Origin of the sequence: Motilibacter deserti (assembly GCF_011250635.1) — a bacterium.
Classification (GTDB): Bacteria; Actinomycetota; Actinomycetes; order Motilibacterales; family Motilibacteraceae; genus Motilibacter_A; species Motilibacter_A deserti.
Window position 1 is genome coordinate 57,086 of the sequence record NZ_JAANNP010000002.1, and the last position, 54,744, is coordinate 111,829.

Genomic DNA, 54,744 nt, shown 5'->3' on the forward strand with positions numbered 1-54,744 from the left:
CGACCAGCGCAACGCCGCGTCGCTCCTCGAGACGGTCAGCCAGCTGCGCGAGGCGGGCGAGGACGCCGGCCGTGTCGCCGCCGAGGCGGTCGGTCGCGCGTCGGTGATGACCACCGAGGTCGACGCGCTGGGCCAGGCGTCCGCCGCGATCGGCGACGTCATCAAGATCATCTCGAACATCGCCGACCAGACGAACCTGCTGGCGCTCAACGCGACGATCGAGGCCGCGCGCGCCGGCGAGGTCGGGCGCGGCTTCGCGGTCGTGGCCGGTGAGGTCAAGGACCTCGCGCGCGAGACCGCGTCCGCGACGCAGCGGGTGACGGACCAGATCGCGGGCATCCAGGCCAGCAGCCAGTCCGTGTCCGCCGGCATCCATGCCACGAGCGAGATCATCGGCCAGCTCGACGCCGTGCAGGCCCGGATCGTCGAGGCCCTGGAGGCGCAGGCCCTGATGGCGCAGGCCTTCGAGACCCAGCACTGACGCTCGGACACCTCGGAGCGGAAGGCCTGCCCGGCAGGCCTTCCGCTCCGCTGCGTTGGCGGGCGCGCAGGCCAGCGGCCTTCTTGCCCTGCCGGTGAAGCTGCTTCCCGCGGCGGACCGCGGCGGTCGCGGGCGGCGCTGGCCCACCTGTTGCCACGGCGAAGGAGTTGGCCCTACTCTCCAGCTGTCCAACATTTGGGAGTCTGATGTCCCTCGTCGCCCCGCAGCGCTCCGCGCCGCTGTCCGCGCAGGTCGCGGACCAGCTGCGCGCGCTGATCGCCGACGGCAGCTGGCCGCTCGGCTCGCGGATCCCCGCGGAGCACCGGCTCACCGAGCAGCTCGGTGTCAGCCGCGGCACGGTCCGCGAGGCGCTGCGCGCGCTCGTCCACACCGGCCTGCTCGAGGCGCGGCCGGGCGACGGCACCTACGTGCGCGCCGACAGCGAGCTGCGCGTGTCGCTCGGGCGGCGAGTGGCGGCGGGCGACCTGCGCGACGCCTTCGAGGTCCGCGCGCTGCTCGAGCGGGCCGGCGCGCGCCACGCGGCCGAGCGGGCGACCGCCGACGACATCGCACACCTGCGCGCGCTGCTGGACGCCCGCCACGAGGCCAAGACGGCCGGGGCGCTGGAGCGGTTCGCCGAAGCGGACTTCGCCTTCCACCGTGCGGTCGTCGCGGCCGGGGGCAACGTCCTGCTCACCGAGCTCTACGAGTACCTCACGTCGCCGATCACCCGCACGATCAGCGAGAGCGCGGCGCTGCACGAGGACGGGGGCGTCCACGCTCGCCACTCCGAGCTGCTCGACGCCGTCGCCGGGCACGACCCCGACGCCGCCGAGGCGTGCGCCGCCGCGCTGCTGGCCGAGGGCCAGGCCGCGCTCCCGACGCCCGACCGGTAGCGCTGCCACACGCGTACCCCGGCCGACCGCACCTCCACCCGCCGCACCAGCCCGCCGCCCTCAGCCGACCGCAGGAGACGACGCCCCGATGACCGCCACCGCCCCGACCGCCCCGGCGCTGCCGGCGCGCAGCACCCGCACCGTGCTGCTGGTGGTCGGGATCCTCCTCATCGGCGCCAACATGCGCGCCTCGCTCACGAGCGTCGGCCCGCTCCTCGACGACCTGCGGCTGGACACCGGGCTCTCGAGCGCCGCGGGTGGCCTGCTCACCGCGCTTCCGCTGCTCGCCTTCGCCCTGCTCTCTCCGGTCGCCCCGGTCGTCGCCTCCAAGGTGGGGATGGAGCGCACGCTCTGGGGCGCGCTGCTGCTGCTGACCGCCGGCATCGTGCTGCGCTCGGTCCCGGTGACGGGGGCGATCTGGGTGGGCACGGCGCTGCTCGGCTGTGCGATCTCCTTCTTCAACGTGCTGCTGCCGAGCCTGGTCAAGCGCGACTTCGCCGGCAAGGCCGCGCTGGTGATCGGGTCCTACGCCGCCACCCAGACCGTCGTGGGCGCGATCGCCTCGGGCATCGCCGTGCCCATGGCGGGCGACGAGCCCGACGGGTGGCGGCTCGCGCTGGGCTTCTGGGCGGGCGCGAGTGCGATCGCCGCGGCGTTCTGGGTGCCGCAGCTGCGCTCGACGACGCGGCCGATGCACGCGCGGGCGGCCGCCCTCGACCCGAGCCCGGACTACCGCTCGCCGTGGCGCAGCGCGCTCGGGTGGCAGGTCACCGCGTTCATGGGCCTGCACTCGCTGGTGTTCTACGACGTCATCGCGTGGCTGCCCTCGATCGTGCACGACGAGGGGATCTCCGAGACGACGGCCGGCTGGTACCTCTTCGTCTACCAGGTCGTCGCCGTGCTCTCGAACCTCAGCACCCCGTTCCTGATGCGGCGCTTCCCCGACCAGCGGACGCTCGGCGCGCTGTGCTCGACGCTGATCCTGATCGGCACGGCCGGGCTGCTCGTCGCACCGGGCGCGGCGCTGCTCTGGGTCGTCTTCGCCGGGCTCGGCGCCGGTGTCGCGCTCGTGCTGACACTGACGCTGTTCGGCCTGCGCACGGTGCACCACGGGCAGGCCGCCGCGCTCTCGGGCATGGCCCAGTGCGTGGGCTACACGCTCGCGGCCGCCGGCCCGGTGGTCATCGGCGCGCTCCACGACGCCAGCGACGGCTGGACCGTCCCGCTGTCGCTCCTGACCGCCCTGGCCGCGGTACAGGTCGTGTTCGCGGTGCTGTCCGGGCGTCAGCGCGTCATCGGCTGACCCGCTCCTCCTCCGTCGTCAGCTCGATCCGCTCCTTGCGGACGGGGGCGGTGACGGTGGCGTCCGTCGTCTCGGGCTCGACGACGACGCGCACCCGCTCGACCGGCACGGTCTCGAGGGTGACGACCGGGCGCTCGGCGTAGAGCACGAGGACCTGCTCACGGGGCTGGAACTCGGTGCCGTCGGCGGGCGCGCGGAGGGTGTCGGACTCCTCGACGGGCTCGCTCACCAGGCGGACCTTCTCCCGGCGGACCTGGACCGTCACCGTCTCGGTCTCCGTGACGACGTACTTCTCGACCCGGGCGCGGGCGCCGACGACCGTCTCGACGCCGGTCACGAGCCGCTCCTCCGAGCGGGTCATGGCGTCATCGGTGGCCTCGAGGCCCGACTCGGCGGAGCGCGCCTGCGCGCCGGTGCCGTAGTACGCGTAGAGCGCATCCTCCTCCTCGGGCGCGATGTGCCCGCTGTCGACGCTCACGTCGGGGCTCTCGCGCACGAGGTCGCGGGGGTAGGGCAGCGCCAGCCCCTCGGGCGTGACCTCGGCCCCCGCGAGCGGGACCACCCGGTCGCGGGCGCCGAGGAGCCCGGTGCGGACAGTCGCCCACTTCGGCTCCCCGGAGCTGTCGTCGAGGAAGGCCTGCACGACCTCGCCGATCCGCTCGCCTTCGGCGGAGTACGCGTCGTGGCCCAGCAGGGCCTGCGCCTGGTCGCGAGAGATCATCGCCGTTCCTCCTTGATGGGCGGGCGGGCCGTGCCCGCGCTGCGCCATCCGGCCTTCCCGGTGGCGCGCGAGCGCAACCGTCGGCGCAGGAGCCTGCGGCGGTCAGCGCAGCCGGTCGTCGGGCGCCGTCCCCGGGCGCCCGGAGCCGTCAGCCGCGCTGTCCGCGGCCGCCGGCTCGCGGGCGGCGAGCGCCCGGCGCTCGTCCTTCTCCTCGAGCTCCTCGAGCATCGCCCGCAGCTCACTGCGCAGGAAGTCGCGGGTGGCGACCTCGCCGAGCGCGATGCGCAGCGCCGCGACCTCGCGGGTGAGGTACTCGGTGTCGGCGATGTTGCGCTCACTGCGCGCCCGGTCCTGCTCCCACTGGACGCGGTCGCGGTCGGTCTGCCGGTTCTGGGCGAGCAGGATCAGCGGCGCGGCGTACGACGCCTGCAGCGAGAGCATCAGCGTGAGGAAGATGAAGGGGTACTCGTCGAAGCGCAGGCTCTCCGGGGCGACGGCGTTCCACACCACCCAGGTGAGGACGATCGCCGTCATGTAGCCGATGAAGGTCCACGTGCCGAGGAAGCGCGCGACCCGCTCGGACAAGGCTCCGAAGGCGTCCGGGTCGTACGTCGGGCGCGGCACCCCGCGCCGGCGGGACTCGCGCGGGACGTCCAGCCCGGGCCGCGCGTGCGCCGTACGCCGCTCACGAGCCACGGGGCACCTCGACGTCGGCCGGGCGGTCGCGCCAGTCCTCGGGGAGCAGGTGGTCGAGCACGTCGTCGACGGTGACGGCCCCGACGAGGTGGTCGTTCTCGTCGACGACGGCGACCGAGACGAGGTTGTAGGTCGCGAGGTAGTGCGTCACGGCGGGCAGCGCGGTGTGCGGCAGCAGCGGCTCGATGCCGCTGTCGACGATGCCGGAGACGAGCGCCGACGGCGGCTCGCGCAGCAGCCGCTGGATGTGGCATGTGCCGAGGTACTTGCCGGTCGGCGTCTCCAGCGGCGGGCGGCACACGTAGACCGCCGACGCGAGCGCGGGGGAGAGGTCGGGGTTGCGGACGCGGGCGAGCGCCTCGGCGACGGTGGCCGACGGCGGCAGGATCACCGGCTCGGTCGTCATCATGCCGCCCGCGGTGAGCTCGCCGTAGGTCAGCAGCCGGCGCAGGTCCGCCGCCTCCGCCGGCTCCATGAGGCCGAGCAGCTTCTCCGCCTCGTTCGTCGGCAGCTCCGCGAGCAGGTCGGCCGCGTCGTCCGGGCCCATCGCCTCGAGGACGTCTGCGGCGCGCTCCTCCTCGAGCTTGCCGAGGATCTCCACCTGGTCGTCCTCCGGCAGCTCCTCGAGCACGTCGGCCAGGCGCTCGTCGTCCAGGGCGGCGGCGACCTCGGCACGACGCTTGGGCGACAGGTCGTGCAGCACAGCGGCGAGGTCCGGGGCGCGCATCTCCTCGAAGGCGGCGAGCAGGTTCGTCGCGCCCTGGCCCTGCTCCTCGAGGGTGAAGCCGGTCACCGAGTCCCAGTCGACGGTGAACGTCTCCCCGCGTCGGCGCAGCCCCTTCGCCGGCCGCGACACGTGCACCTTCTGCAGCACCCAGTCGCGGGCACGGGTCTGCTCGAGGGCCACGTCCTCGACCGTCACCGTCGTCTTGTCATCGAGCAGCGTGACCTTGCGGTCGAGCAGCTCGCCGATGACCAGCGTCTCGGTCGGCCGCTGGGAGAAGCGGCGCATGTTGACCAGCCCGGTGGTGATGACCTGGCCCACGTCGACCGCGGTCACGCGGGTCATGGGCAGGAAGACGGCCCGCCGGCCGAGCACCTCGACGACCAGGCCGAGGACGCGCGGCGGGCGGTGCCCGGGGCGGAGCACGCAGACGACGTCGCGCACCTTGCCGACCTGGTCACCGGTCGGGTCGAAGACCCCGGTGCCGGCCAGGCGCGCGGCGAAGACGCGGGAACCGCTCATGGGCGCAGGCTAGCCGTTGCGGCGCGCGCGCAGCCCGGCCCGTCCGCCGGCACCGGCTACCGTCAGGGCGTGATGCCGACGCTGCGCTACGAGATTGTCGACGTGTTCACCGACGAGCCGTTCGGTGGCAACCCGCTGGCCGTGGTGCTGGACGCCGAGGAGCTCTCGACCGAGCAGATGCAGCTGCTCGCCCGCGAGTTCAACCTGTCGGAGACGGCGTTCCCGCTGCGGCTCGGCCCCGCCGACGGACCCGGCGCGGACTACCGCATCCGGATCTTCAGCCCGACTGTCGAGCTGCCCTTCGCCGGCCACCCGTCGGTCGGCACGGCCTGGCTCATGGCGGCACTCGGCCGCATCGAGCCGGGGCAGGTGGTGCAGCGCTGTGCCGCCGGGGACATGCCGCTGCGGATCGACCCCGGCGAGGCCGAGGGCATCGGGCCGGGGCTGGTCACGCTGACCGGCGGGACGCCGCGGGTGTCCGGGCCGCTGGACGCGGCTGCCTACGCGGCGGCGGTCGGGGTGGCCGTCGACGGGCTCGCCGGCACGGTGCGGGCGGCCGGCGCCGGGATCGACTGGGCGTACGTCCCGCTGCCCGACGAAGCCGCCGTGGCCGCCTCGCTCGGCGACGACGCCGCGCTCCTGCGGCTCGAGCACGGCGAGGCCTACGCGTTCTCCTGGGACGCCGCCACCTCCACCGCGTACGCCCGCGGCTGGGCGGGCGGGGTCGGCATCCACGAGGACCCGGCCACCGGCTCCGCCGCGCTCGGGCTCGGCGCGTACCTCGTCGCCGAGGGGCTGCTGCCGGGCGAGGGCACCAGTGCGTACACGGTGCGGCAGGGCGTGGACATGGGGCGGCCGTCGACGCTGGCGTGCACCGTGGCCGCCGAGGCCGGTGCCGCGGTGCAGGTGACGGTCGCGGGCACCGCTGCGCCGATGGCGCGTGGCGAGATCCTTGTCCCGTGAGCACCAGCGCGCACTGACGCCGGCCCGGGCCGACCTCCTCCTGCTCGCCGTCGGTCTGGTCGGGGTCTCCACCTCGGGGCCGGTCATCGCGGCCACGGCGGCGCCTGCGCTCGCCATCGCGTTCTGGCGCAACGCACTGGGCACCGCGGTGGTCGGCGCGGTGGCCGTGGCGACGCAGTGGGACCGGCTGCGTACGGCCCGGCGGGGCGTGCTGGGGCTGTCGGCCGGCGCGGGGCTGTTGCTGGCCGGTCACTTCGCGCTCTGGATCCCGTCGCTGCGCTACACCTCGGTGGCGTCGTCCACCGCGATCGTGAGCCTGCAGGCGGTGTGGACGGCCGTCCTCGGACGGCTCGCGGGCGAGCGGCTCGGGCCGCGGGCATGGGCGGGGATCGGGCTGTCGCTGGTCGGCGTTCTCGTCGTGACGGGGGTCGATCTCTCGCTCTCGACGCGGGCGCTCGTCGGCGACGCGATGGCGCTCGGCGGCGGCCTGTTCGCGGCGTTCTACGTCGTCGCGGGCGCGCGGGTGCGGCGCGAGCTGCCGACGGCGTCCTACACGGCGGTCTGCTACGGCGTGTGCGCGCTGGCCCTGCTGGCCGGCTGCCTCGCGGGCGGGGTCTCCTTGTCGGGCTACCCGGCGAAGGCCTGGCTCGGCATCGTGGTCGTGACCGTCGCGGCGCAGCTGTTCGGGCACACCGTCTTCAACGTCGTGCTGCGCTCGGTGCCGCCGACGGTCCTGTCGGTCGCGATCCTGCTCGAGGTCCCGGGCGCCGCGCTGCTGGCCGCAGTGTGGCTAGGCCAGACCCCGCCGGTGGCCGCGCTGCCGGCGCTCGCGCTGGTCCTGGCGGGCACCGCGCTGGTCGTCGTGTCCCGTCCCGCGCCGGCGACGCTCACGGACTGACCGGCGCACCGGGACGGTTCGAGCCTGGGTCAACCGGGCATCGCCGCCTTTATGGCAACAGACCAGCAGGCTCCGATGGTGTCGCACGAGCCTCCGGCGTACATCGTCCCCGGGACGGGCAGCCCGCTCGTCGCGCCCCGCGAGCGCATCCCGTGGCGCACGATCGCGGCCACCATCGGCATGGTGCTCGCGACCGCGCTCGCCCTGCTGCTGATCGAGCGCGTCGGCCGGATCCTGGTGTGGATCGCGATCGCGGCCTTCTTCGCCGTCGCTCTCGCCCCGCTGGTCGGCATCATCGAGCGCCGCGGGCACATGAAGCGCTCGGTCGCGACCCTGATCGTGTGGTTCGGCGGCCTGCTCGCGTTCGCCGGCCTGGTCGCGGTCTTCGTGACCCCGCTGGTTCAGCAGAGCGACGACTTCCGTGAGGACTTCCCGCAATACATCGAGGACGCGCGGGAGGGCCGCGGGCCGGTCGGCGACCTGATCGAGCGGTTCAACGTCGACCAGTACGTCCAGGACAACGAGGACCGGATCCGCGAGACGTTGAGCGGCCTCGGCACCCCCGCCGCGCACGCGCTGATGACGGCCGGCGAGGTCGTCGTCGCGCTCCTGACGATCTTCGTGCTCTCGTTCCTCATGGTGCTCGAGGGGCCGAAGCTGATGGACGCGGCGATGGCGCAGCTGACGCCGAAGCGCGAGACGCACGTGCGGCGGGTCGCGCACGATTGCGCCCGTGCGGTCACCGGCTACATCACCGGGGCGCTGCTCATCGCGACGATCTGCGGCCTGCTCACCTGGCTCGTGCTGACGGTCATGGACGTGCCCTACGCCGGTGTCGTCGCGCTCTTCGTCGCGGTCTGCGACCTGATCCCGCTCATCGGCGCGACGCTGGGCGCGATCATCGCGACGCTCATCGCACTGGTCGAGTCGGTGCCCGCGGCGATCGTCGTCGCCGTGTGGTTCGTGATCTACCAGCAGCTGGAGAACCATCTCTTCCAGCCGGTCGTGCAGTCCCGGACGGTGAAGCTCAACCCGCTGACGGTGCTGATAGCCGTCCTGCTGGGGGTGGAGCTGGCCGGCATCCTCGGGGCGCTGCTGGCGATCCCGGTCGCGGGAGTGCTGCAGGTGATCATCCGCGACATCTACGACACCCGGCGCGGCAAGCTCAAGGCGGTCCCGACCACGGGGGAGGAGAAGACCCCCGTGCCGTCGCATCCGCAGGCAGCCGCGCGCTAGCCGGGGCCGCGCCGCCGGGCGCCATCGGCCAGGATGACGGGCGTGCGCAGATTCCGCCCTCGCCGTTCCTGTCTCTCGGTTCCGGCGTCGAGCCCCCGCATGGTTGCGAAGGCCGCGACGCTCGCCGTCGACGAGGTCATGCTCGACCTCGAGGACTCGGTGGCGGAGGGGGCCAAGGACGACGCCCGGGCCGCCGCGGTGCAGGCGTTGCGCGCGGGCGGCTGGGGGAGGCGTACCCGCGCCGTCCGGCTCAACGGCTGGCAGACCGCGCACACGGCCCGCGACGTGACCGCGGTCGTCGAGGGCGCCGGGGAAGCGGTCGACTGCGTGGTCCTGCCGAAGTGCGATTCGCGGGACCACGTCGCCGCGCTCGACCTGCTCCTCACCCAGCTCGAGCGCGGCGCCGGCCTCCCCGTGGGCGCGATCGGCATCGAGGCGCAGATCGAGTCGGCCGCGGGGCTTGCCGCCGCCGACGCGATCGCCGCGGCGAGCCCGCGGGTCGAGGCGCTCGTCTACGGGCCGGGCGACATGGCGGCCAGCCTCGGCATGCGCACGGTCGAGATCGGCGCCCAGCCCGCCGGCTACCCGGGCGCCGACGCCTACCACTACGTGCTCCTGCGCATCCTCGTCGCGGCCCGGGCCGCCGGCGTGCAGGCGGTCGACGGGCCGTACGTGCGGATCGCCGACGTGGAGGGCTTCCGGCGGGACAAGGCCCGGACCGCGGCCCTGGGCTACGACGGCGCGTGGGTCCTGCACCCGGGCCAGGTCGACGCGGCGAACGAGGTCTTCACCCCGTCGCCGGAGGAGTACGCCCGCGCCGAGGCCGTGCTGGCGGCGTACGCCCGCGCCACGTCGGGCGCCGGCGGCCTGCGCGGCGCGGTCCTGCTCGACGGCGAGATGATCGACGAGGCGTCGCGGCAGGTCGCGCTGGCCGTGGCGGCGAAGGGGCGCGCCGCGGGGCTCACGCCGCCGGCGTAGCTGATCAGGCCGCGGGACGCGGCGCGGGCACCGGCGGGCGGAGGGTGCCCGCCCGCAGCTGCTCGGCGAGGTCGGAGCGGGCACGTCGGGCGGCGCGCAGCCCGACGACGTGGTGCCGGTAGCGCGCGTGCCGGCTCGCCGCCTCGACCGTCCACGGGCGGCGCAGGACCACGCGGGCCGCCACGCCCGCGACCAGCAGGACGAGGACGACGACGAGGTCGACCAGCAGCAGGAGCAGCGGGAGCAGCAGCCACCAGAACAGGGCGGCGGCCGCGACGAGCCCGATGAGCAGCAGGCCGATCAGCGCGAGGAGCGCGGCGCCCTCGTCCAGCCCGCTCCAGAAGCCGCCGCCACCGCCGCTGCTCGCTCCGCCGCCACCGCTCGGCCCGCCGCCGGTGGGCACGCGCACGCTGCTCAGCTCGCTGGCCACGTCCCAGCCGTCGGCCGCCGTGTCGAGGCCGGGCCGGCGCTTGCGCCGCCACCCGCCGAGGCGCCGGGTCAGGGCCGACCAGCGCGGGCGCCAGACGACCTTCACGGTCCAGGGCTCGCCGTACGGGTCCTGGGCGCGCATCGCTGTGTCCTTTGCCGGAGTCGTCGGTCGGTGGGGCGGCTATGGGCAGAGCGCGGTGGGGCCGGAGTGATACGTCCGGCGACGGCGGAGGAGAGGTCACCACGGCGGAGCTTTGGCCCCGCCTTCGCGGGCACGACGCCCCGTCGGCCGGCGGGTGCTCGACCGGACGCGAGCGACCCGGCCGTGGCGGCTCCAGCAGGGCCTCCTCGGCGACTTGAGGCCCGGTCGGGGGACGCCGGGAATCCCGGGTCACCCCTGCGCGCTGACGACGCCGAAGCGACGAGAGGGCAGTGACATGGACAAGCGGATCGGGTTCCTGACGTTCGGCCACTGGCAGGCGATCCCGGGGTCGACGGTGCGCACGGCGCGCGACGCGCTGGTGCAGACGGTCGAGCTCGCGGTGGCCGCCGAGGAGCTGGGCCTCGACGGCGCGTACGTCCGAGTCCACCACTTCGCCCGCCAGCTCGCCTCGCCGTTCCCGCTGCTGTCGGCGATCGCCGCCCGCACGCAGCGGATCGAGATGGGCACCGGCGTCATCGACATGCGCTACGAGAACCCGCTCTACATGGCCGAGGAGGCGGCGGCGACCGACCTGCTCAGCGCCGGCCGGCTCCAGCTCGGCGTGAGCCGGGGGTCGCCCGAGACGGCAGTGAAGGGCTCGGAGGCCTTCGGGTACGTGCCCCCGACCGGCGTCAGCGACGCGGACCTCGCGCGCGAGAAGACCGCCGTGTTCCTGACCGCGATCAGCGGCGCGGCGCTGGTCGACGCCGACCCGCGCATGACCCGCGGCGTCTCCGGGCGGCTGCCGCTGCAGCCCCAGTCGCCGGGGCTGCGCGAGCGCATCTGGTGGGGCTCGGGCACGCGCTCCACGGCGGTCTGGGCAGCCGAGCAGGGGATGAACCTCATGAGCTCGACGCTGCTCAGCGAGGACACCGGCGTGCCGTTCGACGAGCTGCAGGCCGAGCAGATCGCGCTGTTCCGCGCCGCGTGGGCCGACGCGGGCTGGGACCGCACGCCGCGGGTGTCGGTCAGCCGCAGCGTGCTCCCGATCACGACGGCCGAGGACCGGCACTACTTCGGCGGCGACCCCGGCGAGGACCAGGTGGGCTACCTCGAGGGCGCGCGGTCCCGGTTCGGCAAGAACTACGTCGGCGAGCCGGACCAGCTCGCCGAGGAGCTCGCGAAGGACGCGGCCGTGCGGGAGGCGGACACGCTCATCCTGACCGTGCCGAACATGCTCGGGGTGGACTACAACGCCCGCCTGCTGGAGACGGTCGTACGCGACATCGCGCCCGCGCTGGGCTGGGCGCCGAAGGCGTAGGCCTCGGCCCGCCGCGGTCAGGAGGGCCGGTAGCGCAGCCCGTCCAGGAGCAGGTCGAGCAGCCGCCCGGCCTGCTCCCGGTCGTCGGGGGCCGCGAGCGAGACCCCGCTCACGCCGCGCAGCACGTCGTGCGCGGCGACGTCCCCGCGGATCGCTCCGGCCGCGACGGCGGCGTCCAGCAGGGACTGCAGCGCGCTCAGCAGGCGCCCGCGCGTCTCCGCGAACGGGTCGCCGCCCGAGGCGATCACCGACTGCAGCGCGGCGGCCATGCCGCGCTTGGTCGTCATGTAGTCGACGAGGCCGTCCATCCACTGACGCAGGGCGGCGTCCGGCGCGCCGCCGGCGAGGAGCCCCGAGGCGGCATCGCAGAGCCGTTCGACCTCGTTGCGGTAGACCGCCTCGACGAGCGCCTCGCGGGTGGGGAAGTGGCGGTAGAGCGTGCCGATGCCGACACCGGCCTGCTTGGCCACGGACTCCAGGGAGGCGTCTGCGCCCGCCGGCCCGGCGAACGCCGCGAGCGCCGCCGCGAGCAGCTTGTCGCGGTTGCGCTGGGCGTCGGCCCGCAGCGGGCGCTTCCCGGTCTCCGTCATGCCTGCACGATCCTCCTGGGCGGTCGGAGGCCCCGCTCGGTCAGGAGAGGTAGCGGAGGAAGCTCCGCATAGATGGTAGCCGCCGGGGCTGGTCGCCGAGGGCTCAGTCGGTGGGCTCGGAGCTGGGGCCGCCGCCGGGGATGACGTCCTCGTCGGGGGTGGTGGCCGCCTCGTCCGGGTCGGGCTCCTCGCCCCCGACCCCGAAGCCGGGCGCGACGTCGGGCGCACCGACTCCCGCGTCCGCGGCGGCGATCTCCTGGTCACGGTTGCCCATGGGCTCGAACGGTGTCGTCGTCATGGGCCCGCCCCTACCCACTCGCGCCACGGGCACCCCGGGGCGTTCGCCACAGGGATAGCGTCCCGGGCGTTGGATACAGGAGGGTAGACCGCCGAGCCAGGAGGCCCGCATGAGCCAGCCGACCCTTCCCCTTCCGCCGACCGGCCTGCCGGTGGGCAGCTACGCGACCTACGCGGAGGCCCAGCGGGCCGTGGACTTCCTTTCCGACGAGAAGTTCCCCGTCGAGAACGTCACCATCGTCGGCAGCGACCTGCAGATGGTCGAGCGCGTGACGGGCCGGCTGACGTGGGGCCGCGCCGCAGCGGCGGGAGCGGCGAGCGGCATCTGGTTCGGGTTCCTCGTCGGCCTGCTGCTGACGCTCTTCGCCGACGCCGACACGAACGGCCTCGCAGTGATCCTGCTCGGAGCGGTGTGGGGCGCCCTGTTCGGTGCGGTCTTCGGGCTCGTGGGCTACGCGGCGACGGGCGGCCGCCGCGACTTCACCTCGCGCAGCCAGATCGTGGCCAAGCGCTATGACGTGCTCTGCGATTCGCGAACCGCAGAGCAGGCGCGCGAGATGCTCGCGCGGCTCTCGCTGCGCGGCTGACCCGCCCGTGGCGGGCTGGGAGGAGATAGGCGAAGACCTCTTCCGGCGTCGGTACGACCCGCTGGACGTCAGCGTCTGCGTCGTCCGCTCGGCGGACGGGCTGCTCGTCGTCGACACCCGGTCCTCGCACCGGGAGGCCGACGAGGTCCGGCGGGACCTGCGCGAGCTGAGCGACGCCCCAGTGCGCTGGGTGGTCAACACCCACGCCCACTACGACCACTCCTTCGGCAACGCGTGCTTCGCGCCGGCGGCACCGGTCTACGGGCACCGGCTCGTGCCCGCGCACCTGGAGGCGTACGAAGTGCCGATGCTCGCCCGCTGGGTCGCGGAGGGCAAGGAGCCGCGGGAGGAGTGGGCCGAGGTCGTCATCACGCCGCCGACCGAGCTCGTGGACGACCGGGCCGTGCTCGACGTCGGCGGCCGGCGCGTGGAGCTGCTGCATTTCGGCCGCGGCCACACCGACAACGACCTGGTCGTCCACGTCCCGCACGCGGGCGCCTGGCTGGTCGGGGACCTGGTGGAGGAGTCCGGCCCGCCGATGTACGGCACGGGCAGCTTCCCGCTCGACTGGCCGGCCACGCTTGGGCGCCTGCGCGGCCGGGTGCCGGCCGCCGCCGTCCTCGTTCCCGGCCACGGCACCGTGGTCGACCCGGCGTACGCGGCGGCGCAGCAGGAGCAGCTGGGGCAGGTCGCGGGGCTGATCCGCGAGCTGCACTCGGCCGGCGTCGCCGAGGCGGACGCGGTCGCCGCCGGCGCGGGCCGGTGGCCGTGGGGGCCCGAGGTCGTCGGCCCCGCAGTGCGCGACGGCTACGCCCAGCTCAGAGCCAACCGTTGCGCTTGAACCCGCGGTAGAGCAGCGTGCACGCGGTGAAGATGACGAGCAGCACCAGCGGGTAGCCGAACCTCCACCGCAGCTCCGGCATGTGGTCGAAGTTCATGCCGTAGATGCCCGCCACGGCGGTGGGCACGGCCGCGATGGCCACCCACGCCGAGATCTTGCGCATGTCCTCGTTCTCGTGGATCTGCACCTGCGCGAAGGCCACCTGCAGGATCGAGGTCAGCAGCTCGTCGTAGCCCGTGACCTGCTCGCGGACGCGGGTGAGGTGGTCCTCCACGTCGCGGAAGTAGGCCTTGAGGCTCCCCTTGCCCTTCGCGAACTGCGAGACGAGCAGCCGCATCGGCAGCTCGAGCGGGGCGACGGCGTGCTTGAGCTCGAGCACCTCGCGCTTGAGCTGGTAGATCCGCTCGATCTCACGTGTGCGCTCCGGCGCCAGCACCGACTGCTCGATCTCGTCGACGTCGGCCTGCAGCGCGTCGGCCACGGAGACGTAGTCGTCGACGATGCGGTCGGCGACGGTGTAGAGCACGGCCATCGGGCCGAGGCGGAGCAGCTCGTCGTCGCTCTCGAGCCGGCGCCGGATGCCGCGCAGGTCGCCGTGCTCGCCGTGCCGCACGGTGACGACGAAGTGGTCGCCGACGAAGACCATGACCTCGCCGCTCTCGACGATCTGGCTGGTCTCGGTGACCGTCTCGTGCGGGACGTAGCGCACGGTCTTGAACACCGCGAAGAGCATGCCCTCGTAGCGCTCGAGCTTGGGCCGCTGGTGGGCGTTGACCGCGTCCTCCACGGCGAGCGGGTGCAGCCCGAACTCCTCGGCGATGTCGGTGAGCTGCGCCTCGGTCGGCTCGTGCAGCCCGATCCAGACGAAACCGCCGCCCGCCTCGGCCTTGTCGAGGGCCTTGCGGTAGCTCTCCACCTCGTTGTCGCGCTCGCCGTCGATGTAGACACCGCAGTCCACCACGGCGTCCCGCTCCACCGGGCTCGGCTGCTCGGCCCCGACGACGCCCGGTCGGCCGCGGTGCGGGCGGGGCAGGCGCGACGGGCCGGGGAGCAATGGCATGGCGCAGTCCCTCCTGCAGTGTGCGGGCCGACCGTCCAGCCTATGCCCCGTTGATCGCACTGCCGTACGCGTGCGCGAGCCTGGTCGGGTGAACACTGAGCGACTCGCGGGCCACTTCGAGCTGCAGGGCGGGCACTGCGCCCGGCTCGGCTCCCCGATGTACGCGGCGCTGCTCGCGCGCGCGGCCGAGGAGCTGCGCTCCGGAGGGGCCGTCGCCGGGGTCCTTGCCCCGTGGGCGGACGCCCCGGCGGACGACATGGTCCCGCTGCGCTTCCTCGGCGGGCTGCACCGGCTGGTGCTCGAGCGCGCCGCCCCCCGGCTCGCGCTGCACTACCCGTCCGTCGGCGGGACGTTCTCCGACGTCGACGCGGCGTGGCGTGAGCTCGAGGCGACGGCGGTCGAGCACTCCGACGAGCTCGCCCGCTGGATGCAGTCGCCGCCGCAGACCAACGAGCCGGGGCGGGCGGCGGTCCTGGCCGGCGGCCTGCGGTTCGCGACCGCCGCCCGGGCGGGGCAGCGCTCGGCCCGCGTATGCCTCGTCGAGCTCGGCGCCAGTGCCGGCCTCAACCTCAACGTCGACCGCTACCGGGTCACGGGCGCGGGCGCCGAATGGGGGCCGCCCGGCTCTGCCGTCGGCTTCGAGTCGGCCTGGGAGGGCGCCCCGCCGCCGGACGCCGACGTGCAGCTGGTGGAGCGGCGGGGCTACGACCTCGCCCCGGTGGACGCCTCGTCGACCGAGGGCCGCCTGCTGCTGACGGCGTACGTCTGGGCGGACCAGGTGGAGCGCTTCGAGCGGCTGCGGGCCGCTCTCGACATCGTCGCGCAGCACCCGGTGCCCGTCGAGCGGGCGTCTGCGGCCGACGCGCTGGACCGGGTAGAGCTTCAGCCGGGCACCACGACCGTGCTGTGGCACAGCGTGTTCTGGCAGTACGTCGCCCCCGCCGAGCAGGAAAGGCTCACCACGCGGATCGCGGAACTCGGCGCACAGGCGACGCCCGATGCACATTTCGCACATCTGTCGTTGGAGGCGGGGCAGGACCGGGCGCCGGGGGCGGACCACGTCGTGACGCTCGAGTCCTGGCCGGAGGGGGAGCGGCGCGTCCTCGGGACCGCGCGGGCCCACGGCGTACCCGTCCACTGGGCGCCGCGGGCCCTCGACTGAGCGGCGTCAGCCCGCGCCCACCTCGTTGTGCCCGGCGGGCAGCTGCTCGCCGTCCGCCGCGTACGCCGTCAGCCCCTCCACCTCGGGGTGCGCGCCGCCCGACGGGCCCGACGCCCACCACAGCACTACGGACGGGTCCTCGCTCCAGCGGGCCGTCCTCCCCTCGACGGGGGAGCCGTCGACCGTGACCGAGACCCGCGCGGCGTCGCCGACGTAGTAGCCGAACAGCCGCCAGGTGCTGCCCTCGGCCACGAGCTGGCCGGCGTGGAAGCCGGGGGCGTCGGCGCGGCCGTCGAACTCGTTCGTGAAGGTGCCCGGCGTGATGCGGCCGGTGGCGGCGTCGAGCACGCCCTCCTGGAGGCCGAACTCGATATCGGGCAACTGTGGTTCGTCCACGGGCGTCACGTAGAGCACGCGCTCACCTGCGCCGAGCGGCTCACCGGTGCGCACGACCTCGCCCAGCGGCTGCCCGCCGGAAGTGACGGAGAGGGCGGGGCCCGCCTCCTCGGCCCCGCCCGGCGCCGCGGGGGCGGCCCCCGGCGCCGGGGCCTCGGCGGCGTCACCGAGTGAGCCGAGGCGCACCGCACCGACCCCGACGACCGCCGCCACGGCGACCGCTGCCGCCACGGCCGAAGCGGACTTGCGCGCACGACGCCGGTGGCCGCGGACGACGATCTCCTCAGCGGTGGCGCCGAGGCCGAACGCGGGGGTCAGGTCCCGCAGCTCCTCGCGCAGCTGGTCCTCGGTCCTCATCAGGTCCTCCTCGAAGGGTGGGGGATGGCGCGCTCGTCGTCCCGCAGGCCGGGGGAGACGCGCAGCTTCGCGAGCGCCTTGGACGCAGTGCTCTTCACGGTTCCGCGCGAGATCCCGAGGTCGTCGGCAACCTGCGCCTCGCTGAGGTCGGCGTAGTAGCGGAGCACGACGACCGCCCGCTCGCGCCGGGTCAGCACGCCGAGGGCCTGGGCCAGCGCAAGCCTGCTGTCGATCGTCCCGGTCGCGTCGGGCGCCGGGGAGAGGTCGGGCAGCTGCTCGCTCGGCGCCTCCCGCCACGGCCGGCGCCGCCAGCGGTCGACGTGGGCGTTGACCAGCACACGGCGGGTGTAGGCGTACGCGTCGTCTGCCCGCACGCGGCGCCAGGCCGCGTACGTCTTCAGCAGCGCCGTCTGCACCAGGTCGCGCGCCGCCTCGCGCTCGCCGGTCAGCAGCCACGCCGCCTGCAGGAGGCCGGGGCTCGCCGACCGGACGAAGTCGGCGAACTCGGCGTCGGCGGTGGAGCGTTCCGTTCTGTGCACACCGTCTTCTACGGAGGACCCGCCCCGGAGGTTGCCTGGCTCAGCCCGGCAGCGGCGCCGCGTGGGCCGCGACGATCCGGCCCGTGGGGTCCACTGCCGCGCGGACGGCCTGCAGCCGGCGCAGCGTCGGAGCGTCCCAGAGCGCGCCGGGCGGGACGCGGCCGTCGCAGAACCCGGCGTACCTGCGCGTGGAGGCCCAGGGTCCGACGGCTCCGGCGACGGCGGCGACGTCCGCGTGCGCGGCGCCGTCGCCCCGTGGCACGGCCACGGCGAAGAGGGAGAAGCGCCCCTCGACGAGGGCCAGTGCGCCGCCGCCGGCCGCCGGCCGCGACAGCGCGCCGCCCAGCTGGCGCAGCTCCGTCGAGACGACCGACGTGCGGGCGTCCGGGCCGGCCACGGCCAGCAGGGCGTCGACCGCGGGCGCGGGCAGGGACGCGAGGAGCCGGTGCTCGGAGACGGCCGCGGTCGGGCCACCGGGGTCGCCGTGCAGGCGGGCCAGCGCCTCGGCCGGGACGGTCGCGAAGGTGTCGGACTCGGGTGCGAGGGCGCGCAGCGGGGCGAGCATCCGCCCGGCCTCCGGCTCGGGCGCCACGACCGCGCCGTCGACCACGACGAGGCGGCGCCCGCGCAGCGGCGACGGGACCGCCGGCAGGTCGGGCAGCCGGAGCAGCCGCAGCGCGGTGGTCACCTCGTCTGGCGCGGCGTCGGCCCACTCCGCCCAGGCCGGCAGGACGCGGCCGGCGTCGCGCAGGTCCCACACCAGCCAGCCGGCGTACGCGGTGGCGACCTCGTGCAGCGCGAACTCGAGCGCCGTCACCACGCCGAGGCCGCCCCCTCCGCCGCGGAGCGCCCACAGCAGCTCGGGCTCGGAGCCGGCATCGACCTGCAGCAGCGTGCCGTCCGCGGTGACGAGCTCGGCGGCGGAGACGCTGCCGGACGCCAGCCCGCGCGAGCGCGCGAGCCAGCCGAGCCCGCCCAGCAGGGTGTAGCCGACGACGCCGACCTCCGGCGAGGACCCGTGCAGGCCGGCCAGGCCGAAGGGGCTGCTGGCGCTGACCACGTCCTCCCACAGCACCCCGGCGCCGACCCGCGCCCGCCGCCGCACCGGGTCCACCTGCACGTTCGTCATCCCCGCCGTGCGCAGCACGACCACGTCCTCGAGCGCGGGCAGCGCCGCCGCCGCGTGCCCGGTCCGCTGGACCGCGACCCGGAGCCCGTGCCGCTGCGCCACGCGCAGCACCTCGACGGCCTCGTCGGCGTCCGCGGGATAGGCCACGGCGGCCGGCCGCTGGTCGACGGCGAGGTTCCAGGGGCGGCGGGCCCCGTCGTAGCCCGGGTCTCCGGGCAGGTGGACCGCGCCGCCGCAGAGGCCGCGCAGCGCGTCGGGGCCGAAGGGGGCGCGCGGCCGGACGACGCGTCCCGGGGCCGACGCCGCGGGGGCGTCGAGCGGCGGTACGGCGATCGGGTCGAGCGTCACGGCGGGCCTCCACGGCTGGGGGTCGAGGGCACCACCGTGCGCCGCGGTCCTTGAGAGGGTCTTGCGGCCGGCTTGTGCGGGCCGCCTGCACCGGTGTGCGCGGCCCGGACGCACGCCGGCCGCCGGCGCACGAGGCGCCGGCGGCCGGTCCAGGCGGATGGAGGGTCAGGTGCCGTACGGGCGGCTCTGGGTGGAACCGTGGCCGGACCCGCGCGGCTGGCCGGGGTTCGTGGGGTCGCCGCCGGTCGTCGGGTTCTGAACCGGGCCGGTCGTGGCCCCCGAGACCGGCGAGCCACTGGCGGGCGCGGGCGGCGCCTCCGGCGTGGCGGCGAGCGGGTCGCCGCCGGAGGGCTCGGCGCCGGCGGCCAGCTCCTCGCGGCGCTGCCGCATGACGTTGAGCACCAGCAGTCGGCCGGCGTGCGCCTCCTCGTAGGCGATCAGCTGCTCGAGGGACGGCAGGTCGAGCGTGCGGATGCGGTGTTGCAGGGTGCCCGCCGGGAGGTGGTCGTAGTCCGGGAGCGGAAGCTCGCTGTGGGCGGGGACGGCCTGCTCGTTGGGTTCAGCCATGCGGAGTTGCTTCCCGCCCAGAATCCGTACATTCCGCATCCGGCGCGGCATCTGGCCGAGAAGCCCCCGGCACGATCACAGCAGCCTTGAGGGCGGGACGAACCGCTCGGCCACCTTCCCCTCGCCCTGATCGGCGTCGTAGCGGTAGACCGTGCCGCCGTTGATGAACACCTCCTCGGCGCGCGTCTCGCCGCCGAGCGGGTCGCCGGACCAGACGACGACGTCGCCGTCGAGCCCGGGCTCGAGCGCCCCGACCCGGGAGTCCAGGCCGAGCATGCGGGCGGGGTTCACCGAGATGGCCTCGAGCGCCACGTCGCGGTCGAGCCCCTCCCGCACAGCGAGCAGGGCCTGCAGCACGAGGAAGTTGACCGGCGCCTCGGGGTGGTCGGTGACGATCGCGATGCGCACCCCCGCCTTGGCGAGGATGCCCGCGGTCTTGATCGTGTGGCCGCTCAGCTCCGACTTCGCGCGGGAGGTGATGATCGGACCGACTGCCACGGGGATGTCGCGCTCGGCGAGCATGTCGGCGAGCTTGTGCGCCTCGGTGCCGTGGTTGACCACGAGCCGCAGGCCGTACTCCTCGGCGATCCGGACCGCGGTGGCGATGTCGTCGTGCCGGTGCACGTGCACGTCCCAGACGAGCTCGCCGGCGAGCAGGGAGGCGACCGCCTCGAGCTCGAGGTCGCGGCGGAAGGGCTCCCCGGCCTTCTCCGCGGCGGCGCGCTGCTCGGCGTACGCCTTGCCGTCCTCGAGCTTCTGCCGGATGACGAAGGCGATGCCCATGCGCGTCATGGGAAGCTCGCGCGCGGGGGCGGTGTAGAGCTTGGGGTTCTCCCCGAACGCCGACTTCAGGCTCACCTTGTCGCTGAGCAGCTGCTCGTCGAGGAAGCGGCCGCCCCAGGTCTTCATGGCGGTGCTCAGCCCCGCGAGGCACGAGCCGCTGCCGGGCTTGACGCTCACGGTCGTCACGCCCGCCGAGAGCGCGTCGCGGAAGCCGACGTCGTCGCAGTCGATCGCGTCCACCGCACGGACGCCGGCGACGCTGGGGGAGGAGGACTCGTTGGTGTCGTCCCCGGTGCCACCCTCGCCCTCCTCGTGGATCCCGATGTGCGTGTGGGCGTCGACAAAGCCCGGCAGCACCCACTTGCCGATGGCGTCGACCACCCGGGCGCCGTCCGGGACCGCGACGTCGCGGCCCACCTCGGCGATCACCCCGTCGCGGATCAATACCGTGCCGCCGTCGATGGGCGGGGCAGTGACGGGTACGACCCGCCCCCCGGTGATCGCGACGACCGGAGCGGAGTCGAACGAGCGGTGTGGGAGCGGCATGCGCGCGGTGTACCCGCCCTGTCAGCCCCTGCACATCGCGCCGCTGACCCATCACCGCCGGTCAGTCGCGCAACGTCTGCTCGCGCAGGATGTCGGCGTGCCCGCAGTGCTGGGCGAGCTCGCGCAGCACGTGCAGGTAGACCCAGCGCAACGGAAGCGGGCCGCGCCGGTTGCCGGGCAGCAGGTCGTCCAGGCCGACGCTCGCCACAGCGCGGCGGGAGGCCTCGCAGGCCTCCCGGTGCGCCCGTCGAACGGAGTCGATGGTGTCGTCGGGCCGCAGGTCGAAGGAGCGGTCGGGGGAGGCCGGGATGCCGATCTCGCCTCGCGAACGGCCGGTCACGGCCTCGTCGAACCACACCTTCTCCACGAACGTCGCGTGCTTGACCAGGCCGAGCAGGGTGGTCTTCGAGGGCACGAGCCGCAGCCGGGCCTGCTCCTCGGTGAGCCCGTCCAGGCTGGCGTCCAGCGCCGCCCGGTGCTCGTCGAGGAAGGCCTCGAACTGGGCCTTCGGCGCGAGCGCGACGGCGGGGTCGGACGAGTGGGCGGAGGAGTGCGGCACGGGGAGAGGTTCCCAGGCCGGCGCCGCCTCAGCCGCCAGCAGCCACCAGCCGCGACCGGGCCGCGTCCAGGTCCGCGCCGCTAAGCCCCGCGCGCTCGAGCGCCATCGCCGCGGCCGCGGTGCGCTCGGCCGGCCGGGGGCTGGCTGCCGGGAAGTACGAGGCCACCCGGTCGACGATGCCGTCGTGGTCCTCCTGATCGACCGCCGCCGCGAGGTCGTCGACGAAGCGGAGGGCGCCGTCGACGTACTCCGGCGTGCCCGAGACGTGCACCAGCCAGTCGTGGTCCAGGTGCGCCTGCGCGCCCGCCTCGGTGGCGCCGTCGGCACCGCGCAGGTCGAGGACCTCGCCCATGTCCTCGGGCGGCTGCCGGCTCTCCTCGTGGGCCGTGGCGAGAAACGTGTAGTGCGGCTCCAGCTCCAGGGTGTGCGAGGCGCGCTGACCGCCGCCCGCCGCGAGGGCCACGCGGTTCTGCACCGCCACGTACGCGTCCGGGATCGAGGCGAGGCCGATCCCGTCAGCACCGGGCTCCTCGGTCGTCAGGGCGGTGTCGAGGTCCGATGTCGAGGCCTCCAGCTCGGCGAGCGGGTCGCGAGCCGACGCGTCGTCCGCGGAGGACTGGGTGGGGACGAGCTCGGTCGCCGACGGCACGAGCAGCTCGACGAGGGACGCGGCGAAGCTCTCCGGGTTCGCGACGACGGTGACGGCGCTGCGCGCGGTGCCGAGCAGGGCGAACTGCAGCCCGGTACCCATGAGCATGCGCCGTGCGCCCTCCTGGGACAGGGTGACGCCGCCGCGCTCGGCCAGCGCTCCGATGACGGTCACCGGCAGGTACGCCCGGCCACCGCCGAGGCCGAGCCCCACCGAGCCGGTGGACAGGAGCCCGGACTCGGCCAGCCGCGCCGTGCTGAGCCCGCAGCTGCGGAACGAGAAGCCCAACCCCGGCCCCCACGTCCGGGCCAGCATCTGGGCCTCGGCGAAGATGCGGGCGCTCGCCTCCGTGCCGCCCAGCGCGTGGAAGGCGTTGATGCTGCGCGGGGCGAAGGACTCCATCGAACGGACGGCCATGGTGCGCAGCGCGCCGCCGGTGAGCCGGTAGAGCTGGCCCTCGACCTGCACGAAGACCAGCGCGTGACCACGCCGCCCGACCGAGGCGACCACCGCCTGGCCGGCCTCGAGCGCGGCGCGGGCCTGTGCCTGCACCTCGGCCTTCGTCGCCACTGTGACGCCCTCACGCCCGAGCGCGGCGAGCTCGGCCGGTGCGGCCCGTGACACCGCGGTCCGCCACAGCCCGAGGCTGCTGATCTTCATGGCCGCCGAGCCGAGCGCGCCGAGGGTGAGCACGTCGAGCGGCATCATCGCGACGTTGAGGTAGCGCTCGACCGGGCTCTGAGCCTGCCAGATGCGGGTCGCGGTGCCCCCGAGCGGCACCCAGAGCCACGAGGCCTCCGCCCATGCCGCCAGCGACGGGTCGCGGCGCCGCTCCTCGGCCCGACGCTGGTTCTCCTCGTAGGACGGCCCGGCGAGCTCGGCGCCGATCGCGATACCCGCCCCGACGACCAGCGCCGCGATGGCCGCGATCGCCAGCGGGGCCAGCATGCTCACGTCTTCGTCGCCCGCGGCCCGCAGCCGGTGCCGGCCGCCGGCCAGCGCCGCGTCGGTGGCGGCGTCCGCGTCCCGCTCGACGGCCGACCCCGGCGGCGCGGCGCGCATCGAGCCGTTGGCCGGCGGTGCGGCGCGCAGCCCCTGCTGGACGACGTGGGCGAGCTCGTGGCCGAGCACGCGGCGGCTGGGGTCGGCGGCGAAGACCATGTGGTTGTCGACCGTCAGCGCCTGGACGCCGAAGGCGGACGTCACGCCGCGGGCGGCCGCGCCGCCGATGTGCATCCGCGCGCCGGACAGGTCGTAGCCGTAGCTCTGCTCGAAGGGCGCCCGCAGGCCGGCCGGCACGTCCACGCCCGGGCCGAGCCGCCCCCACTGCTCATGGACGGTGGCGGCCGCCGCCCGCAGCGGGCTAGCGGCACCAGTGCGCGGCGCAGGGACGGGGCCGACGCCGCCGTACCCAGTCACTGCCAGGATGCCGTCGAGCAGGTGGCGCCACTCCCGTTCGGCCGACCCGGCCGGGTTGCCGGCGGCCGCCGGCTCGGCCGGCGCGACGGGCGGGACGGGACGGGGGGACCGGGTGCCCTCGGGCAGCCGGCCCCGGGCCTGGACCAGGCGCGTGGTGGCCGCGTTGCCCGCCGACCGCTGGAGCGCGAGGAGCGCCGCCCGGCCCGGGTGCGCGGCGGCGTGCGGGCGCGCCCGTTGCTCCGGCCGGGAACTGCCCGGGACGGCGTACGTACGCTCCATGCGGCACCCTCCGTCCGCACAGACGTCGAGGACCCCCCCACCGTAGGCAGCACAGCCGTCACGGTCCATGGGCGTCCGTCGCAACCTCGGCGCGGGCGGCTGTCGGGTCAGCCCACCAGGTCAGTGCATCAGCACGACCGGCTCGGAGGCCGGGCCCTCGTCGACCGGCGCCGGCTTGCGCTTGGGCAGCAGGACGGTCGCCACGACGAACGCGACGACGACCAGCGCGAGGGCCCACCAGAACGTCGACCCGAAGGCCTCGGCCAGCAGCGGCGCTGCCTGGGCGCGCTGCTCGTCGGTGACCGCGGCGCTCTCGCCGATCCCGCCGCCACCGCCGGTGCGGTCGGCGATCGCCCGGGCGAGCAGCACCGACAGCACGGCGGTGCCGACGGAGGCCGCGACCTGCTGGACGATGTTGAGCGCGGTGCTGGCGTTGGCGACGTCCACGCGGCGCAGCGTCTGCATCGCGCCGGTGAACGTCGGCATCATCGAGAACCCCATGCCCAGGCCCATGAGGAACAGCAGGGCGGCCAGCAGCCAGTACGACGTGTCGCCCTCGATCTGGGTGAGGCCGAGGAACGAGGCAGCGACCGCCGCGAGGCCGAACGGCACGATCCGCCCGACACCGGTGCGGTCCGCGAGCGTCCCGGCCAGCGGCATCGCGACCATCGCGCCGAGGCCCTGCGGGGCCAGCAGCAGGCCGGTGTCCATGGCCGACTCCCCGCGCACGACCTGCAGGTAGAGCGGGAGCAGCAGCATGCCGCCGAAGACCGAGACCACCAGCAGCGCCAGCGTGGACGTCGCGGCGGTGAACACCTTGTTCGCGAAGAGCCGCAGGTCGACCAGCGGGGCCTCGCGGTGCAGCGCGTGCACCACGAACGCGGCGAGGGCCGCGCCGCCGAGCAGCACCGGCACCAGCACCTGCGCGTGCAGGAACGTGCCCTCCTCACCGGACTTGGCGAAGCCGTAGATCACCGCGGCGAGGCCCGGCGACAGCAGGACCACTCCGAGCCAGTCGATGGAGTACGCCGCCTGCTTCTCGTCGCGGTCGAGCACCTTCGCGGCGAGGAAGATCGCGAGCGCGCCCACCGGGACGTTGATGAAGAAGATCCAGCGCCAGGAGAAGTCGTCGACGAGCCAGCCGCCGAGGATCGGCCCGCAGATGGGGCCGAGCAGCATCGGGACGCCCATGACCGCCATGACGCGGCCCACCCGGGCCGGGCCGGCGGCGCGGGTCAGGATGGTCATGCCCACAGGGCTCAGCAGGCCGCCCCCGAAGCCCTGAAGCACGCGCAGCGCGATGAGCGACTCCACGTTCCACGCGGCGCCGGCCAGCGCCGACCCGAGCACGAACAGGAAGATCGACGCCAGGAAGGTGCGCTTGGCGCCGAAGTGGTCGATCGTCCACGCGCTCAGCGGGATCACGGTCGCGAGCGCGAGGGTGTAGCCGGTGACCACCCACTGGATGGTCGTGAGCGGCGCCTCGAGGTCCGTCGCGAGCGCCTGCAGCGCGACGTTGACGATGGTGGCGTCGAGGATCACGAGCACCGAGCCCAGGACCACCACCGAGGCGATCAGCAGCAGCCGGCGGTCGAGCCCCCCGTCCCCGGGCGGGCCCGGGTCGTGCTGCGCGACGGCGCCCGCTCCGGTGGGCTGGTCGACGTTGGTCATGCGGGTTGTCCTCCGGAAGTTGCACACGGGATTGCACACGAGCTCGGGAGCGCCCGGGATGCGGGCACGCGCCTCTTCTCGACGGGCGTCGATGATGTCCCACCTGGCGGAGCCGGCTGTCGGATGCTCCCACGCAGGTGCCACGGGGCTCACCTGGATTTGTCCGTGGACACGTCAGTCGTACGGGCCTCCCTTCGGCGGCGCAACGGTACGGGGCCTCGGTTACGGACGGTTGTCCGGCGACGTACTCATCGGTGCGCCTGCCGCCTCTTCCGAGGCCGCGGGGCGACTGCCACGAGACGGAGGAGAAAGCCCCGCCGCGGATACCGGCTCGGGTGCCCGGCGTTGCGTGACCTGCGCCATGAGTAGGAGCGCGGCGCACCTCGCCGGACGTCCCGGGGACGTACGCCCGCACCGCCGCGACGGGCGGTGGGGGCCTTCCGTTCGTCGTGGACCACCACCTCGTCGTCTCGCTCGGCTGAGCCCTCGACGTGCGGGGGACCGCTCGTCGGGCGACATTGGCGTGTGCTCCTCCGCTCCGGCGACCTGCGCCGGCTCCCCGATCAGGCGCGGCGCAGGTTCCGGGCCCGGGTGTCCGGCGACCCGACGGGCGCCCCGGCGTGGGTGCGCAGCATCGCCACCGTCGGGGAGGGGCCCGGCTGGTTCGAGCCGGACGGGGTCGTGTGGCGCGTCCACGGCGACCTCTCCACCCTCGTCGGCGGCGTGGCCGCGCTGCTCGGGCAGGCCGCCCACCCGCTCGCGCTCGCCGGCGTGCAAGGGCACTCGGCGTACGAGCAGGACCCCTGGCAGCGGTTGGCCGGCACCGCGCGCTGGCTCGTCGTCAGCACGTTCGGGTCGGCGCAGCTGGCCGAGCGCGAGGCGCTGCGCGTGCGCACGATGCACGGGCGGGTGCGCGGCTCCGACGGCCGCGGACGGGCGTACGCCGCCTCGGACCCCGAGCTGCTGCGCTGGGTGCACCTCGCCTTCACCGACGCGTTCCTCGCCGCCCAGCAGGCGGTCGGCCACGACCTGGCCGGGCGGTTCGGGCCGCGCTGGCCCGACGCGTACGTCGCCGACTGGGCGCGCAGCGCGCGGGCGCTCGGCGCGCGTGACCTCCCGGCCACGGAGGCCGAGCTCGCCGAGGCCCTCGCGGCGTACCGGCCCGTGCTCGAGCCGGTGCCGGCCGACCTGCGCGCGTTCCTGCACGCCCCGCCCGGGCTGGCCGAGGTCGAGCAGCGGTTCTACGCCGGGCTCGCGGCCGGCGCCGGGCTGCTGGTGTCGCCCGTCGTGGCACCGTTCGCGGGCGTGCCCGGGCGCGCGGCGCGCGGCGTGCGCGAGCAGGTGCGGCTGCGGCGTACGCGGTGGCAGCTGCGCGCGCTCCAGCTGGCGCTCGGCCCGTACAGCCCGTCCGAGGAGGCTGCGAGGTACCGGCTGGGGCATGCCCCGGCCCCGGCCTGGGCGGCTGACGCCCCGGCGCAGCCCGCAGCGTGACGTCGCGGCCGGTGCTCGCTAGCGTTCCCCCATGGATGGGGGGTCGGAGACGATGGCATGGCAGGAGCGGCTCGAGGCGGCCACGACCGAGCTCGCGGAGCAGGAGCGCGCCGCGGCCGAGGCCGGGGACTGGACGCCGCGCGAGCTCGCCGCCCTCGCCGCGGAGCGGGACAAGCTGGCCGACGAGTGGGACCAGCTCGCCGCCGCCCACGCCGACGCCGCGGACCTGCGTGACCGCGCCGCCGACGAGCGGGAGACCCGGGCGTCCGGCCGCGACCGCGTGACGCGTGCCCGCACCCACGACGCCGACGCCGGCTTCGGCGACCGGTTCCTCTCCGCGCGCGACCGGGACGAGGCCGCGGGGGACCGGGGCGAGTCGCGCGTCGACCGGGGCTGGGCCCGGCGTGATCGGGAGCGGGCGGCCAGCGCGCGAGCGGCGTCGGCTGCCGACCGGCAGCAGGCGCTGGACCGGGCGGACGCGGACGCGAACGAGATAGCGGGGCTCCGCGAGGCGCTGACGACCCGTCACGTCATCGGGCTCGCACAGGGGATCCTGATGGAGCGCTACGACGTCGACGCCGAGCGCGCGTTCGCCATGCTCGTCACGCTCTCCTCGCACGCGAACGTCAAGCTGCGCCTCGTCGCCGAGCAGATCGCGGGCGACCGGCACCGGAGGTACGAGCCGGCCGAGGACGCGCGCAGCGCGACGTAGCGGGCGGCCGCGCCCGGCTCACCCCTCGGCGGCCGCGCTCATCCCCGCCCCACGCCGGGCATCGATCGCGGCCAGCCGCGCGCGGACCCCCGCGGGGGTGAGGAAGAGCGCCTGCGCGACCTCGTTCTCCGACCGGCCCTGCTCGACGTGGCGCAGGATCTCGCGCTCAAGCCGGGTCGTCGTGCTCGACGCCGTGCGCGGCGGCGCGGGCGCGCCCGCACGGGCCAGCGCCTCCTCCGCCCGTCGGCGCAGGCGGAGCGCGGAGCAGCCGTCGGCGACGCGGACCGCGGCGAGCAGGTGCTCCCGCGCCGGTCGCGGGTCGCCGGCCAGCAGCGCTTCCCCCAGCGCCAGCAGCGCCTTGCCGTGCTCGAGCCGGGCGGGCGAGCCGGCCAGCAGGGTCGCGGCCTCGGCCAGGGCCCCGGAGTCGCCCGCGAGCTCCCCGGCCACCCGCAGGGATGAGCCCACCACGCTCGCGGACCCCCAGCGGCGGGCGAGCGCCAGCTCGTCCGCGGCCAGCGCCAGCGCCTCGTCCGCACGCCCCAGCCCTACGAGCGCGCGGGCCCGCAGGGAGCGCCACGGCCGCCACCCCGGGTTGTCCATGAACGACGAGCCAGCCGCGGCCTCCTCGGCGGCCTCGAGCGCCTCGGCGTGACGGCCCGCGGCGAGCAGCAGCTCCGCGCGGGCCGTAGCGAGCACCTTCGTCCCGTCCCCCGAGACCGGCAGGTCCCGCCGTAGGGTCGCCCACGCCCCGTCGGTGTCACCCTGCTCGAACCTGGTCATGGCCAGCCAGCCGAGCGAGTACGACATGCCGATCCCGGAGGTAGGCGCCCACGCCAGGGTCTGCTCCACGGACGTCCGCAGGTGCGCCTCGGCCTCCGGCAAGTCGCCCTGGCGCAAGAGGGAGTAGCCGCGCCAGAGCGACACCGTGAGCGCCGTGAAAAGCGAGCCGCGCTCGTATGCCTGGCGCAGCGTGGACTCCCAGAGGCTGCTCTCCTCGTCCCGGTCGGCCAGCGCCAGGGTGACGATCGCCCCGACCCAGACCAGGCCGTTGTCGACCTGCTGCAGCTTGCCGTCCGCGAGGGCGTGCTCCGCGCTCGCGGCGCACTCCGCGGCGGGGAAGCACCGGCAGGTGCGCTCCCAGGTCGTGATCGCCTCCAGCATCCGGGCGCCCGGGCCGTCGCCCAGGATCGGCGGCGGGTCGTAGAGCGCCCACTCCACGGGGTCGAGGGAGTGGACTGCCCCGCCGGCCCGCTCGAGCGCGACGAGGGCCTGCCGCTCGTCGACCATGTCCGCCGGCAGCTCCGCGGCGGCCCGGCGGGCGAAGGCGCTCGCCTCCCCGAGGCCGCCGACGAAGAAGAGCGACCACGCCAGCTCGCGGGCCGCAACCGCCCGGTCGGCGGGATCGGTGAAGAGGTCGTACGCCTCCCGCAGGTGCGCGGCGGCGGCCAGCCCGTCCCATGACGTCTCCAGCTTGCCCAGCTCGAGCAGCACCCGGGCGCGCCGGCCGGCCGGTGGCGGCTCCTGCAGCGCCCGGCGCAGGTACGTCGACGCCGCGTCCGGCGCGCCTCTGCTCCCGGCGCCCGCCCCGGCGCGCAGCAGCACCTCCAGCGCCCACGGGTCCGCCCGCCCGGGCACGTGCAGCAGGTGGGCCGCGACCTGCTCGTCGGTGGCGCCGACCGCCTCGAGCGCCCGGGCGGCGCGCTCGTGGTGCAGCTCGCGCTCGCCGGGCGGGAGGTCGCCGTAGACCGCGTCGCGGACCAGCGGGTGGACGAAGCCCAGCGGTGGCTCGGCCCGCAGGATCTCCGTCCGGGCGAGGCCGGCGGCCACGGCCGCGGTCTCCGCCTCGGGTAGTCCCGCGAGCGCGGCGACGGCGGGCAGCGAGGCACCGTCGCCGAGCACAGCGAGCGCCCGGGCCACGGCGAGCGCGGGCCCGGGCTGCCGGGACAGCCGCAGCAGCACCATGCTCGACACCGCGCGCGAGCCGATCGCGCGGACCACGTCCGCGTGCGCCGCGTCGGGGCGTACGGCGTCGGCCTCGAGCGCGCCGAGCAGCTGGCGCAGCAGCAGCGGGTTGCCCGACGTCGTGCTGTGGCAGACCGCGCAGAACGCGTCGTCGGCGTCCGGGGACAGGCGCCGGCGGACGAGGTCTCGGGTGCCGTCGGGGGTGAGCGCGCGGGGGCGGACGGCTATGGCCGCCGCGTCGCCGGTGATCTCGCCGAGCAGGGCCTGCTCGGCGTGGCGCTCGCCCGTCCGCAGCGTGGCGACGACCAGGAGCGGCAGCCCCTCCAGGCGCCGGGCGAGGTAGGCGAGGAAGCGCAGCGAGCCGGCGTCGCACCACTGCAGGTCGTCGACCGCGAGCACCAGCGGGCCGTCGGCGGTGAGGTTGACGGCCAGCCAGTAGAGGCCGTGCAGCGCGGCGAACGACGCGTCGGCGGTGACCGGGCCGGCTTCCGCCAGCCCGTCGAAGACCGTCCCGGCGGTGGCTGCGGCCCCGGCCAGCGCCCGCTCGCGGGACGCCGGGTCGGCGAGCCGGGCCTCGAACAGCTGGCGGGCGACGCCGAAGGCGAACTCGCGCTCGAGCTCGCTGCCCCGGGCGAGCAGCGTCGCGGCGCCGAGCTCTCCGGCCCGGCGGCGCGTCTCGGCCATCAGCCGCGTCTTGCCGATCCCGGCCGGGCCTTCGATGACGACCAGCCGGCCGGCCCCCTCGCGCACGTCCTGCAGCGCGCCCTCGAGCACGGCGAGCTCGCGCGCCCGCTCCAGCAGCTGCTCCGCGGGCGCGCGCGGGGCCGTCCGCTGCTGCTCGGGGACGCTCGCGTGCCCGGCCGTCACCTGCTGCCGCGCGGCCGGCCGGGCTTGCGGGGCGGCGGGCGCGGCCAGCCCCGGGGACTGCGCCAGCACCTCGGCCTCGAGCCCGCGCAGCACCGGGCCGGGGTCGACGCCCAGCTCCTCGGCCAGCACGGCGCGCGCTCTGCGCAGCGCCGCGAGCGCGTCCGCCTGCCGGCTCGCGCGGTAGAGCGCAAGGACGAGCAGCCGCCACCGCTCCTCGCGCAGCGGCTCCTCCGCGACGAGCGCCTCGAGCTCGGGGACGAGCAGGGCCGCCTCGCCGGCCTGCAGGCGGGCGGTGAGCAGCTGCTCGCGGGCGACGGACCGCAGCTCGGCCAGCCGGGCCGCCTCGCCGTCCGCCCAGGGCTCCCCGGCGTACTCGGCGAGGGCGGGGCCGCGCCACAGCGCCAGCGCGGAGGAGAGCGTCGCGACCGCCGCAGCGGGGTCCGACGCGGCCAGCGACGTCCCCTCCCGGACCAGCCGCTCCAGGAGCCAGGCGTCCACGGCGTCGGGCGGGAGCCGGAGGGCGTAGCCCGGCGGCGAGCTGACGAGCACCGCGTCGGGGTCGCGAGGGGAGCGGCCGGGCTGGAGCTGGCGGCGCAGGTGCGAGACGTACGCCTGCAGCCCCCCGCTCGCGCTCGGCGGCGGCTCCTCGCCCCACACCAGGTCGATCAGCCGGTCCGCGGGCACCACGCCGCCGCGGGCGAGCGCCAGCAGGGCGAGCACCGCGCGCTGCCGGCGGCCCCCGAGGTCCAGCTCGGCGCCGTCGCGGGTCGCACCCACCCCGCCGAGCAGCCGCAGCCGCAGCGGGGCGCTCGGCTCGCCGTCCTGCACGTCTCCTCCGCCTCCCGTGCCCGGGCCGGGCCGCAGCATAGACCCGCCCATCCGGTCAGCGGGGCGGTTCGCGCGACCTGCGCCCCGCGTCGCCACGACGTCCTGCCGATGACGAGCCGTCGACGGCGCGCACACGACGAGTGGCGAAGCCTGCTTCACGTAGCGGACTTCAGGTAACAAAGCGATCTTGGATGCATGAAGTAGTGGTGACACAGGTAAGGGGCGTCCGAAGCCCGCAACGGGGGCACGGGCATTTCGGGGGCGGCGGCACCATGCGCAATGACGCGCCCGGCCCGATCGGACCGAGCTGGAGGTGCACGTGAACCACACGTCCATTGCGTCGAGGCCCGCTGCGGAGGCGCGGCCGCCACGGCTGGGGCGCCGCCTCGCCGGCGCGGGCACGGCCCTGACGCTCGTCGTCGGCGCCGGCGGCGTCTACGCCTACTCCGCGCTCGCGGCCGGCGGGCCGCAGCCCGAGGCCGTCCTGCCGGCCGGGGCGATCGCGTACGCGAAGGTCGACCTCGACCCCTCGGCGGCGCAGAAGATCGCCGCGGTGCGGCTGGCGCGCAAGGCCGACGTGCTGCGCAGCGCCGCTCCCGGCGGCCTCGACGGCGTGAAGGAGTCGACGATCTCGGCGGTCGCGGAGGAGAGCGGGCTCGGGCTGACCGTCGCCGACATCAAGGCCTGGGCCGGGGACCGGGCGGCGTACGCCGTCTATCCCGTGCCCGCGGGCGTGCAGGACGAGGACGGCGTCGACGTCGTGGTCGCCATCGCCACGACGGACGCGGCGGCCACGAGCCGGACGCTGGACACGGTGCGGGCTAAGGAGGGGACGGCGTACGCGCTGAAGGGAGGCTTCGCACTGCTCGGCGAGGACCAGGCGAGCCTGGACCGCGTGCTCGCCCGGCCCGGCGCGCTCGGCAAGGAGCGCCGGGTGAGCGCCGACCTCGACGCCCTGAACAGCGGCGACCGCGTCGCGCAGATGTGGGTCGACCTGGACGCGGTGATGGCGACGGAGGGGACGGCGACGGCCGTGACCTCGCTCGTCGCGCGTGCGGGCATCGACGGCCGCGCGGGCGAGGCGGCGCGGGCCGCGCTCGCGCCCGCACTGGCCGGCGGGACACCGATGTCGGGGGAGACGGCAACCGGCCTGGTCCGCCGGGCGGCCGCGGGCGGTGCGCTCCCGGCCCGCTACGGGCGCCTGGTCGGGGCGGTGCACCTCGACGCGAGCTACGTCGAGGTGAAGACGCGCATCCTCGGCACGCCGGTGAGCGGGGTCGGCAAGGCCGGCAGCGATCTCATCCGCGCACTCCCGAGCGGCATCTACGGCGCCTTCGGCATCACCGGCTACGGCGCGGCGCTCGCCGACGCCTGGGCCACGCTGCCGACGGCGCAGAAGCGGGAGCTGCGCACGGTCGGCATCCGGTCCGCGGCCGACTTCCGCGCGCTCGCGGGCAGTGACCTGGTGGTCGCGGTCGGCCCGGGCTCCCGGGCCGGTGACGTGGCCGGGCAGCTCCGGGTGCGCTCGTCCACGCCGGAGCGCACGCGGGCGCTCTGGCAGCGGCTCGTGACCGAGGCCGACGCCGGTGGTGACGTCGAGGTGACCCGGTCGGGCGGCGTCGTGACGGTCGCGCTGGGCGAGATGCGGGCGAACCGGTCGCTGCTGGCGTACTCGCCGGCGTACCAGCGTGCGGTGCCGGACGCGTCGCGCAGCGGCTACACGCTCTTCGTCGACCTGGCCCGCGCCTTCGACGCGGCCGGCGCCGACACCGGGATGTGGCGTGGGCTGCAGGCCACCGGGGTCACGATGCAGGACGACGGGACGATGCGCGCCCGCCTGACGGTGCGTTAGCCGACGAGCAGGAGCGCGGCCGGCGGTTCACGGTCCCCGCAACACCCCTGCTCCGGGGAGTTGCGGGGACCGTGGTGCTCAGGGGTGAGTGCGCCGTGCCTCGTCAGCGCCGGCGCAGCCGCTCCTCGACGGCACGCGACCGCTGCTGGGCGGCCTCGCGCTGCTTGCGCAGCCGGAGCTCGACGTCCGAGGCGTTCGCCTGCCGCTCGATCTCCTTGTCGACCACGTCGAGCGCCTTGTGCAGCGGGAAGAGCCCGTCCTTGCGCAGCACGACGCGGTTCTGCTGCCCGTCGCGGCGCTGGACGATCTCGACCGAGTACGTCCCCGGCCCGTCGCGGTCGGTGTACCAGACCGTCGCCTCGTAGCGTTTGCCGTGCGAGCCGAACTTGTTGACCACGCTGCCGGTCCACAGGCCCTGCTCGTAGGCCGAGTCGACCCGCTTGGCCTCTGCGAGCAGCTTCTCGCGCGGGCCGTGGGCCTGCAGCTTCAGCCGCTTGCGGCCGAGGTTCCACTTCATCGGCTGACCCCTTCTGCCAGGACGGCTGCGCGTGCGGACACGCCGGGTCCCCACGGGCGGCCCGGCTGCCTACTGCATCGGCAGGTCCGGCCGGCCGCTTAGCCCCCGGGCGGGTGCTCCTCGTCCCGGCAGGCGCATGCGGGCCCGCGCGACCGCGCGCAGCAGCGCCGGGGCGGCCAGCACGGCCGCGAGGTCGAACCAGCCGTACCCGCCGGCCGCCCCGCTCGGCGGGTTGCCGATCGGGACCAATCCGGTCGGGTCGTACGGCTGCCAGGTCCAGACGTGCAGGGCGGTGCCGAGGACCTCGAGATAGGTCACGACGACGAAGGCGCCGACGTAGAGCAGTGCCGAGCGGCCCCAGCGCAGGAAGCCCAGCAGGCAGCAGAGCCAGAACGCCCCGAGCACGTCGAGCCGGCCGGGGCCTAGCAGCCCCCAGACCGCGTACGCCGTGCCGGCGACGGCGGTCGCGGCCACCAGGGCGCGCGGACGGGCCCGGGCCTGCGGGCTGCGGCCGATCGCGAGCGCGGCGAGGTAGACCAGCCCGTGCCCGGGCGGGACGAACCACGGGACGCCGGGCAGCCGGTAGAGGTAGACCTCGAGGAGCGGGGAGAAGGTGTACTCGACCGCCGTCGCGAAGACGACCACCACCGCCGTCTGGGCGCGCACGATCGGTGCCTCGCGGGCGAGCAGCCCCAGCAGCAGCAGCCAGGTCGCCACACCGAGCAGCCGCTGCTGGCCGAGGCTCGCCCCGCGGTCGAGCAGCAGGACGGCCGTGATCCACACCAGCACGACGCCGGCGACGCCGAGGTCGTGGCCCTGCCGGCGGGCCGGGCCGACCGGAGTGTGCAGCGCGCGGTCGGCCAGTGCGGTCATGGCGCCCGATCCTGACAGAGGAGGGGTCAGGGCGCCGACGCGCGCAGGTACGCGATGGTCCGCGGCACCAGCTCGTGGGCCCGGTGGCTGTCGCGCGAGAGCTCGACGGTGACGAGCCGGTCGTAGCCGACCTCGTCGAGGGCTGCGAGCACGGCCGGCACGTCCATGTCGCCCTCGCCCCAGGCCAGGTGATCGTGGACGCCACGCCGCATGTCCTCGACCGCGACGGTGCCGAGCTCGCCGGCGTAGCGGCGGACCGCGTCGTCCGGGGAGAGATCGCCCTTGACGAGGCAGTGGCCGGAGTCCAGCGCGAGCCGGAGCCGGGGCAGGCCCGGGTCCAGGGCGTCGCGCAGCCGCTCCCACTCGCCCGGGTGCTCGACCAGCATGCCGGGCTCGGGCTCGAAGGACAGCGGGACGTCGCGAGCGGCGGCGTGCCGGGCGACCCGCCCGACGCCCTCGACGAGCCAGTCCCAGGCGGCCCCGCGGTCCACGCCCGGCTTCGGGACGCCCGCCCAGAAGGACACGGTCTCGGCGCCCAGGACCGCCGCGACGTCGACCGCGCGCTCCAGGAACTCCGCGCGGCGGGCCCGGCCGGCAGAAGCCGCAGTGACGAATGTGGGTTCGTGCTTGTCGCGCGGGTCGAGCAGGAACCGCGCCCCCGTCTCGATCATCACCGCCAGGCCGAGCTCGTCGAGCCGGCGGCGCAGGGCCCGGGCCGCGTCCTCGGCGTCCGGCGCCAGCGGGTCGAGGTGGTGGTGGTCGAGGGTGAGCGCGACGCCGTCGTAGCCGGTGTCGGCGAGCAGCGTCAGGGCGTCGTCGAGCCGGTGGTGGGCCAGGCCGTTGGTGTTGTACGCGAAGCGCAGGGGCACCGCCGAAGGATGCCCTACCGGGCGGGCGAGAGCGTGGAGGCCGGCGAGAGCGCGGGCGCTTCCGCGGCCTCCCTGCGCGCAGGCGCGGGCGAGCGGCGCGGCGCCGATTGCATCCACGCTTCGAGCCGCGCGGTCGAGACCAGCGCGAGCAGCGCGAGCACGGGCAGGAGCAGGGCGAGCAGAGCCATGAGGGGCACCTCGGGCGGCGGGGGACGGAGGGCCGGGCGCCGCGTGCCGCCGCGGGCCGTACCCGGCCGTTCCTGGCGGCGTCCGGTCGTGGACGAGAGACCCGATTCCCGGGCCGGCCGGAGGAGAAACGGCGCGACCGGGTGGCACCTCGGCGTCCGGCCCGTCAGCCCGGCAGGGCGCCCCAGGTCGTCAGCGCGTCCAGCAGCCCGGGCACGAGCTCGAGCCCGCGCAGCTCGCCGGGCGTCACCCAGCGTGCCTCCAGGGCGTCGCTGCCCGCCGTGAGCGAGCCTCCGGCCGGGATGCAGGCGTAGTCGCGTACGCGGAGGACGACGCCTGGGACCGCGGCCTCGATGTCCACCTGGCCGAGCAGCCGCCCGACGTGCACCCGCAGCCCGGTCTCCTCGGCGGCCTCGCGCACCACGGCCTGGGCGTCGGTCTCGCCCGGCTCCACCTTGCCGCCGGGGACCGACCACAGCCCGGCGGACGGCGCGTGGGCGCGGCGGACGACGAGCAGCCGCCCGTCGTCGACCACCACGGCTCCGACGCAGTCGACGACGGCGGAGCCCTCCCGGGGCACGCCTTCCGGCACTTCTCCGGACGTCGGCATCGTTGCAGCGTACGAGGCCTGCTCGAGCCTGGGACCGGACGCTGAGTTGACGGGACAGTTCGACCCGGAGGACCGTGATCTGCCATGAAAGAGCCTTCGTGCCCGCGCTGTGGCGGCACGGTGCAGCCTCCCGGCCTGTGGTCGAGCGGCTGGGGATGCGCCCTGCACGGCACGGTCCTGCCGCAGCAGCCGGTCGTCCAGCCCACCGTCGAGGTCGTCGCCGACGTCGTACGCCGGTCGCAGGTCCCGGTCTGGCTCCCGTGGCCGCTCCCGCACGCCTGGCTGGTCACCGGCGTGAGCTGGGCGGGCGACGAGCGCACGGGCGCGCGGGCCGTAGCTGTCGCGGCCTCCGGCCCCGCTCCGCTGGGCGGCATGGGCGAGCTGCTGCTCGTCGCCGAGGAGCCGGGGATCGGCCTCGGCGCGCGCTATGCGGGGATGCCTGGCCCGGACCCCGGCGCTGTGCCCGACGGCCGCCCGGCCGCCAAGGTGGACGCCGCGGGCCACCCCACGGCCCTGTGGTGCGCGGCCGGCGACGACTCCTGCGCGTCCTACGTGGGCGAGGCGCTCGGCAGCTGGCTCTACGTGCTGCTCTGGCCCGAGAGCGCGGGGGCACTCCTGCTCGAGGGGCTGCAGCTGGCCGACGCGCGCGATCTCGGCCACGAGATCGAGCTGCTGCCGGTGGGGGCGCTGTCCCCCCGGCTCGCGGCGCGCCCCGGCCAGCGCGCCGCGGCGGGCTCGGGGCCGGGGGCGGGCACGACCCCCTAGTGCCGCAGGCCGCGTGCGGGCCCGGCCCTAGGCTTGCCCGTCGATGCGGATCGACCTGCACGCCCACACGCGCGCCTCCGACGGGACCGACAGCCCAGCCGCGCTCGTCCGCGCCGCGGCGGCCGCCGGGCTCGACGTCGTGGCGATCACCGACCACGACACCACGCTCGGGTGGGCGGAGGCCGCGGCCGCCCTGCCGCCGGGGCTCGCGCTCGTACGCGGCGCGGAGATCTCCTGTCGCTACCGCGACGTGAGCCTGCACCTGCTCGGCTACCTGTTCGACCCGTCGGCTCCGGAGCTCGGCGATGCCCTCGCCCACGTCCGCGACAGCCGGGTGCCGCGCACGCGGGCCATCGTCGAGCGGCTGCGAACGGCCGGGGTGGACGTGAGCTGGGACGACGTCCTCGCCCGCGTCGAGGACGGGGCGACCGTCGGTCGCCCGCACATCGCCGACGCGCTGGTCGCCAACGGCGTGGTCCGGGACCGGGGCGAGGCGTTCCGCGAGTGGCTGCACAGCCGGAGCGAGTTCTACGTGCGGCACGCCGCCCTCGACCCGCTCGCGGCCATCCGAGCCGTCCGCGCCGCCGGCGGGGTGCCCGTCCTCGCCCACCCGTTCGCCCGTCACCGTGGCAAGGTGCTCGACGACTCGGCGATCGTCGCCATGGCGTCCGCCGGGCTGGCCGGCCTCGAGGTGCACCACCGCGACCACTCCGCGGCCGACATCACCCGCCTGCTCGGCCTGGCCGCCGAGCTGGGGCTGGCCGTCACGGGGTCGAGCGACTATCACGGCCGCGGCAAGGCGAACCTGCTCGGCGAGCACGTCACCGCTCCCGAGGCCCTGGAGTCACTGCAGGCGCAGGCCACCGGTCCGATCGAGGTGCTGCATGGGTAGCGAATGGCGGTTCTTCGGCGAAGTCTTCGTGACGCTCTTCGTCATCGTCGACCCGCCGGGGACGATCCCGCTGTTCCTCAGCCTGACCAGCGGGCGGTCGGCGGCCGTACGCCGCAAGACCGCGTGGCAGGCCGCCTCGGTCGCGCTGCTCGTGATCACGGCCTTCGCGCTCTTCGGCCAGCAGCTGCTGGACTACCTCGGGATCACGCTGCCCGCACTGCAGTGCGCGGGCGGCCTGCTCCTGCTGCTCGTCGCGCTCCAACTGCTGACCGGGCAGGAGAGCGAGACGGTGGCGTCGCGGGACGTCAACGTCGCGCTCGTCCCGCTCGGCACCCCGCTGCTCGCCGGGCCCGGCGCGATCGTCGCGACCATGGTCTTCGTCCGGCGCGTCGACGGCCCCGCGGACGCCGTGGCGCTCGCCGCGGGCGTCGTGGCGGTCCACTTCGTGCTCTGGCTCACCATGCGCTACTCGCTGGTCATCATCCGGGTCATCCGCGAGAGCGGGGTCGTGCTCGTGAGCCGGATCGCCGGCCTGCTGCTGTCGGCCATCGCGGTGCAGCTCGTGGCCGACGCGGTGCGCGGCCTGATCAACGAGGGTGCCTGACGGCCTTTGGTGGACATTCGTCCACTGACCCACGAAAACGGCTATTTGTGGCGGCGACGCAGGCGGCTGGAAGGCTTCGAGACGCCGATAGATTTATGTAAGGACTACTGAGGTGGAGTACCTGTCGGGCCTGGGCTAGCGTCCAGTTGTCGGCAAAGGGCGGGGAAATCGCAGGCACGACACCTGCCGCCCATGTGCCGTTCAACGTCCGTTAGCCCTACCTACCGACAGGATGGCGACCCACATGGCAAAGACATTGTCGCGGGCGGCTGCGCTCGCATCGGCCTCCGCGGTGACGGCCGCCCTCGGGGTGGGGCTGGCCGCGCCCGCCCACGCCATCCCCGAGGCCAGCGGGACGTCTCTCTCGGCGAAGGCGGGCGTCACGTTCGCGGGCGCCCTGGCGACGATCTCGTCCTTCGCCGGCCCGCGGGAGGGCGTGTCGGCCCTGGTGCACTGGGGCGACGGCTCGGGCATGTCGACGGGTTCCATCGCCGGGCCGGCCGGATCGCCGGCGGTCTTCGGCACCCACCGCTACGCCGCCCCTGGCACCTACACGGTCTGGGTCATCGTCTTCGACGCCTCGGGGGCCAGGTCGGTCACATCCACGGTGACCGTGCGCTGACGCCGCCGGCGGCATCTTCGGGGCGCTCTCCCCGGAATCGCCGCATATCCTGCGGTTGACCGGCCGCAGGCATTCCTGAGCGCACGCACCCGCATGCTGATCGGCATTTCTCGGTGTCGGCGGGTGCCGCGTCGGAATTCCTGTTCCTGTGCGCGAGCACGGCGTTCTGGCCGAAGGCCCCGCTGACGACCCCTCCTCGGCGGGGCCTTCCCGCGCCCACCACCGGGCGTGGGAAGGCCGCCTAAGCGAGGTCGACCTCCGGGCACGCACGCGCGACCGCGTTGGCCAGGGCGATGACGACCGGGGTGTCGGTCCAGGCGACCGTCTCGGTCGGGGCCGAGGACTCGACCATCCGGCCGGACACCTCGAGCGCGCCCTGCGACCAGTCCAGTGGTGGCGTGACCGCGGCGCAGTCGCCGACCCGCAGCTCGACGAGGACCTGCGCGCCCGCCTCCGAGCTGACCGTGACCGGCAGCGGGGCCAGGGCCTCGAGTTCGACGCCGCCGATCGAGGTCGTGATCGACTCGATCTGGGCCGCGCTCTCGCCGCGCGCCTCGTCGAGCCGGCGGAAGTCCAGGGTCAGCCGCGTCGTGCGCGCGCCGCGGCGCTCGACGTCGCTCACCCGCACCCCGGCGTACGCGTTCTGGAAGCTGCGGGTGCCGCAGCGCGCGTAGGTCCACAGCCCGAGCAGGTCGTTCGACTGCATCGTCACCTCGCGCTCGGTGCCGGCCTCGGTGCGCACCCGGACCGTCACCTCGTCGCTGAGCCCGGTCCCGCTGCAGCCGGGCGGCTCGACCGACAGGCCGAAGCCGCCGCGCTTGCCCGGGTCCAGGCGCGGCAGCGGGATGTAGGGCTTGCCGACGGCCCGCAGCCCGCCCTCGAGCCGCAGCCCCACGACGCTGACCGGCCGCGGCCCGGCGTTGTGCACCTCCACTCGGACCCGCAGGCTGCCGTTGCGCCCCTCACCGAAGGGGTGCGCACCGACGAGGACGAGGCTGACGGCTGAGGCGGCGGCCCGCTCGTCCGCGGCGACGTCCCGCGAGCTCTGCACCCAGGCCCCGGACGCCACGCCCACTGCCGCGGCGAGCAGCAGGGGCGCGAGCGTGCGGGCCGTACGCGGCCGGCGCCACCAGGGCCGGGCCGCCGTCGAGTCGTCCCCGTCGCCGGGGTCGCCCGCGTCGCCCCTGTCGCCGCGGTCGGTCCCGTTCGCTCCGCGCGGGCCGCTCGCAGAAGCGCTCGCGGTGGTGAGCTGGACCTCATCGAGCTGCTCCTCGACCGTGGGTGTCGGCGCGCTCCAGCGCTCCCCGTCGGCACCGGACGCGAGCAGCTCCCGCACACCGCCAGCCTAGGCGCGCGCACGCTCCCGCGGCACCGCCCGCCGGGCGCCGTGTCCGAATCGCAAGGCGGGAGCGCAGGTCAGGGCGCGCTGCCCCAGTGCGCCAGCAGCGCCTCGGCTGTCGCCGCGGGCGCCTCGTAGTTCGGCGAGTGGCCGACGCCGGGGATCTGGACGTACGCCGCGCCCAGCCGGTCGGCCATCTCGGCCTGCACCTTCGGCGGCCATGCGTCGTCGAGGTCGCCGTTGAGCACGAGCACGGGGACGCCGGCCGCGTCCAGCCGCGCCCGCAGCTCGTCCACCCGGTCCTCGGCCTCGAGCAGGGTGACGGCGATCCGGACGAGGCTCTCGGGGCTGGTGCCCATCCAGCGGCGGCGCAGGAACTCCTGCGTCTCCGGCAGCTCGGGGGCGAGCCCGGCGGCCAGCTCGCGCGCGCACTTGACCTCCCAGGCCACGTCCATCGGCGTGGTGGGCAGCGTGGACCGGACGAGCCGCAGGTCGGCCGTGCGCGGCCCCTCCGGAACGGCGCCCGGCCCGGTGGCCAGCAGCGTCAGGGTGCGCAGCGCGGCCGGGTCGGCCAGTGCCGCGCCCTGCACGACCAGCCCGCCGAAGGAGTGGCCGAGCAGGTGCACGCCGCGGGCGTCGAGCGAGCGGGCGGCGGCCAGCACGTCGGCGGCGAGGGCCGGGACGTCGTAGCCCGCGTCGGAGCCCGCCCGCGGGGACTCGTGCTGCCCGCGCTGGTCAACGGCCACCGCGCGGTAGCCGGCGTCGGCCAGCAGCGGCAGCAGCGCGAGGAAGTCCTCCTTGGAGCCGGTGTAGCCCGGCACGAGGAGCGCGGTGCCGCGCGGCGTACCGGCCGGCCGAGCCTCCAGCCCCGCGAGCGCGTCCGCACCGACGGGGACGGCGACCGGCTGCACGCCGGTGGGCAGGGCAACGGGCCGCGTCGTTCTCACCTCGGGAGGGTACGCGGCGGCAGCGCGTGCAGGGCCACGTCCCCGAGGCGCCCGGCCTCCACCGTGGTGGTCATGGAGGTGCACGCGGGCTGACGTCGGCGGTCGGTCGGTGAGCCCGGGTTGAGCAGCCGCAGCCCGCGCGGGGACGTGGTGTCCCACGGGATGTGGCTGTGGCCGAAGACGAGCACGTCGACGTCCGGGTAGGCCTGCTCCATCCGCGCCTCCCGGCCCTGGGCCTGGCCGGTCTCGTGGACGACGGCGAAGCGGACGCCCTCGAGCTCCACGCGGGCTACCTCGGGCAGCCGCGCCCGGAGCGCGGGGCCGTCGTTGTTGCCCACGACGGCGACAAGGCGGCGCGACCGCTCCTCGAGCGCGTCGAGGAGCGGCACGTCGACCCAGTCACCGGCGTGGAGCACGACGTCGGCGGCCGCGACCTGCTCCCAGACCTGCGGCGGCAGGTCGCGTGCCCGTTTGGGCACGTGGGTGTCCGCGAGCAGGAGCAGCCGCAGCACGCGGGCTACTCCGCGGGCTGGAGCGGGGTCTCGGAAGCCGCCTCGCCGGCGGCCGCCGCCTCGGTGGACGAGCCGCGCCCGCGGCCGCCGCGCCGGCGCCGGCGGCGGGCCGGGGCGGCGCCCTCGGCGTCGTCGCCGACCGCGAAGACGGGCGCCGCGGCGCTGGTGCCGCGCCCGGTCTCCGGGACGTCCGCAGCGGCGCCGACCGCAGCCTCGCCCGTGCCTTCGGCTGCGTCGCCCGCCGCGACCGGGGCCCCGCCGCGCGTACGCCGCCGCTCCCGAGTGCGGGCCGGACGCCGTTCGCGCGGCTCCTCGTCCGTCTCCGGACGCGCTTCGTCGCCGGAGCGGTCGCGCCCGCCGGAGCGTCCGCCGCCCGCCTTGCCCGCGCTCTTGCGCCGGCCCCCGGTCTCGCCGAGGTCCTCGACCTGCTCGGCCGCGAGCCCGGCGCGGGTGCGCTCGGCCCGCGGGAGCACGCCCTTGGTGCCCTCGGGGATGTCGAGCAGCTCGTAGAGGTGCTCGGAGGCGGAGTAGGTCTCGACCGGCTCGTAGAACGAGAGGCGGAGCGCCTTGTTGATGACCTGCCAGCGCGTCACGTCGGCCCAGTCGACGAGCGTGACCGCGATGCCGGTGTTGCCCGCTCGGCCGGTGCGCCCGACGCGGTGCAGGTAGGTCTTCTCGTCGTCCGGGCACTCGTAGTTGACGACGTGGGTGACGCCCTCGACGTCGATGCCGCGCGCGGCGACGTCGGTGGCGACGAGGACGTCGACCTTGCCGCTGCGGAAGGCGCGCAGCGCCTGCTCGCGGGCGCCCTGGCCGAGGTCGCCGTGGACGGCGGCGGCGGCGAAGCCGCGCTCGGCGAGGTCGTCGGCGACCTTGGCCGCCGCGCGCTTCGTGCGGCAGAAGATCATCGCCAGCCCGCGGCCGCGGGCCTGCAGCACGCGGGAGAGCAGCTCCGGCTTGTCCAGCGAGTGGGCACGGAAGACGTGCTGCTCGATGTTCGCGACCGTCGCGTCCTCGTCGTTCGGGTCGATCGCGTTGATGTGCGTGGGCTGGGGCATGTACTGCCGGGCCAGGCTCATGATCGCGCCCGGCATGGTCGCCGAGAACAGCATGGTCTGCCGGCCGGCGGGGGTCTGGGCGAGGATCCGCTCGACGTCGGGCAGGAAGCCCAGGTCGAGCATCTCGTCGGCCTCGTCGAGCACGAGCACGCGCACGTGCTTGAGGTCGAGGTGGCGCTGCTGGGCGAGGTCGAGCAGCCGGCCGGGCGTGCCGACGACGACGTCGACGCCCTTCTTGAGCGCCTCGAGCTGCGGCTCGTACGCCCGCCCGCCGTAGACGGTCAGGACGCGGACGCCGCGGCGCGAGCCGGCGAGGTCGAGGTCCTTGGCGACCTGGACGGCGAGCTCGCGGGTCGGCACCACGACGAGGGCCTGCGGCTTGCCCGGCGCGGCCGGCTCGCCCTCGTCCTCGGGCGCGACGACGCGCTGCAGGAGGGGGACGCCGAAGCCGAGCGTCTTGCCGGTGCCGGTCTTGGCCTGCCCGATGATGTCGGCGCCGGAGAGCGCGACGGGGAGCGTCATCTCCTGGATGGGGAAGGCCTCGACGATGCCGACGGCCTCGAGCGCGTCGGCGGTCTGGGGGAGTGCCCCCAGCTCTCTGAAGCTGGTCAGGATGTGCCTCTCAGGGCTCTGGCGGGGCGCACTCGCGCCGGCGGGAGGCGAGTCCTCGAGCCGGGGTGCGCGCACTGCGGTCGGTGTGGGGGCCGATCGGGGCACCGACCGGGCTATCCCGCTACGTCGGTTCCATGGTACCCGCGCCGGCCGTGCTTGTGCGCACGTGAACGATGGGGCGGGGTGTCGAGCCGAGGGGACGAGAGCCCGTGCCTGAGATGGCGGACTCTGCGGCGCGCCGGATGCGCGGCGCCGCGCGCGCTGGGGCCGTTGCGGGCCGGCTCGTGACGGGTCGTCGCCCGAGCCGGCCGCAACGACGGCTCAGAGGGCGCCGAAGCCCACCCGGCGCTGCTCGGGCTCGCCGATCTCGACGTACGCGAGCTTCTCCACCGGCACCACCAGGCGGCGGCCGCGCTCGTCGACGAGGGTGAGGACGCCGCCCGTGGCCAGCGCGTCGGAGACCGCGGCCGCGACCTCCTCGCCGCTCTGCTTGCTCTCGATGACGAGCTCTCGCGGCGCCTGCTGCACCCCGACCTTGACCTCCACGGCGACTCCTTCTGTGTGGCTGGACGGCAGCCGCAGGCTACCCCGCAGGACGGGGCCGCCCCGGCCGCGTTCACTGCCCGCGAATCACGGCCGGCCCGGGGGCCCCCGGTCCGTTCGGCGCTCAGGCGGCCGGGACGTACTCGGAGCTGTCGCGCGCCACCAGCTCGGCGTACTTCCCACCGAGTGCGAGCAGCTCCTCATGCGTGCCGCGCTCGGCGACGCGCCCCTTGTCGAGCACGACGATCTGATCGGCGTCGCGGACGGTCGAGAGCCGGTGGGCGATCGTGATGGTCGTGCGCTGGGCGGCCACCTCGGCGAGCGCCTCGGACATCGCGCGCTCGGTGCGGGTGTCGAGGGCGCTGGTGGCCTCGTCGAGCAGGAGCACCGGCGGGTTGCGCAGCACGGTGCGGGCGAGGGCGATGCGCTGCTTCTCGCCGCCCGAGAACCGGTAGCCGCGCTCGCCGACGACGGTGTCGTAGCCCTGCGGCAGAGCCGCGATCAGGTCGTGCACCTGTGCGGTCCGGGCGGCGGCCACGAGCTCGTCGTCGGTGGCGTCGGGCTTGGCGAAGCGCAGGTTCTCCGCGATGGTCGCGTGCAGCAGGTAGGTCTCCTGCGTCACGACGCCGACGGTGTCGGCCAGCGAGGCCGCCGTCAGGTCCCGCACGTCGACCCCGTCGATGCTGACGCTGCCCGAGCCGACGTCGTACAGCCTCGTCAGCAGGTAGCCCAGCGTCGTCTTGCCCGAGCCGGTAGCCCCGACGATCGCCAGGCTGGACCCGGCGGGCACGTCGATGCTCACGTTCTGCAGAACGTCGGAGCCGGTATCGGAGTACCGGAAGCTGACATCGCTGAAGCGCACGTCGCCTCGAGGGGCGGTCAGCGACCGCGCGCCCTCCCGGTCGGTGATGTCGACCGGGGTGTCGAGGTATTCGAAGACCCGGCTGAACAGGGCGAGCGACGAGTGCATCCGGACCATGAGCCGCAGGAGCATCGCGAGCGGGCGGAACAGCTGCCCCTGCAGCGAGACGAGGGCGACGAGGGTCCCGATGGACAGGTCCGTCCCGCCCTCGCGCAGCCAGCCGCCGAAGAGGTACGTGACGGCCGGCAGCGCGGCCATGGACAGGGTTATGAGCGACCACTGCCACTGCCCGGCGAGCTCGGACCGCGCCTCCAGCTCGGCGATCTCCTTCGAGGACCTGCTGAAGCGCGCGACCAGGTCGTCCGAGCGGCCCGTGGTGCGCGAGAGCAGGATCCCCGAGACCGACAGCGACTCCTGCACGGTCGACGTCATGTCGGCCAGCCGGCGCTGACGCTCCGCGGTGACCGCGCGGCGCATCTTGCCGATGCGACGGTTCATCCAGAGCGAGAACGGCAGGATCGCGAAGGACACGAGGGCGAGCCGCCAGTCCAGGGCGAGCATCGCGACGGTCGTCACGACGACGGTGGCGAAGCTGGAGACGAAGTCGGTGCCGGTGCTGGTGACGACCGACTCCATGCCGCCGATGTCGTTGGCGATGCGCGACTGGACCTCGCCGGTGCGGGTCCGGGAGAAGAACGCGAGCGACATGCGCTGCAGGTGCTCGTAGACGTCGACGCGCAGCTTGTGCATCACCGCCTGGCCCACCCGGGTGGAGACCAGCGTCTGGACGACGTCCAGGGCGTTGGTGACGACGACGGTCGCGACCAGGGCCCCGGTCAGGACGGCCAGCAGGCCCATGTCCTGCTCCGGCAGCGCGACGTCGACGATCTCGCGGAGCAGGAACGGTGTCGCGAGGCCGACGACCGAGCTGACGAGGATGAGCAGGAGCACGCCGGCCAGCGGGCGGCGGTGCGGGGCGAAGAGGGCGAGGATGCGGCGGCCTTCGCGCGGCGTCCCCTTCCTGGGAGTGGGTGCGGGCACGGGCAGCTCCGGGAGCCGAAGGATCGAGCAATAGTGAGGCTACCTCATAATGAGGTAGCCTCGACCTTTGTTCCCGGCAGAGCTGTCCGGAGCTGACCGGCAGAGGAGGAGCGCATGGCGGGCGTCGACCCGGTGGCCTACGAGATCGCCGAGACGATGCGCGCGCTGCAGTGGCGGCTGCGCCGGTCGGCCGGGGCGGAGGTCGAGGACCTCGGGATCACGCCCGCGCAGGCCCGGGCGCTGCGTACGGCCGCCCGCTTCCCTGAGCCTCCGTCCATGGGCGCGCTGGCCGAGCGGCTGCACATCGGCCCCCGGTCGGCGACCGACCTGGTCGACCCGCTGGAGCAGGCCGGGCTGCTCCGCCGCGAGCAGGACCCGGCGAACCGGCGCAGCTACCGCCTGCACCTCACCGCCGAGGGCGAGCGGGTGCACGCGGAGCTGCGCCGGCGGGCACAAGAGTCCGCAGTCCGGGCCTTCGGCGTGCTGGCGGACGAGGACCGGTCGACGCTGCTGGCGCTGCTGCGCCGGGTCGTGGACGCGCTTCCGGACGCCGAGTGCCCGGCGCCGGCCGACCGGGGTCAGCGGTAGTCGTCCTCGTCGAAGGCGACCACCCGGCCCTGCTCGGCGAGGTCGGCCTCGGCCGCCTCGGTCAGGCTCGGGACCGGCTCGGCCGGCCCGGTGTCCCGGTCGTCGAGCTCGGTGGCCTGCTCCAGCGCGTCGGCCTCGTTCGCCTCGGGGTCGGCGGCTGCGCCCCTTGACGTGCCGCCGGCAGGGGTGTCGCCCTCGGCTCCAAAGGCGTCGCCGGGCAGGTCGGTGTCGGTCATCTGGCACTCCTCGGACTCGGTCGTCCGGTCGTCGCGGCGTCGCCTGCGGGCGGCACGCCGCCTTCGGTGTCCCGCGTACCCACTCGGGCTGGGACCATGGGCGCAGTGCCCACCTCCGGCCCCCGGGAATCCCCGGCGCCGCGGGTGGCGTTGCGCAGAAGAACGGAAGGAGAACGCTGTGCCCCTGCCTCCACTCGTCGAGCCGGCGGACGAGCTCACGATCGACGAGGTGCGCCGCTACTCGCGTCACCTGATCATCCCCGACGTGGGCATGGTCGGACAGAAGCGTCTGAAGAACGCGAAGGTGCTCGTCGTCGGCGCGGGCGGCCTCGGCAGCCCGGCACTGCTCTACCTGGCCGCGGCCGGCGTGGGCACGCTCGGCGTCGTCGACTTCGACACCGTCGACGAGTCGAACCTGCAGCGCCAGGTCATCCACGGCCAGTCCGACATCGGCAAGCCCAAGGCCGTCTCGGCCAAGGAGTCCGTCGCCGAGGTCAACCCCTACGTCGAGGTCGTCCTCCACGAGGAGCGCCTCGACGAGGACAACGTGCTGCGGATCTTCGAGCCGTACGACCTCATCCTCGACGGCACGGACAACTTCGCCACGCGCTACCTCGTCAACGACGCGGCCGTGCTGCTGGGCAAGCCCTACGTCTGGGGCTCGATCTACCGCTTCGAGGGCCAGGTCAGCGTCTTCTGGGCCGAGCACGGCCCGCAGTACCGCGACCTCTACCCCGAGCCCCCGCCCCCCGGCATGGTCCCGTCGTGCGCCGAGGGCGGCGTGCTGGGCGTGCTCTGCGCGTCCATCGGCTCGATCATGGTGACCGAGGCGATCAAGCTCATCACGGGCATCGGCGAGCCGCTGCTCGGCCGGCTCATGGTCTACGACGCACTCGAGATGTCCTACCGGACGCTCAAGCTGCGCAAGGACCCGGCGGGCGAGCCGATCACCGGCCTGCTCGGCGACTACGAGGCGTTCTGCGGCGCGGTCTCGGAGGAGGCGTCGGAGGCCGTCAAGGGCTCCACGATCTCCGTCACCCAGCTCGAGCAGTGGATCAAGGAGCGCGAGAACGGCGAGCGCGACTTCGTGATCGTCGACGTGCGCGAGCCCAACGAGTACGAGATCAACAAGATCCCGACCGCGGTGCTCATCCCGAAGGGCGAGTTCCTCAACGGCTCGGCCCTGGAGAAGCTGCCGCAGGACAAGCAGGTCGTCCTGCACTGCAAGACCGGTGTCCGCTCGGCCGAGACGCTCGCGATCCTCAAGGGCGCCGGCTTCGCGGACGCGGTGCACGTCGGTGGCGGCGTCGCCGCCTGGGTCAACCAGATCGACCCGAGCCAGCCGGCGTACTGACCTCTCGCTGTCCCTCGGAGGCCGCCCGCGCGTCTGCGCGGGCGGCCTTTCGCGTCCGCCGCCGCACCGCCCCCGCACCGCCGCCGCACCGTCGCCCCCGGCCCTGATCGGCAGAATGGCGCATTCTGCCCATAGGTTCGCGACGATGCGGCATCGTGCCAATCGGACTTCGCGACGATGCGGCATCGTGCCGATCGGACTGCACGAGGGTGCGGCATCCCGCCGATGAGCCGCACGTGCTACCTCGCGGGCGCCGGGGGTGTCGTCGAGCACGGCGCGGGGGTGAACGGCGGAGCCGGCTGCGGCGTCGTCGACCCGTTCGGCATCGTGCCGCGCACCGTGTCGGCGTTCGCGTCGACCCGCACCCAGTCGACGAGGTACTTCGCCTCGCCGTCCTTCACCCGCTGCAGCGCGTCGGCGGACAGGCCGTAGTACGGCTGGCGAATCCCGCTCGTCTTGAACGGGTAGACGCCGCCGACCGCGAGGTTGAGGATGAGGTACTCGGGGTTGTCGAAGACCCAGTCACCGAAGAACGAGATCATCGGCTTGGTGACGCGGTAGAACAGGTGGCCGTCGATGAAGAAGCTCATCGAGGTCTTGGTCCAGTCGACCTTGTAGGTGTGCCACTCGGTCGCGTCGTAGGTCGGGTAGAGGTACGCCTTGTTCACCGGCGCGAAGTCGCCGGAGTAGTTCCGGCCGCACGAGTCCAGCCCGTGCGTCGCCGCGCTGATCCAGTCGCGCTCGCCGACGTACTCCATGATGTCGATCTCGCCCGCACGCGGCCAGGGGCCGTAGCCGAGCATCCAGAACGCCGGCCAGAGCCCCTCGCCGGCCGGCAGCTTGATGCGCGCGGAGACCGAGCCGTGCGTCAGGTCGAACTTCCCGCTGGTGTTGATGCGGCCGGAGGTGAAGTCCCGTGTGCCGCCGGTGAGCACGGTGCCAGGGGAGTAGTTGGCCTTCAGGACGAGCACTCCGCCCGAGGCGCCCTTGGCCTCGCCGCTCCTGTCCTTGGACAGGTAGACCGTCGACGGGCTGTCGACGTAGGCCTGCTGCTCGTTGTTGACGATCTGGTTGGTCCGCGTCTGCACGACGACGTTCCACTTGGTCCGGTCGAGCGCGCTGCCGGAGAAGTCGTCGTAGAACAACTGGCCGGGGCGGGCCTTGGCCGCGGGGGACACCGGGCCGGCCGAGGCGGCGGGCCCGCCGGCCGTGATCGTGACGGCGGCCAGGCCCGCCGCCGCGCCGGCGGCGCAGAGCGCGCGGATGGGGTGCTTCATCGGAGACTCCCTCGTCTCGTGCTGGGGCGACGGACGGGTTCACGCGCGCCCCGGAAAGCTCTCCGGGGCGCACTCTATGGAGTTCCGGTTCTCTCAGGCAATAGGGGTGCGGTCCGGGCGTCTCGGGACGTTCCGCGCTCAGCGCGGGCCGATCAGACGTCCGTGTTGCGCATGCCCATGTTGTCGGGCGTGAGGTAGGACCCCGGGTCCTCGTCGGTGGTGCCGGTGCCCTGGACGGCGTCGCGCACGGACTCCGGGGAGTCGAGCAGCGAGTTGTCGGGCTCATCGGTGAGGGCCTCGGGGCTGGGAGTGACGGGCGGCTCGGGGAACGGTGTCTCGCTCATGGCCCGGGTCCTACCCAGGCCGCCCGAAGGTGCACGCCCGGCGCATCCACGACGGCGGCGGCGACGGGCTCAGGTGCCGCGCACGGCCGGGTCGTCCGGGGTGAGGTCCGGCGCGGGCGTCTCGTCGCCGAACGCGATGCCCTCGACGTCCGTACGCGGCGCCTCGCCCGCCTCCCGCTCGACGTCGGCGCCGCCCGCCCCGGCGGAGCCCTCCACGGCGTCGGTCCTCGGGGCGTCGTCAAAGGGGGTCTCGGTCATGCCCTCCCCGTACCCGTAGGCAGGGCTCTAACCTCCTGCGCGTGGACCCGACCCCCTTCGCCGAGCGCGTCCTGGAGGCCGTCGAGTCCGTCCCTCCCGGGCAGGTCGCGACCTACGGCGACATCGCCGAGGCGCTGGGGGAGGGCGGCCCGCGCGCAGTCGGCCGGGTGATGGCGCTCTGGGGCGGCGGTGTCCCGTGGTGGCGCGTGCTGCGGGCCGACGGCACCCCGCCGCCGGGCCGCGAGCGGGAGGCGCTCCGCCGGCTCGCGGCGGAGGGGGTGCCGCTGCGCGGGGACGCGCGGGTGGACCTCGCGCGCTGCCGCTGGGCGCCGGGCTGACGCGCGGGTCACGCCGCGCGGGCCAGGGCCTCGAGCGTGGAGCGGACGGGCACGGCGGGGTGGCCCAGCACCCGTTCGAGAGTGGGGTCGGTGACCGCGAACTCGCCGCTGCGCGCGGCCCGGAACATCCCGAGCGTGAAGTCGGCGGCCGCCTCGGGCATGCCCGCCCCGACCGCGGCCGCCTTCCACTCCTCGTCATCGAGCACCACGCGGGTGATGGTGCGGCCCGTCATGTCGCTCAACAGGCGGGCCACGGCTGCGAGGTCGAGCAGCGTGGGCGCGGTCAGGGCGGGGGTGACGCCGTCGAGGACGCTGTCGTCCACGACGGCGGCCACCGCGGCCTCGGCCAGGTCGGCGTGCGCCGTCCACGACACCGGCCCGTCCTCCGGGGCCACCAGCCGCCCGGTCTGCAGTGCGGGGCCCACGTAGTGGCTGAGCGTGCTCGCGTAGAACCCGTTGCGCAGCGCGGTGAACGCGCCGCCGCCGGCTGTGAGGTGCCGCTCGGTCTCGGCATGGGTCGCCTGCGGGGCGAACAGGGAGCTCGTCGAGGCCGCCTGGTGGCTCGTGTAGAGGACGCGCCGTGCGCCTGCCTCCCTCGCTGCGTCGATGGCGGACACGTTCGCCGCGACCGCACCGGGGCCGCGGATGGCGGCGGAGACGACGAGCACCCGGTCGGCGCCCTCGAAGGCGGCGGCCAGCGACGCCGGGTCGGTGAAATCGCCCGCGCGGACCCGGACCCCCTGCCGGGCCAGCCGGGCGGCCTTCCCCGGCTCGCGGACGCTGACGCCGACGTGCTGCGGCGGCACGTGCTCGAGCAGCTTGTCGACGATGCGGCCGCCGAGCTGGCCGGTGGCGCCGGTGATGACGATCATGGGCTACCTGCTTCCGTTGGTATCACCGTGACGTTAGCAGCGATACTCGCACGGAAACAAGACGTTGTTAGCATTGCTACGTGGAACCAGGGAGCGCACGGCAGGACGCACCGCGGGACACCCGGGCCGCCATCGTCGAGGCCGCGACGCTGCTGCTGCGCGAGTCCGGTGCCCGGGCCGTGACCACGCGAGCGGTCGCGCAGGCGGCGCAGGTGCAGGCCCCGACGATCTACCGCCTGTTCGGGGACAAGGACGGGCTGCTCGACGCGGTCGCCGAGCACGTGATGAGCGCCTACGTCGCAGCGAAGCCGGGTGACGGGCTGATCGACGACCCGGTCGAGGAGCTGCGTGCCGCCTGGCGGGCGCACGTGGAGTTCGGGCTGTCGAACCCCGAGGTGTACGCCCTCCTCACCACTCCGGGACGTGGAGCGCCCTCTCCGGCGACCGCGGCCGGCATCGACGTGCTGCGCAGCCGGGTCCGCCGGCTCGCGCAGCGGGCCCTGCTCAAGGTCGACGAGGAGCGCGCCGTGCTGCTGATCCACGCGGCCGGCACCGGGGCCGTCCTGGCCCTGCTCGACGAGCCGGCGGAGGAGCGCGACCTCGGCCTCGCGGACTTCATGCTCGATGCCGTGCTCGCCCGGATGCTCGTCTCCGCCCCGGCCGTGGCCGACGACGACGTCGCCGCCGTCGCCGTCACGTTCGCCACCGTGGTGCCCGACCTTCCCGGCCTGTCTTCCGCTGAGCGGATGCTGCTGAGCGAGTGGGTCTCCCGCTCGTTGCGGCACCTTCGGGGCCGGAGCGCGGCTGCCACTCCTGAGGAATAAGGGGTTGCGTGCGCGTTCGGCGAAGGCCTAACGTCTTCTCCGTGATCCTCTGACGTCGATTGCGCCCACGCCTGCGGCTCCGTGCCCGGTGGGCTGCCGTCCCGCCTGGCCGCGGTGACGACGTCCGGCTCCGTTGACCCGAGCCGCACTTCACTGCAGTGAGCATTGCCGTTCTGCAATACGTGAGTCCGTATGCGGCTGTCTGCTGCCTGTGTCGTCGCCCGCCAGTCCTCTCGACCACATTCCGGAGGCTGCTATGCGAAACGTCTTCCCCTACGTCCAGCTCGACGTCCAGCGTTCGAACGGCCGCGGCGCCGCGTCGGCCGGCCAGCCCGCCGGCCCGCGTCCCACGGGCAAGGGCCCTGCTCCCGCTCGGCACGCACAGGGGCGGCAGGGCAAGGCGGCAGCCGGCTGGCAGTACCGCCGCCACTGACCGCACCGCCGCGCGTCGCGGCCCCGAGCTGTGTCTCGGGCTCCGAAGCATGCGGCGTGCGGTGCCGCTCCCACGGCACCGCACGCCGCATGCTCGACGCTCTCAGCGAGGAGCGGTGGACTCCCGGAACGCGCGCCGGTAGAGCGTGGGGCTCTGTCCGAGCGCCGTGTGCAGGTGCGCGCGCAGCGAGGCGGCGCTCCCCAGCCCGGCTCGCTGCGCCACCTGCTCGACCGGAAGGTCCGTCGTCTCGAGCAGGTCGCGGGCCAGTTGCACGCGTTGTGCGAGCAGCCACTGCAGTGGGCTCTGCCCCGTCTCCGCCCGCCACCGCCGGGTCAGCGTGCGCACGCTCGTGCTCGCGCGCGCCGCCAGCTCGGGCAGGCCCAGCTGGGTGTCCAGGTGCTCAAGGGCCCAGGCGCGTACCGGGGCGAGCGAGGTGTCGTCACCCGCGGGGAGCGGGCGCTCGATGAACTGCGCCTGCCCGCCGGCGCGCAGCGGCGGCACCACGCACCGGCGGGCCGACCGGTTGGCCACCTCCGCGCCGTGATCCGCGCGCACGATGTGCAGGCACAGGTCAAGGCCCGCCGCCACACCGGCGGAGGTGAGCACGTCGCCGTCGTCGACGAACAGCACGTCGGGGTCGAGGCGCACCGTCGGGTAGAGCGCGCGGAAGCGGTCGGCGTAGCGCCAGTGCGTCGTCGCGGGGCGGCCGTCGAGCAGGCCAGCCGCCGCCAGCACGAAGGCGCCGGTGCAGATCGAGACGATCCGCGCTCCGCGGGCCGCAGCGGCCCGCAGCGCGTCGAGCACCTCCGGGTCCACGTCGCCGTGCGCCGCCGCGCTGACGCCGGCCGGCCCGGGCACCACCACGGTCGAGGCGCCCGCGACCGCCGTCATGTCGTACGCCACCGCCGCGGCGAAGCCCGCCGACGTCGGCACCGGCCGGCCGCCGGCCGAGCAGACGGCGACGTCGTAGAACCGCTCGTCCGCGGCCGAGACGGCGGCGCCGAAGACCTGGGAGGGGATGCCGAGGTCGAAGGCGACGACCCCGTCGACGGCCACGACGGCGACCGGGTGCGGCTCACGGGTCATGGCCGAATCCTAGCGAAGACTGTCCATCGGGCCACTGGTCGCTCGACCGGCGGGCCGGGAAGCTCGTGCCGTGACCGACCGCACCGTGCTCTCCCCGCCGCCCGCGGCCACCCCCGCGCCCCGACGGGTCCACCCGGCCTGGATCGTCGCCGCCGTCGCCTTCGTGGCGCTCATCGGCGCGGCGGGGTTCCGGGCCGCGCCCGGAGTCCTCATCGTCCCGCTCGAGGACGAGTTCGGCTGGCCGCGCTGGCTGCTCTCCTCGGCCGTGGCCGTCAACCTCGTCCTCTTCGGGCTGACCGCCCCCTTCGCCGCTGCGCTGATGGACCGCTTCGGCATCCGCCGCGTCACCGCGTGCGCCCTCGTCCTCGTCGCCGTCGGCGCGGGGGCGACTGTGGGCATGACGGCGAGCTGGCAGCTGGTCCTGCTCTGGGGCGTGCTCATCGGGCTGGGGACCGGCTCGATGGCGCTCGTCTTCGCGGCGACCATCGCGCAGCGCTGGTTCGTCGCCCGGCGCGGCCTGGTGACGGGGGTCCTCACGGCCGGTAGCGCGACGGGCCAGCTGGTCTTCCTGCCGCTGACCGCCTGGCTGGCAGGGACGGCGGGCTGGCGGGCGGCGTCGCTGGTCATCTGCGCCGCCGCGCTCGCCGTGGTCCCGCTCGTGCTGCGCTTCCTGCGCGAGCGCCCGGCCGACCTCGGCGTCCTGCCGTACGGCGCGCTCGCCCCGGTCCCCTCGCCGCCGCCGGCCTGTCCCGGACGCGGGCCGGCTCGGGTGGCCGTCCAGACGCTGGCGCACGCGGCGCGTACCCGCTCCTTCTGGGCGCTCGCGCTCGGCTTCGCGATCTGCGGGGCCAGCACCAACGGACTGGTCGGCACCCACTTCGTGCCGGCCGCGCACGACCACGGCATGCACGAGACGACGGCGGCCGGGCTGCTCGCGGTCGTCGGCGTCTTCGACATCGTCGGCACGATCGCCTCCGGCTGGCTGACCGACCGGGTCGACCCGCGGGTGCTGCTGGCCGTCTACTACCTGCTGCGCGGGGCCTCCCTGGCCGTGCTGCCCGCCCTGCTCGACGACGCCGTGCGCCCGAGCGTGGTCGTCTTCGTCGTGTTCTACGGGCTGGACTGGGTCGCGACCGTGCCGCCGACGGTCGCGCTGTGCCGGGAGATCTACGGCGAGCAGGGGACCGTCGTGTTCGGCTGGGTGTTCGCCGCCCACCAGCTCGGGGCGGCCGTGGCCGCGGCCGGCGCGGGGGCGGTCCGCGACCTCACCGGGGCGTACACGATCGCCTGGCTCAGTGCGGGAGCGCTGTGCGCAGTGGCTGCGCTGCTCAGCATCCGCGTACGCCGCGGCACGGCCCCGCTCTCCCTGGCCGCTTGACCGCGGTTGTCCCGGCAACGAACTGCCGCTGTAGATCGTGGGAATCGCAGTTCGGGCGACGGCAGGCTGATGGCAGGTTTCTGCAGACGCAACAGTCGCTCTG

Annotated in this window: 57 protein-coding genes (1 of these 57 running past the window's edge); 24 read left to right on the plus strand and 33 right to left on the minus strand. The window is 75.0% G+C overall.

All coding sequences use genetic code 11. From position 1 onward, the window contains the following. The 3 genes from G9H71_RS05355 to G9H71_RS05365 form a co-directional block, all read left to right on the plus strand. Window positions 1–481 carry the final stretch of a GAF domain-containing protein gene (locus G9H71_RS05355; protein WP_166279278.1) on the plus strand. 1,079 nt of this gene lie to the left of the window's left edge, so the window shows 481 of its 1,560 coding nt (coding positions 1,080–1,560); its start codon lies off the left edge, out of view; the stop codon is at window positions 479–481. 206 nt (window positions 482–687) lie between these two features. Next, window positions 688–1,377: a FadR/GntR family transcriptional regulator gene (locus G9H71_RS05360; protein ID WP_166279281.1), complete on the plus strand. Its 690-nt coding sequence runs from the start codon at window positions 688–690 to the stop codon at window positions 1,375–1,377. Between the two features lie 88 nt (window positions 1,378–1,465). After that, the gene (locus G9H71_RS05365) at window positions 1,466–2,680 is read left to right on the plus strand and encodes an MFS transporter (protein ID WP_166279284.1); all 1,215 of its coding nucleotides are present in this window, start codon (window positions 1,466–1,468) and stop codon (window positions 2,678–2,680) included. Here the strand turns inward: G9H71_RS05365 and G9H71_RS05370 are convergent. From G9H71_RS05370 to G9H71_RS05380, 3 genes are all read right to left on the minus strand, one after another. After that, the gene (locus G9H71_RS05370; RefSeq protein ID WP_166279287.1) at window positions 2,670–3,401 is read right to left on the minus strand and encodes a DUF2382 domain-containing protein; all 732 of its coding nucleotides are present in this window, start codon (window positions 3,399–3,401) and stop codon (window positions 2,670–2,672) included. The genes G9H71_RS05365 and G9H71_RS05370 overlap by 11 nt on opposite strands. Window positions 3,402–3,503: 102 nt before the next feature. Continuing rightward, on the minus strand, window positions 3,504–4,097 hold the full coding sequence (locus tag G9H71_RS05375; RefSeq protein ID WP_166279290.1) for a DUF1003 domain-containing protein: 594 nt from the start codon (window positions 4,095–4,097) through the stop codon (window positions 3,504–3,506). Beyond that, the gene (locus G9H71_RS05380; protein ID WP_166279293.1) at window positions 4,087–5,343 is read right to left on the minus strand and encodes a magnesium transporter MgtE N-terminal domain-containing protein; all 1,257 of its coding nucleotides are present in this window, start codon (window positions 5,341–5,343) and stop codon (window positions 4,087–4,089) included. Before G9H71_RS05380 ends, G9H71_RS05375 begins: the two co-directional genes overlap by 11 nt. Before the next feature lie 72 nt (window positions 5,344–5,415). Between G9H71_RS05380 and G9H71_RS05385 the strand changes: the two genes are divergently transcribed. The 4 genes from G9H71_RS05385 to G9H71_RS05400 all read left to right on the plus strand — a co-directional run bounded on the left by G9H71_RS05385 (window position 5,416) and on the right by G9H71_RS05400 (window position 9,418). Then, window positions 5,416–6,306: a PhzF family phenazine biosynthesis protein gene (locus tag G9H71_RS05385; RefSeq protein ID WP_166280478.1), complete on the plus strand. Its 891-nt coding sequence runs from the start codon at window positions 5,416–5,418 to the stop codon at window positions 6,304–6,306. Continuing rightward, window positions 6,284–7,204: a DMT family transporter gene (locus G9H71_RS05390; protein WP_331272763.1), complete on the plus strand. Its 921-nt coding sequence runs from the start codon at window positions 6,284–6,286 to the stop codon at window positions 7,202–7,204. Before G9H71_RS05385 ends, G9H71_RS05390 begins: the two co-directional genes overlap by 23 nt. Before the next feature lie 75 nt (window positions 7,205–7,279). Then, the gene (locus tag G9H71_RS05395; RefSeq protein WP_166279296.1) at window positions 7,280–8,440 is read left to right on the plus strand and encodes an AI-2E family transporter; all 1,161 of its coding nucleotides are present in this window, start codon (window positions 7,280–7,282) and stop codon (window positions 8,438–8,440) included. 33 nt (window positions 8,441–8,473) lie between these two features. Next, complete coding sequence (locus G9H71_RS05400) at window positions 8,474–9,418, plus strand: HpcH/HpaI aldolase/citrate lyase family protein (protein WP_166279299.1); 945 nt, start codon at window positions 8,474–8,476, stop codon at window positions 9,416–9,418. Between the two features lie 4 nt (window positions 9,419–9,422). On the opposite strand, the gene G9H71_RS05405 is transcribed toward G9H71_RS05400, so the two are convergent. Next, window positions 9,423–9,989, minus strand: coding sequence for a hypothetical protein (locus tag G9H71_RS05405; protein WP_166279302.1), 567 nt, complete (start codon window positions 9,987–9,989; stop codon window positions 9,423–9,425). Window positions 9,990–10,284: 295 nt separating this feature from the next. Here G9H71_RS05405 and G9H71_RS05410 point away from each other — a divergent pair, with 295 nt between their 5' ends. After that, window positions 10,285–11,310: an LLM class flavin-dependent oxidoreductase gene (locus G9H71_RS05410; protein WP_166279305.1), complete on the plus strand. Its 1,026-nt coding sequence runs from the start codon at window positions 10,285–10,287 to the stop codon at window positions 11,308–11,310. 17 nt (window positions 11,311–11,327) lie between these two features. Here the strand turns inward: G9H71_RS05410 and G9H71_RS05415 are convergent, their stop codons facing one another. Both G9H71_RS05415 and G9H71_RS05420 read right to left on the minus strand, forming a co-directional pair. Further along, window positions 11,328–11,900 (minus strand): TetR/AcrR family transcriptional regulator, encoded by a 573-nt coding sequence (locus G9H71_RS05415; RefSeq protein ID WP_166279308.1) that lies wholly within the window; start codon window positions 11,898–11,900, stop codon window positions 11,328–11,330. A gap of 103 nt (window positions 11,901–12,003) precedes the next feature. Next, window positions 12,004–12,198: a hypothetical protein gene (locus G9H71_RS05420; RefSeq protein WP_166279153.1), complete on the minus strand. Its 195-nt coding sequence runs from the start codon at window positions 12,196–12,198 to the stop codon at window positions 12,004–12,006. A 109-nt stretch (window positions 12,199–12,307) separates the two neighbouring features. On the opposite strand from G9H71_RS05420, the gene G9H71_RS05425 reads away from it, so the two are divergent. Together G9H71_RS05425 and G9H71_RS05430 are read left to right on the plus strand one after the other, a co-directional pair. After that, window positions 12,308–12,784, plus strand: coding sequence for a general stress protein (locus tag G9H71_RS05425; protein ID WP_166279311.1), 477 nt, complete (start codon window positions 12,308–12,310; stop codon window positions 12,782–12,784). A 7-nt stretch (window positions 12,785–12,791) separates the two neighbouring features. Continuing rightward, complete coding sequence (locus tag G9H71_RS05430; RefSeq protein WP_166279314.1) at window positions 12,792–13,625, plus strand: MBL fold metallo-hydrolase; 834 nt, start codon at window positions 12,792–12,794, stop codon at window positions 13,623–13,625. Here G9H71_RS05430 and corA read toward each other — a convergent pair. Then, a complete protein-coding gene (gene corA / locus G9H71_RS05435) occupies window positions 13,603–14,685 on the minus strand; it encodes a magnesium/cobalt transporter CorA (RefSeq protein WP_166279317.1) in 1,083 nt (360 codons plus the stop codon). The two genes, G9H71_RS05430 and corA, sit on opposite strands and share 23 nt — an antisense overlap. 88 nt (window positions 14,686–14,773) lie before the next feature. On the opposite strand from corA, the gene G9H71_RS05440 reads away from it, so the two are divergent. Continuing rightward, window positions 14,774–15,847: a DUF2332 domain-containing protein gene (locus tag G9H71_RS05440; protein WP_166279320.1), complete on the plus strand. Its 1,074-nt coding sequence runs from the start codon at window positions 14,774–14,776 to the stop codon at window positions 15,845–15,847. 6 nt (window positions 15,848–15,853) lie between these two features. Here G9H71_RS05440 and G9H71_RS05445 read toward each other — a convergent pair whose 3' ends face one another. The 8 genes from G9H71_RS05445 to G9H71_RS05480 all read right to left on the minus strand — a co-directional run bounded on the left by G9H71_RS05445 (window position 15,854) and on the right by G9H71_RS05480 (window position 25,089). Next, a complete protein-coding gene (locus tag G9H71_RS05445) occupies window positions 15,854–16,600 on the minus strand; it encodes a hypothetical protein (RefSeq protein ID WP_166279323.1) in 747 nt (248 codons plus the stop codon). Further along, window positions 16,600–17,139, minus strand: coding sequence for a SigE family RNA polymerase sigma factor (locus tag G9H71_RS05450; RefSeq protein WP_166279326.1), 540 nt, complete (start codon window positions 17,137–17,139; stop codon window positions 16,600–16,602). Before G9H71_RS05450 ends, G9H71_RS05445 begins: the two co-directional genes overlap by 1 nt. Before the next feature lie 40 nt (window positions 17,140–17,179). Continuing rightward, a complete protein-coding gene (locus G9H71_RS05455) occupies window positions 17,180–18,616 on the minus strand; it encodes an FAD-binding oxidoreductase (protein WP_331272764.1) in 1,437 nt (478 codons plus the stop codon). A 165-nt stretch (window positions 18,617–18,781) separates the two neighbouring features. Then, window positions 18,782–19,183 carry a hypothetical protein gene (locus G9H71_RS05460; RefSeq protein ID WP_166279328.1) on the minus strand — a complete coding sequence of 134 codons (402 nt, stop codon included), beginning with the start codon at window positions 19,181–19,183 and terminating at the stop codon, window positions 18,782–18,784. A 75-nt stretch (window positions 19,184–19,258) separates the two neighbouring features. Continuing rightward, window positions 19,259–20,512 carry an amidohydrolase gene (locus tag G9H71_RS05465; protein ID WP_166279331.1) on the minus strand — a complete coding sequence of 418 codons (1,254 nt, stop codon included), beginning with the start codon at window positions 20,510–20,512 and terminating at the stop codon, window positions 19,259–19,261. 61 nt (window positions 20,513–20,573) lie between these two features. After that, the gene (locus G9H71_RS05470) at window positions 20,574–21,071 is read right to left on the minus strand and encodes a DinB family protein (RefSeq protein ID WP_166279334.1); all 498 of its coding nucleotides are present in this window, start codon (window positions 21,069–21,071) and stop codon (window positions 20,574–20,576) included. 28 nt (window positions 21,072–21,099) lie between these two features. Then, window positions 21,100–23,418, minus strand: coding sequence for an eCIS core domain-containing protein (locus tag G9H71_RS23075; RefSeq protein WP_196791736.1), 2,319 nt, complete (start codon window positions 23,416–23,418; stop codon window positions 21,100–21,102). Between the two features lie 120 nt (window positions 23,419–23,538). Continuing rightward, a complete protein-coding gene (locus G9H71_RS05480) occupies window positions 23,539–25,089 on the minus strand; it encodes a DHA2 family efflux MFS transporter permease subunit (RefSeq protein ID WP_166279337.1) in 1,551 nt (516 codons plus the stop codon). Window positions 25,090–25,614: 525 nt separating this feature from the next. On the opposite strand from G9H71_RS05480, the gene G9H71_RS05485 reads away from it, so the two are divergent. Both G9H71_RS05485 and G9H71_RS05490 read left to right on the plus strand, forming a co-directional pair. Beyond that, window positions 25,615–26,580, plus strand: a complete 966-nt coding sequence (locus tag G9H71_RS05485; RefSeq protein ID WP_331272765.1) for an oxygenase MpaB family protein — start codon at window positions 25,615–25,617, stop codon at window positions 26,578–26,580. Window positions 26,581–26,611: 31 nt separating this feature from the next. Continuing rightward, window positions 26,612–27,292 (plus strand): ANTAR domain-containing protein, encoded by a 681-nt coding sequence (locus G9H71_RS05490; protein ID WP_196791737.1) that lies wholly within the window; start codon window positions 26,612–26,614, stop codon window positions 27,290–27,292. A gap of 18 nt (window positions 27,293–27,310) precedes the next feature. Here the strand turns inward: G9H71_RS05490 and G9H71_RS05495 are convergent, their stop codons facing one another. Further along, window positions 27,311–30,949 carry a BTAD domain-containing putative transcriptional regulator gene (locus G9H71_RS05495; protein ID WP_166279340.1) on the minus strand — a complete coding sequence of 1,213 codons (3,639 nt, stop codon included), beginning with the start codon at window positions 30,947–30,949 and terminating at the stop codon, window positions 27,311–27,313. 319 nt (window positions 30,950–31,268) lie between these two features. Between G9H71_RS05495 and G9H71_RS05500 the strand changes: the two genes are divergently transcribed. Continuing rightward, window positions 31,269–32,801 carry a hypothetical protein gene (locus G9H71_RS05500; protein WP_166279343.1) on the plus strand — a complete coding sequence of 511 codons (1,533 nt, stop codon included), beginning with the start codon at window positions 31,269–31,271 and terminating at the stop codon, window positions 32,799–32,801. A gap of 103 nt (window positions 32,802–32,904) precedes the next feature. On the opposite strand, the gene G9H71_RS05505 is transcribed toward G9H71_RS05500, so the two are convergent. The 5 genes from G9H71_RS05505 to G9H71_RS05525 form a co-directional block, all read right to left on the minus strand. Next, complete coding sequence (locus tag G9H71_RS05505; RefSeq protein WP_166279346.1) at window positions 32,905–33,318, minus strand: hypothetical protein; 414 nt, start codon at window positions 33,316–33,318, stop codon at window positions 32,905–32,907. A gap of 69 nt (window positions 33,319–33,387) precedes the next feature. Further along, window positions 33,388–34,191, minus strand: a complete 804-nt coding sequence (locus tag G9H71_RS05510; RefSeq protein WP_166279349.1) for a hypothetical protein — start codon at window positions 34,189–34,191, stop codon at window positions 33,388–33,390. Between the two features lie 26 nt (window positions 34,192–34,217). Then, on the minus strand, window positions 34,218–35,060 hold the full coding sequence (locus G9H71_RS05515; RefSeq protein WP_166279352.1) for a sugar phosphate isomerase/epimerase family protein: 843 nt from the start codon (window positions 35,058–35,060) through the stop codon (window positions 34,218–34,220). A gap of 14 nt (window positions 35,061–35,074) precedes the next feature. After that, complete coding sequence (locus G9H71_RS05520) at window positions 35,075–35,248, minus strand: hypothetical protein (RefSeq protein ID WP_166279355.1); 174 nt, start codon at window positions 35,246–35,248, stop codon at window positions 35,075–35,077. Window positions 35,249–35,412: 164 nt separating this feature from the next. Next, window positions 35,413–35,856, minus strand: coding sequence for an NUDIX hydrolase (locus G9H71_RS05525; RefSeq protein ID WP_166279358.1), 444 nt, complete (start codon window positions 35,854–35,856; stop codon window positions 35,413–35,415). Window positions 35,857–35,940: 84 nt separating this feature from the next. Here G9H71_RS05525 and G9H71_RS05530 point away from each other — a divergent pair, with 84 nt between their 5' ends. From G9H71_RS05530 to G9H71_RS05545, 4 genes are all read left to right on the plus strand, one after another. After that, the gene (locus tag G9H71_RS05530) at window positions 35,941–36,621 is read left to right on the plus strand and encodes a DUF6758 family protein (protein ID WP_166279361.1); all 681 of its coding nucleotides are present in this window, start codon (window positions 35,941–35,943) and stop codon (window positions 36,619–36,621) included. Between the two features lie 43 nt (window positions 36,622–36,664). Further along, window positions 36,665–37,513 carry a PHP domain-containing protein gene (locus tag G9H71_RS05535; RefSeq protein ID WP_166279364.1) on the plus strand — a complete coding sequence of 283 codons (849 nt, stop codon included), beginning with the start codon at window positions 36,665–36,667 and terminating at the stop codon, window positions 37,511–37,513. After that, on the plus strand, window positions 37,506–38,117 hold the full coding sequence (locus G9H71_RS05540; protein ID WP_166279367.1) for a MarC family protein: 612 nt from the start codon (window positions 37,506–37,508) through the stop codon (window positions 38,115–38,117). The genes G9H71_RS05535 and G9H71_RS05540 overlap by 8 nt, the downstream gene beginning before the upstream one ends. 244 nt (window positions 38,118–38,361) lie before the next feature. Further along, window positions 38,362–38,739 (plus strand): PKD domain-containing protein, encoded by a 378-nt coding sequence (locus G9H71_RS05545; protein WP_166279370.1) that lies wholly within the window; start codon window positions 38,362–38,364, stop codon window positions 38,737–38,739. 241 nt (window positions 38,740–38,980) lie between these two features. On the opposite strand, the gene G9H71_RS05550 is transcribed toward G9H71_RS05545, so the two are convergent. The 6 genes from G9H71_RS05550 to G9H71_RS05575 all read right to left on the minus strand — a co-directional run bounded on the left by G9H71_RS05550 (window position 38,981) and on the right by G9H71_RS05575 (window position 45,653). Next, complete coding sequence (locus G9H71_RS05550; RefSeq protein WP_166279373.1) at window positions 38,981–40,075, minus strand: hypothetical protein; 1,095 nt, start codon at window positions 40,073–40,075, stop codon at window positions 38,981–38,983. An 80-nt stretch (window positions 40,076–40,155) separates the two neighbouring features. Beyond that, window positions 40,156–41,025: an alpha/beta fold hydrolase gene (locus G9H71_RS05555; RefSeq protein WP_166279376.1), complete on the minus strand. Its 870-nt coding sequence runs from the start codon at window positions 41,023–41,025 to the stop codon at window positions 40,156–40,158. After that, the gene (locus G9H71_RS05560; RefSeq protein WP_166280488.1) at window positions 41,022–41,534 is read right to left on the minus strand and encodes a metallophosphoesterase family protein; all 513 of its coding nucleotides are present in this window, start codon (window positions 41,532–41,534) and stop codon (window positions 41,022–41,024) included. The genes G9H71_RS05555 and G9H71_RS05560 overlap by 4 nt, the downstream gene beginning before the upstream one ends. A gap of 8 nt (window positions 41,535–41,542) precedes the next feature. Then, a complete protein-coding gene (locus tag G9H71_RS05565; RefSeq protein WP_331272767.1) occupies window positions 41,543–43,282 on the minus strand; it encodes a DEAD/DEAH box helicase in 1,740 nt (579 codons plus the stop codon). 246 nt (window positions 43,283–43,528) lie between these two features. Beyond that, the gene (locus tag G9H71_RS05570) at window positions 43,529–43,753 is read right to left on the minus strand and encodes a DUF3107 domain-containing protein (RefSeq protein WP_166279379.1); all 225 of its coding nucleotides are present in this window, start codon (window positions 43,751–43,753) and stop codon (window positions 43,529–43,531) included. A 121-nt stretch (window positions 43,754–43,874) separates the two neighbouring features. Continuing rightward, window positions 43,875–45,653, minus strand: a complete 1,779-nt coding sequence (locus G9H71_RS05575; protein ID WP_331272768.1) for an ABC transporter ATP-binding protein — start codon at window positions 45,651–45,653, stop codon at window positions 43,875–43,877. Between the two features lie 114 nt (window positions 45,654–45,767). On the opposite strand from G9H71_RS05575, the gene G9H71_RS05580 reads away from it, so the two are divergent. Beyond that, the gene (locus G9H71_RS05580; RefSeq protein WP_166279382.1) at window positions 45,768–46,241 is read left to right on the plus strand and encodes a MarR family winged helix-turn-helix transcriptional regulator; all 474 of its coding nucleotides are present in this window, start codon (window positions 45,768–45,770) and stop codon (window positions 46,239–46,241) included. Here the strand turns inward: G9H71_RS05580 and G9H71_RS05585 are convergent. Further along, window positions 46,232–46,477, minus strand: a complete 246-nt coding sequence (locus G9H71_RS05585; protein WP_231134269.1) for a hypothetical protein — start codon at window positions 46,475–46,477, stop codon at window positions 46,232–46,234. The genes G9H71_RS05580 and G9H71_RS05585 overlap by 10 nt on opposite strands. 178 nt (window positions 46,478–46,655) lie before the next feature. On the opposite strand from G9H71_RS05585, the gene moeZ reads away from it, so the two are divergent. Beyond that, window positions 46,656–47,831: an adenylyltransferase/sulfurtransferase MoeZ gene (moeZ, locus tag G9H71_RS05590; RefSeq protein WP_166279385.1), complete on the plus strand. Its 1,176-nt coding sequence runs from the start codon at window positions 46,656–46,658 to the stop codon at window positions 47,829–47,831. 239 nt (window positions 47,832–48,070) lie between these two features. Here the strand turns inward: moeZ and G9H71_RS05595 are convergent, their stop codons facing one another. The 3 genes from G9H71_RS05595 to G9H71_RS05605 all read right to left on the minus strand — a co-directional run bounded on the left by G9H71_RS05595 (window position 48,071) and on the right by G9H71_RS05605 (window position 49,710). Then, entirely contained in the window at window positions 48,071–49,108 is a 1,038-nt protein-coding gene (locus G9H71_RS05595) for a glycoside hydrolase family 16 protein (protein ID WP_166279388.1), read from the minus strand. 152 nt (window positions 49,109–49,260) lie between these two features. Next, window positions 49,261–49,452, minus strand: a complete 192-nt coding sequence (locus G9H71_RS05600) for a hypothetical protein (RefSeq protein WP_166279391.1) — start codon at window positions 49,450–49,452, stop codon at window positions 49,261–49,263. A 69-nt stretch (window positions 49,453–49,521) separates the two neighbouring features. Then, on the minus strand, window positions 49,522–49,710 hold the full coding sequence (locus tag G9H71_RS05605; protein ID WP_166279394.1) for a hypothetical protein: 189 nt from the start codon (window positions 49,708–49,710) through the stop codon (window positions 49,522–49,524). Between the two features lie 41 nt (window positions 49,711–49,751). Between G9H71_RS05605 and G9H71_RS05610 the strand changes: the two genes are divergently transcribed. Then, window positions 49,752–50,048: an MGMT family protein gene (locus tag G9H71_RS05610; protein WP_331272769.1), complete on the plus strand. Its 297-nt coding sequence runs from the start codon at window positions 49,752–49,754 to the stop codon at window positions 50,046–50,048. A gap of 8 nt (window positions 50,049–50,056) precedes the next feature. On the opposite strand, the gene G9H71_RS05615 is transcribed toward G9H71_RS05610, so the two are convergent. Then, the gene (locus tag G9H71_RS05615) at window positions 50,057–50,920 is read right to left on the minus strand and encodes an NmrA family NAD(P)-binding protein (protein ID WP_166279397.1); all 864 of its coding nucleotides are present in this window, start codon (window positions 50,918–50,920) and stop codon (window positions 50,057–50,059) included. A gap of 80 nt (window positions 50,921–51,000) precedes the next feature. On the opposite strand from G9H71_RS05615, the gene G9H71_RS05620 reads away from it, so the two are divergent. Together G9H71_RS05620 and G9H71_RS05625 are read left to right on the plus strand one after the other, a co-directional pair. After that, complete coding sequence (locus G9H71_RS05620; RefSeq protein WP_166279400.1) at window positions 51,001–51,744, plus strand: TetR/AcrR family transcriptional regulator; 744 nt, start codon at window positions 51,001–51,003, stop codon at window positions 51,742–51,744. Window positions 51,745–52,000: 256 nt separating this feature from the next. After that, window positions 52,001–52,177, plus strand: a complete 177-nt coding sequence (locus tag G9H71_RS05625; protein ID WP_166279403.1) for a hypothetical protein — start codon at window positions 52,001–52,003, stop codon at window positions 52,175–52,177. A 102-nt stretch (window positions 52,178–52,279) separates the two neighbouring features. Here G9H71_RS05625 and G9H71_RS05630 read toward each other — a convergent pair whose 3' ends face one another. Next, entirely contained in the window at window positions 52,280–53,263 is a 984-nt protein-coding gene (locus G9H71_RS05630; RefSeq protein ID WP_166279406.1) for a GlxA family transcriptional regulator, read from the minus strand. A 70-nt stretch (window positions 53,264–53,333) separates the two neighbouring features. Here G9H71_RS05630 and G9H71_RS05635 point away from each other — a divergent pair, with 70 nt between their 5' ends. Next, window positions 53,334–54,641 (plus strand): MFS transporter, encoded by a 1,308-nt coding sequence (locus G9H71_RS05635; RefSeq protein WP_166279409.1) that lies wholly within the window; start codon window positions 53,334–53,336, stop codon window positions 54,639–54,641. The last annotated feature ends 103 nt before the right edge of the window (window positions 54,642–54,744 follow it).

Coding starts and splice junctions, on each gene's coding strand:
- G9H71_RS05360 (WP_166279281.1), top strand. CDS start 688: ATGTCCCTCGTCGCCCCGCAGCGCTCCGCGCCGCTGTCCGCGCAGGTC.
- G9H71_RS05365 (WP_166279284.1), top strand. CDS start 1,466: ATGACCGCCACCGCCCCGACCGCCCCGGCGCTGCCGGCGCGCAGCACC.
- G9H71_RS05370 (WP_166279287.1), bottom strand. CDS start 3,401: ATGATCTCTCGCGACCAGGCGCAGGCCCTGCTGGGCCACGACGCGTAC.
- G9H71_RS05380 (WP_166279293.1), bottom strand. CDS start 5,343: ATGAGCGGTTCCCGCGTCTTCGCCGCGCGCCTGGCCGGCACCGGGGTC.
- G9H71_RS05385 (WP_166280478.1), top strand. CDS start 5,416: ATGCCGACGCTGCGCTACGAGATTGTCGACGTGTTCACCGACGAGCCG.
- G9H71_RS05395 (WP_166279296.1), top strand. CDS start 7,280: ATGGTGTCGCACGAGCCTCCGGCGTACATCGTCCCCGGGACGGGCAGC.
- G9H71_RS05400 (WP_166279299.1), top strand. CDS start 8,474: ATGACGGGCGTGCGCAGATTCCGCCCTCGCCGTTCCTGTCTCTCGGTT.
- G9H71_RS05405 (WP_166279302.1), bottom strand. CDS start 9,989: ATGCGCGCCCAGGACCCGTACGGCGAGCCCTGGACCGTGAAGGTCGTC.
- G9H71_RS05410 (WP_166279305.1), top strand. CDS start 10,285: ATGGACAAGCGGATCGGGTTCCTGACGTTCGGCCACTGGCAGGCGATC.
- G9H71_RS05415 (WP_166279308.1), bottom strand. CDS start 11,900: ATGACGGAGACCGGGAAGCGCCCGCTGCGGGCCGACGCCCAGCGCAAC.
- G9H71_RS05420 (WP_166279153.1), bottom strand. CDS start 12,198: ATGACGACGACACCGTTCGAGCCCATGGGCAACCGTGACCAGGAGATC.
- G9H71_RS05425 (WP_166279311.1), top strand. CDS start 12,308: ATGAGCCAGCCGACCCTTCCCCTTCCGCCGACCGGCCTGCCGGTGGGC.
- corA (WP_166279317.1), bottom strand. CDS start 14,685: ATGCCATTGCTCCCCGGCCCGTCGCGCCTGCCCCGCCCGCACCGCGGC.
- G9H71_RS05445 (WP_166279323.1), bottom strand. CDS start 16,600: ATGAGGACCGAGGACCAGCTGCGCGAGGAGCTGCGGGACCTGACCCCC.
- G9H71_RS05460 (WP_166279328.1), bottom strand. CDS start 19,183: ATGGCTGAACCCAACGAGCAGGCCGTCCCCGCCCACAGCGAGCTTCCG.
- G9H71_RS05465 (WP_166279331.1), bottom strand. CDS start 20,512: ATGCCGCTCCCACACCGCTCGTTCGACTCCGCTCCGGTCGTCGCGATC.
- G9H71_RS23075 (WP_196791736.1), bottom strand. CDS start 23,418: ATGGAGCGTACGTACGCCGTCCCGGGCAGTTCCCGGCCGGAGCAACGG.
- G9H71_RS05480 (WP_166279337.1), bottom strand. CDS start 25,089: ATGACCAACGTCGACCAGCCCACCGGAGCGGGCGCCGTCGCGCAGCAC.
- G9H71_RS05490 (WP_196791737.1), top strand. CDS start 26,612: ATGGATGGGGGGTCGGAGACGATGGCATGGCAGGAGCGGCTCGAGGCG.
- G9H71_RS05505 (WP_166279346.1), bottom strand. CDS start 33,318: ATGAAGTGGAACCTCGGCCGCAAGCGGCTGAAGCTGCAGGCCCACGGC.
- G9H71_RS05510 (WP_166279349.1), bottom strand. CDS start 34,191: ATGACCGCACTGGCCGACCGCGCGCTGCACACTCCGGTCGGCCCGGCC.
- G9H71_RS05520 (WP_166279355.1), bottom strand. CDS start 35,248: ATGGCTCTGCTCGCCCTGCTCCTGCCCGTGCTCGCGCTGCTCGCGCTG.
- G9H71_RS05525 (WP_166279358.1), bottom strand. CDS start 35,856: ATGCCGACGTCCGGAGAAGTGCCGGAAGGCGTGCCCCGGGAGGGCTCC.
- G9H71_RS05530 (WP_166279361.1), top strand. CDS start 35,941: ATGAAAGAGCCTTCGTGCCCGCGCTGTGGCGGCACGGTGCAGCCTCCC.
- G9H71_RS05535 (WP_166279364.1), top strand. CDS start 36,665: ATGCGGATCGACCTGCACGCCCACACGCGCGCCTCCGACGGGACCGAC.
- G9H71_RS05540 (WP_166279367.1), top strand. CDS start 37,506: ATGGGTAGCGAATGGCGGTTCTTCGGCGAAGTCTTCGTGACGCTCTTC.
- G9H71_RS05545 (WP_166279370.1), top strand. CDS start 38,362: ATGGCAAAGACATTGTCGCGGGCGGCTGCGCTCGCATCGGCCTCCGCG.
- G9H71_RS05580 (WP_166279382.1), top strand. CDS start 45,768: ATGGCGGGCGTCGACCCGGTGGCCTACGAGATCGCCGAGACGATGCGC.
- G9H71_RS05585 (WP_231134269.1), bottom strand. CDS start 46,477: ATGACCGACACCGACCTGCCCGGCGACGCCTTTGGAGCCGAGGGCGAC.
- G9H71_RS05595 (WP_166279388.1), bottom strand. CDS start 49,108: ATGAAGCACCCCATCCGCGCGCTCTGCGCCGCCGGCGCGGCGGCGGGC.
- G9H71_RS05600 (WP_166279391.1), bottom strand. CDS start 49,452: ATGAGCGAGACACCGTTCCCCGAGCCGCCCGTCACTCCCAGCCCCGAG.
- G9H71_RS05605 (WP_166279394.1), bottom strand. CDS start 49,710: ATGACCGAGACCCCCTTTGACGACGCCCCGAGGACCGACGCCGTGGAG.
- G9H71_RS05615 (WP_166279397.1), bottom strand. CDS start 50,920: ATGATCGTCATCACCGGCGCCACCGGCCAGCTCGGCGGCCGCATCGTC.
- G9H71_RS05625 (WP_166279403.1), top strand. CDS start 52,001: ATGCGAAACGTCTTCCCCTACGTCCAGCTCGACGTCCAGCGTTCGAAC.
- G9H71_RS05630 (WP_166279406.1), bottom strand. CDS start 53,263: ATGACCCGTGAGCCGCACCCGGTCGCCGTCGTGGCCGTCGACGGGGTC.